The sequence below is a fragment of the Streptosporangium sp. NPDC023615 genome (assembly GCF_040640155.1).
In the GTDB taxonomy this organism is placed as follows: Bacteria; Actinomycetota; Actinomycetes; order Streptosporangiales; family Streptosporangiaceae; genus Streptosporangium.
Window position 1 is genome coordinate 57,672 of record NZ_JBFABE010000013.1, and the last position, 56,560, is coordinate 114,231.

Here is a 56,560-nt window from a genome sequence, read left to right on the forward strand (position 1 = left end):
TCGGTGCCGCTGATCGCGTCGCGCAGTTCCGCGACGAACCGGCCGCAGGTCTCGTAGCGCTGCTCGGGGGACTTGGCCAGCGCCCGCGTCATGACCCCGTCCACCTGCGGCGGCAGGTCCGAGCGGAGCGTGGTGAGCGGCGTGGGGATCTCGGCGAGATGGGCCCACAGCAGGGCGATCTCGTTGTCGCGCTGGAAGGGCAGCCGCCCGGACAGGGCCTCGTAGACCACGCAGGCCAGCCCGTACTGGTCGCACCGGCCGTCGATGTGCTCCTTGTTGATCTGTTCGGGCGACATGTAGCGGGGGGTGCCGATGAACTGGTTGGTCTGGGTCAGCCCGGAGATCGAGGTGCGGTGCTTGGTGATGCCGAAGTCGGTGAGGTAGGCGTGGTCGCCCTCGGTGTGCGCGGCGATCAGGATGTTGGCGGGCTTGACGTCCCGGTGCACCAGGTCGTGGGCGTGCGCGGTGTCGAGCGCGGCGGCCACCTGGGCGAAGATCCGGTTGACCTGGCCGACCGGCAGCGGGCCCCGGTCGTAGAAGAGCTTGCGCAGGTCGGGGCCGTCGACGTAGCGCATCGCGATGTAGAGGGTGCCGTCGTCGGCGCTGTCGGCCTCGTAGATCGGGATGATGTTGGGGTGGTCGATGCTGGCCACGGTGCGTGACTCCAGCACGAAGCGCTGGCGGAACCTCTCGTCCTCGCCCAGCAGCGGGTTGAGGACCTTCAGCGCCACCTTGCGGTTGAGCCGGGGGTCGACGGCGAGGTAGACCACGGCCATGCCGCCCTTGCCGATGATGTCCTCGATCTGGTAGCCGGCCATTTCCCGGCCGATCAGCGCCCTGTCGTTCACCGGCGTCACGTCTTGGTCGGCTGGCCGCAGTAGCCGCAGAAGCTGTGGGCGTGGCCCAGCCGCATTCCGCAGCCGGTGCAGTACTTCTGCACCGCGTCGGCCGGTCTGCCGTCCGGGGGGGCCGTGGCACCGGTGGCGCCGGGATCGCGCGCCACCAGCACCGGCCCCGGCACGGTCGAGGAGAGCTTGGGCAGCGCCGGGAAGGAGCGGCTGACCACCCTGGTGGAGTCGGCCTGCTCGTCGAGGACCGGCCGGGGCGGGACGGACGGCGGGTCGGGCATGGGGGGACGGGTGTCGGCGGCCGTGGTGGGCCCGGTCCCGGGTCCGGGCTCGGCGGGCCTGCGGCGCCAGAGCAGGAAGGCGGTGGTCAGCACGGCGAGCACCAGCAGGCCGCCGCCGGCGACGAACGGCCACAGGGGCGCGCCTCGGGGCGCGTCGGTGGAGGCGGCCGCCGTCCTGGTCGCCTCGTCCTCGGCGGTGCCGCGCTTGGCCTGGGCGGTCTTGAGGTGCGCGGCGGCCACGGTGTGGCCGGGGTAGAGCTCCAGCACGCGCTGGAAGGCCGGGACGGCGTCACCGTAGTAGTGGGTGTGGAAGCGGGTCAGCGCCTGCTCGAAGGCGGCGTCGATCGGCCCGCGCCCGGGGGCGACGTCCGCCTCGGCCAGGGCCTTGACGACCTCACGGACACCGATCATGCGGGCGTCGGCGCCGCCGCCGACCAGCAGGCCGACGACCTCGCCCTTCTTGTCCTCGATGACCGGGCCGCCGAGCAGCCCCTTGTCGACGAGGGCACCCAGCTTCCTCGGCTCGTCGACCTTGTTCTCCGGGTCCTTGAACTGCCGGCCGCCCTCGCCCGCGCCGCCCGCCCGCAGGTGGGCGATGTCGACGGTCTCCGGCAGGTTCGCGGCGGGCCGGCCGGTGAACCCGGCGACCGCCACGGGCGAGCCCTCCTTGGCGGGCACCGTGGTGGCGAGCGGGGCGGTGGGCAGGCCCGCGCCGCCGTCGGCGCGCCCGACGGGCGCCAGCACCGCGGGGCTGTCGGGCCTGTCGCCGACGCGCACGACCTCGGCCTTGAACCCCTCCTTGTCGGCGGGGGCGATGTTGGGGAAGGCCGTGATCTCGGTGGTGACGTCGATGATGCAGGTGGCGGTGGGCTTCTTGGGCGGGTAGCAGTCCTGCAGGTGGTGGTCGAGCCTGTCGTCCTTGAGCCTGTGCCGTTCGAAGTCCGCGGGGATCTTGACCTTGTGGTGCTCGGCGAAGACCTTGTTGGCGGCGAGGATCCGCACGTCACGGTCGGTCCTGACCACCCGGGTGAGGGTGACCATGCCGCCCTCGGGATTGATCACGGTGGCGGTGCCGCTGCCGATCGGCACCTTGTAGGAACGCTCCACGTGCCTCAGGTCGCCGATGTGGTCGAGCAGCGTTATGTCGACGTCCGCGACGGCCTCGACCCTGACCACCGCGGGGGTCACCAGGTCGGTGATCCCGCTGGGGTGCTCGTGGGCCAGCGCGGGGACCGTCCCGGCGATCGCCAGGCACAGACCCCCGATCATCGCCAGTGCCGAACCAGACCGCCGCATCGCCGCTCCCTACCGGGCATGAACCAAAGGTCGTACAACGGGGTGAACACGTGAACCGCCCGGAGAAGGGAGACCCGCCGCCGCTCCCCCTCCGGTCCGCCGGGAGTCACGGGCCGGGCATCCCTCTCCGGCCTTCACCATTCCGTTCACGGCCTTTCACCATGCCCACACCCCGTCGCGGGCAGTTACGCAAAGTCTAATCCTCCCCGGCCCTCCGGGAGACAACGGTCGGGTACCGGAATCGGCCCGCGGGCCCCGGCGCGCCCGCTTCCGGAAGCCCATCCAAGGACGGTTCTACGCATTTCCCCAATAAAGGAGAAAACAGAAAATAAGGTATATATAGCCCTTCGAGGGAGGAAGGGGAACGGGAGTCGGCGCCGGATCCGCCCGCCTTGCGTAGACAAGCGCTTGCTAGGGAAATAGCCTGCCCCTCGTGAGTCACTCGATCGGGGTCGACGTCGGAGGCACGTTCACGGACGTGGTGCTGCGGGGGCCGGACGGCGGGATCACCGTCGCCAAGTGCCTGAGCACCCACGACGACCCGGCCGACGGCATCGTCACCGGCGTCGCCGCCGTGCTGGGCCGTACCGACCCCTCCCGGGTGACCCGGGTGGTGCACGCGACCACGCTGGCCACCAACGCGGTGCTGGAGCGGCGGGGGGCCCGGGTCGCCTTCGTCACCACGCGCGGGTTCCGGTCGATGATCCCCCTGGGCCGCTACGCCAGGGTCGAGGAGGACCGCTACGACCTGCGCTTCGACCCTCCCGCGCCGCCGGTCGCCGCCGGTGACTGCTTCGAGGTGCCCGAGCGGGTGAGCGGTCGCGGCGAGGTGCTGGAGCCGCTCGACGAGGCGGCCGTGGCCCGGACCGGCGAGGAGATCGCGCGGCGGGGCGTCACCTCCGTCGCCGTCTGTCTGCTGCACGCGTACGCGAACCCCTCCCACGAGCGGCGGGTCGCCGAGATCCTGTGCCGCTCCGTCCCGGCCGTGGTGATCTCCTCCGACGTCTGGCCCGAGCTGCGCGAGTACGAGCGGGCCACGACCACGATCATGTCCGCGTACGTCGGGCCGGTCATGGCCGGGTACCTGCGGCGGCTGGCCGCGCGGCTGGCCGGCCTCGGGATCACCGCGCCGGTGCACGTGATGGATTCGAGCGGGGGCGTGATGCCCGCCGAACTGGCCGCCCGCCGGGCCGTGGCGACCATCGAGTCCGGGCCCGCCGCCGGCGTGCTGGCGGCGGCCGCGTCCGGACATCCGGACGTGGTCTCCTTCGACATGGGCGGCACCACCGCCAAGACCTGCGTGATCAGGAACGGCGAGCCGGAGATCACCCACGAGTTCCACGTGGGCGGCAAGGGCAGCTTCGGCGGGCGCAGGGCCGGGACCGGGGTGCCGATCAAGACCCCGGCCGTCGACCTGGCCGAGGTCGGGGCCGGCGGGGGCAGCATCGCCTGGGTGGACGCCGCGGGCACCCTGCGGGCCGGGCCGCGCTCGGCGGGCTCCTCCCCCGGCCCGGCCTGCTACGGCCTGGGCGGCGACGAGCCGACCGTGACCGACGCCGACCTGGTGCTCGGCTACCTGGACGCCGTCTCGTTCGCCGGGGGGACCATGCCGCTCTTCCCCGACCTCGCGGCCGAGGCCGTGGACCGCCGCCTGGCCGGGCCGCTCGGGGTCTCCCGGGCCGAGGCCGCGCACGCGGTCCACGAGATCGCCAACGCCTCGATGGGGTCGGCCGTCCACGTGGTGACCGTGCAGCGCGGCATCGACCCCCGGGGGTTCGTCATGGTCGCCTTCGGCGGCGCGGGCCCGATGCACGCGGCCCGCGTCGCCTCCCGTTTCGGCATCTCCACCGTGGTCGTCCCGGCGCGCTGCGGCGTCGCCTCGGCGGCCGGGCTGCTGGCCGGTGATCTGTCCGCCGAGCGTGTCCTGTCCGCCCTGGACGCCGATCCGGCGCGGGTCCTCACCGCGCTGGCCGAGGCCGCGGCCGCCGACCTGAACGTCACCCTCGGCTCCCCCGGCGTGTCGGTCGCCCGCTCGGCCGACGTCCGCCTCGCCGGGCAGGCCCACGACCTGACCGTCCCGTGGAGCGACTCCCCCGGCGAGCTGGCCGGCCGGTTCCACGCGCGCTACCGGCAGGTGTACGGCATCGAGCAGCGCGGCCCCGTCGAGGTCCTGGGCTACCGCGCCCGCGTCACCCTGAGCCGTGCCCCCGCCTCCGCGGGCCCGGCCGGCACGGGTCCGGTCCGCACGGGCTCCGGCGGCGAAGCCGACGACAGGGCCGGCGACAGGACCGGCGACAGGGCGGGCGAGGCGTTCGTCCCTCCCCGGGAGCCCGGCGCCCCCGGGGGTCCCCGGACGAGGCGGGAGGCGTACTTCCCCGAGACGGGCGGGTACACGCCGGTGCCGGTGTACACCAGGGCGGACCTGCGCGAGACGGCGGGACCGGCGATCGTCGAGGACGCCGAGGCGACGATCGTGGTGCCGCCGGGGTGGACGGCCCGGCTCACCGGCGACCTGTCCGTGGTCCTCACCGCGGACGGGTCGCCCCGGCCGGAGGGACGGACCGGATGACGGCGGACCACCCGACGCCCCCCGCGGCCGGCCACGGACCCGGCGGGAACGGGGCGGGCCGGAACGGACAGAGCGGGAACGGACCCGGCGGGAACGGGGCGGATGGGAACGGACCGGCGAGGACGGGTCAGGCGGGAACGGAGACGCTGACCGCGGAGGTTCTGCGGAACGCGCTGGTGGTGGCGGCCGAGGAGGCCGGCATCGTGGTGGTGCGCTCGGCGTACTCGACGTTCATCGTCGAGGGGTCGGACGCCTCGGCGGCGATCCTCGACGCGGGCGGGCGCCTGATCGCCCAGTCGACGGCGACCACACTGATGAACAGCATGGCGCTGAAGGTCGCCCTGCCCGAGCTGCTGAAGGACGTCCCCGCCGCCGGCATGCGGCCCGGCGACGTGTTCGCGCTGAACGACGCCTACCGGGGCGGCGTGCACACCAACGACCTGCTCGTCTACCGGCCGGTCTTCGTCTCCGGCGAGCCCGCGTACTTCACCGCGACGATGATCCACGTCTCCGACCTCGGCGGGCTGTCGGCGGGCGGCATGGCGCCGCTGGCCACCGACGTCTTCCTCGAAGGACTCCAGCTCCCGCCGATCCTGCTGGCCACCGCGCGGGGCGTGGAACCGGCGATCGAGGCGATCCTGCGGGCCAACAGCCGCACCCCGGACAAGGTCATGGGCGACGTGCGCGCGCTCGTCGCGGGAACCGCGGTCGCCGCCGCCAGGATGGAGGCGCTGATCGCCGAGTACGGCCCGGACGGGCTCGCCCGGGGCGTCGACGACTACCTCGACCACACCGAGGCCATGACCCGCGCGGCCCTGGCGACCCTGCCGGCCGGACGCTACGAGGCGTCGTACCCGATCGACGACGACGGCATCGACGTCACGGTCCCGCACACCGTCAGGGTCGCGGTCACCCTCGCCCCGGGCCGGGCGGCCGTGCTGGACTTCGAGGGCACCGGCCCCCAGGTCCCCGCGGCGATCAACGCCTCACTCTCGCAGTCGCTGGCCGCGGCGGTGTTCGCCACCCGCTGCTTCCTGGACCCGTCCATCGCGATGAACGACGGCTGCCTGCGGGCGATCGAGGTGCGGCTGCCGCCCGGCTCGCTGCTGAACGCCCGCTCACCCCACCCGTGCGGCGGCCGGTTCGTCCCGATCTACGCGGCGATGGAGGCAGTCTTCCAGGCGCTCTCGGACGCGATGCCCGAGCGTGCCATCGCCGCCAGCGGCATCCTGCAGCCGTTCTCCATCGCGGCCGTCGAGGCGCCGTACTGGATCCACCTCTCGTACGACTTCGGCGGGGTCGGCGCGCGGCACGGCAAGGACGGGCCGGACGCGACGGGCGTGCACTTCGGCATCGGCCGCAACTCGGTCCCGCAGGCCGAGCCGGTGGAGACCCGCTGCCCGCTGCTGGTGGAGTCGGTGGAGACGATCCCCGACTCCGGTGGCCCCGGCCGCCACCGGGGCGGGCTGGGCTCCCGCACGGTGATCCGCTTCCTGGCCGACGCCCACGTCACCACGCGCGGCGACCGGTTGCGCAACGCTCCGCCCGGCCGTGCGGGCGGCCTGCCGGGACGGCTGGGCGGTTTCTTCCTGCGGCGGGCGGACGGGACGCTGGAACGCCTCCCCTCCAAGGCGAACAACGTCCGTTTCGCGGCGGGCGAGGCGTTCGTGGTCGAGACGACCGGGGGCGGCGGCATCGGCCCGCCGCACGAGCGGCCCGTCGAGGAGGTCCTGGCCGATCTCGGCGCCGGGCGCGTCACCCGGCGCGGCGCCCTCACCGACTACGGCGTCACCGTCTCCGGCGACGGCACGGCTCAGGTCCCGAGGCCAACCAGCACGGCCGGGTCGAAGGACACCTCGAACGGGGCGGACAGCTTCGCGACCTCTCCCGCGTCGTGCCTCTCGGCGGGCTTGTACTCGTCACCGGCGAGCTCGTGAACATGGACGGACGGCGTGTCGGACAGCTCGATCCGCCAGTAGAGGGGAATACCCGCCGCGGCGTAGGCGGCCCTCTTGAGGTGGCGGTCCCGCGCCTGAGTGCTCGGGCTGACGATCTCGACGGCCAGCAGGACGTCGCGTGGAGCGAACATCAGCTCCGTTTCCCTGATCGTCTGCATCGGCACCACGATGAGGTCGGGGATGAAGAAGTCACGGTCGCTCACCCGGAGGTTGACCTCCTGTATCGGATGCAGCCCCGGTGGCGCGGCCTCTTTGAGAATCCACGCGAGACACAGAATCGCGTACTGATGCAGGGGGACAGGGGAAGGGCTCACCAGCAGGCTCCCGTTGAAGAGCTCGTAGCGGTTCCCGTCGTCGGGGAACCTGAGCAGGTCATCGACAGTGAACGGCGGCTCTCCGTGAAGAACCGTCCGCCTGGTCGTCGGCTCCGTCGTCGCCATCGTCGTCACCCGCCCAGTATCGGGAGTCTCACCTTCGTCCACATGCTACTTCCCGCATTTCCTCAACGTTGCGTAGTCGCCGCGTCACGATTCGACCAAAGATGGGCGCCTTCACGAACCGCGGCGTGGACGGCGCGGGCGATGCGGGCGCCCCACGTGGAACGGGGCCCTCCGAACGGCTCCTGGGGACCATGCCCGGGACGGCGCTCGGGGACGGCGACGCAGACCGCGTCGGAGGCGGTGCCGGTGCAGGGGAAGCCGGCCTCCAGCAGCGCCTGGGTCTTGGCCTCGGTCACCGTCATGACCGCGTTGACCAGGGCCGCGTCGCTCATCGCGACCGGCACGGCCACGATGATGTTGACCGTTCCCGGCGGGCGCGCCGGGGCCGGCGCGGGAGCGGGCAGGCGTGTCCGGGCCGGCTCCGGGCCGGGCAGGAGCATCGGGGCCAGTTCGGGGTCGGGCACGCCCTCGGGGGCGGCGGCCCAGGTGGGGACGCGCAGGCCGACGGTCGCCACGGCCTCCACTTCCCCGTCGGCGGCCCGGGTGAAGCGGTCGACCGACGCCGCGGTGAGCATGCCCACCCCCGGCCCCGGCGGGGCCAGCTCCAGCAGGTGCTCCACCGGGTCCATCCGCGCGTACCCGGCGACGACCTGCGCGTTGAGCGCCCAGGCGGCCGGGCCGATGCCGCCGCCGAGCACGGCCGAGGAGATCGCCCGCCACCCGGGGCCGAACTCCCACAGCAGGCAGGCCAGCCGGGCGCCGTCCTCGTGGCGGTGGCCCAGGATCGGCTCCGCCGTCACGGCCGCTCCAGGTGGCCCGGGGCCTGTGCCGCCGCCGGCCGCTCCCGGTGATCCGGGATCGGCTCCGCCGCCGGTCGCTCCAGGTGGACCTCGGGCCTGCCCGAGGAACCGGTGCCGACGCGGACGCGGGCCTCGAAGTGCTCGGCGATCAGCTCCTCGGTGAGGACCTCGGCCGGGGTCCCGGAGGCGGCCACCCGGCCGGCCGAGAGCAGCGTCATCGCGTCAGCGTACTGACCGGCCAGGCTCAGGTCGTGCAGGGTCGTGACGACGGTCAGCCCGTCGGCCAGCCGCAGGCGGTCCACCAGCTCCAGCACCTGCTGCTGGTGTCCCAGGTCCAGGGCCGTGGTGGGTTCGTCCAGCAGCAGCACCGGGGCCTGCTGGGACAGCGCCCTGGCGAGCACGACGCGCTGGCGTTCGCCGCCGGACAGCCTGCCGAGCGGGCGGGCGGCCAGCGGCGACAGGTCCAGCCGCTCCAGCACCGACGCGGTCACCTCCCGGTCGCGCCGCCCCTCGCGCCCCAGGTAGGGGATGTACGGGGTCCGGCCGAGCAGGGCGTAGTCGAACACGGTCATGTCGACCGGCAGCGCCGGGGCCTGCGGGGCGTAGGCCAGCAGGCGGGCACGGTCCCTGTGCCGTATCCGCCGGACGGGGGCGTCGTCGACGAGCACCTCGCCGTCGTAGGGCAGCACCCCGGCCAGGGCGCGCAGCAGCGTGGACTTGCCCGCGCCGTTGGCTCCGATGACGGCCAGCCAGCCGCCGTCGCGGACGTCGAGGCCGACCTCGGAGAGCACGGGCCGCCGGTCCAGCACGACCGACAGGTCCCGCACCGTCAGGCGGGTCACGGGGTCCCCTCCCGTCGCGGGACCCGGTGAGGTGCCCGGAACGGGACCCGGTGAGCCGCCCGGCACGGCACCGGGCGGGGCGCGGGCGGGGTCACGTCTCCATCCTCCGGGTCATCCGCAGCACCGCCACGAAGAACGGGGCTCCGATGAAGGCGGTCACCACCCCGATGGGCAGCTCGGCGGGGGCGAGCACGGTCCTGGCGAGCAGGTCGGCCAGGACCAGGAAGGCGGCCCCGCCGATCAGCGAGATCGGCAGCACGATCCGGTACGACGTCCCCGTCAGGCGGCGGACCGCGTGCGGCACCACGATGCCGACGAAGCCGATCAGCCCGCTGACCGCGACGGCGGCGGCGGTGGCCAGGGAGGCCGCCAGCAGCACGACGAGCCGGACGCGGGTGGCGTTCAGGCCCAGGGTGACGGCCTCGTCGTCGCCGACCGAGAGCACGTCGAGCAGCCTGCCGTGCAGCAGCATGATCGCCACCGAGATCGCCGCGTACGGGGCGATCAGCGTGATCTGTTCCCAGCCGCCGCCGAGGTCGCCGAGGATCCAGGCGTAGATGCGCTGGAGCTCCTCGACCCGGAGCTGCTGCAGGAACGTCTGGACGGCGGTGAGGAAGGAGGTCACCGCCACCCCCGCGAGGACCAGGGTCGCGGTGCCGCCGCCCCGGCCCGCCACGCTGCCCAGCCCGTAGGCGAGGAGCACGCCGCCGACGGCTCCGGCGAAGGCGGCGATGGGGACGCCGACGGCCATGTCGTCGCCCCGGCTGAAGATGATCGCCGCGGTGGTCGTCAGCCCGGCGCCCGCGGCGGCTCCGAGCAGGTAGGGGTCGGCCAGCGGGTTGCGGAAGACGCCCTGGTAGCCGGCCCCGGCGATGGCCAGCAGACCGCCGACGAGCGCGGCGAGCACGACGCGGGGCAGCCGGATCTCCGAAAGCAGGCCCAGCTCGACCGGGGCGAGCCCGGAGTCGGCCGTGACCAGCGGGAGCCAGTCGAGAAGCTGGAGCATCACGCTGCGCGGCGCGATGTCGGCCGCGCCGGCCAGCAGACCGGCGAGCATGCTCGCCAGGAGCAGGCCGACGGCGGCGGAGGCGACGGCCGGGCTCAGCCGGGTCGCCTGCCATGCCCGCGACCCGGCCCGCCGGTCCGCGCCGGCGTCGACGCCGGTGCCGACGCCGGCGCCCGTACCGGTGCCGACGCGGACGTCGGCACCGGTCCCGGTGCCGGTGCCGGTTTCGGTGCCGGGATCGATGCCGAAACCGGTGTCGGTTCCGGTGCCGGTACGGGTGCCCCGGGTTCCGGGGAGGCGGCGGGAGGGGTCGGCCACTTAGAGGGTCACCCGCCGGTCGCGGCCTTCTGGACGGCGTCGCCGACCTCCCTGGCCAGGTCCACGACGCGCGGCCCCCAGCGGGAGGCGATGTCGTCGTCGAGCGGGACGACCCGGTCGTTCTCGATCGCCGACAGCTTGGACCAGCCCGGGCGCTTGGCGAGCGTGTCCTTGGACTGGCCGCAGCACTTGGTGTCACCCAGGAAGATCAGGTCGGGGTCGGCCTGGGCCACGAACTCGGCCGAGAGCTTGGGGTAGCCTCCGGCCGCGTCGGGGGCCTTGTCGGCGATGTTGGTCAGGCCGAACAGCCCGTAGACCTGGCCGATGAACGTGGTGGAGGTGGCCGCGTAGGGGGTGACGTCCAGTTCGTGGTAGTAGGTGAGCTTCGCGTCCTTGGGCGCGGCGGCGGCGATCTCGTCGAGCTGCCCGCGCATCCCGGCGACGAGCTCGGCGGCCCGGTCCACGTTGCCGGTGGCGGCGCCGAGGTCGGTGATCTGGTCGTAGGCCTCGTCCAGCTTGGTGGCGGCGGGCTCCAGCAGTACGGGGACGCCGACCTTGCCCAGCGAGGCCACGAGGCTCTCGGTGTCGTTGGCGATCACCACCAGGTCGGGCTTCTTGGCGACGATGGCCTCCACGTTCGGCTTGAAGCCGGACAGCTCGCTCTTGGGGGCGTCGGCGGGATGGTTGGACTGGTCGTCCACGGCGACCACCTGCGGACCGGCGCCGATGGCGAACAGGCTCTCGGTGGCGGTCGGCGAGAGCGAGACGATCCGCTCCGGCCTGCGCGCCACGGCGACGGAGCCGTTGCCCGCCTCGACGGTGACGGGGAAACCGGCCGCCGACGGGGTGGAGACCGTGCCGGCCGAGGGAGTGGCGGCGGTGGTCGCGGCCGGGGAGGCGGCGGGGGAGCTCTGGCCGCACCCGGCCAGGGAGAGCGCGGCGAGCAGGGCACCGGCGAGGGCGCTGCGTACGGGCCTCACACGAGGTCCTTTCAGTTGCCGGAACCGAGAGACCCGGTAAGGACGGATCACCCTTTTCCACGAGGGTCGACGACGTCGACGCGGCGGAGGCGACCTGGCTCGACCCTCTGGGGGCCATGACAGTTGCGGGACAGCGCCGGGCTCACACCGGACTTCGCTCAGCTACGCGTCGAACGAACGGTATCAATTCCCCCGGTCGTCCCTGCGTCACGGTCCCCCGGTGGCCCCGGTCGTCCCGGTCGTCCCGCCGTAACGGCTCCCCGGGCTCCCGGCCGTCCCGCCCCGCCCGCCTCTGCGCGTGCTCAGCCGAGCTGCTCCTCCGCGGCGGCGATGATCTCCTGCAGGCGCAGGCCGTGCGCGGCGTCCAGGGGGTGCCCGCCGCGCCGCACGGTCAGCGCGAACTCCGCGAGCATCAGGGAGAAGACGTCGGAGCCGAGCCGGGTGTCGTCGAGGGACTCGCGGCCGAGCCGGCCGTAGATCTCCACCTGGGAGGGCGGGACCTCGCCCGGCACGCTCATGCACAGCGAGGCCTCGCTGACCGCGCCGGTCTCGTGTTCCAGCAGCAGCCCGACCCAGCCCAGCGGGTTGCCGTGCGCGCGGACCCCGACGACCTTGCCGAGCGCCGCGTCCAGCATGTCGATCATGTGCGGGCCCACGTCGAGGATCGCGCCGCGCTCCAGCCTCCAGGAGGTGGCGAAGTCCCCGCCGAGCATCGCGCCGGAGACGTTGGCCGCCCGGCCGCCGAACGGTTCGAGGGCCGAGACCCTCGCCAGGAAGGCGCGGGTGGCGGGCGAGTAGCGCCAGGTGAGGACCATCTGCGAGGGCACGCCCGCCTCGGCGACCGCCTCGGCCAGCCGGCGGGCCCCGGCCAGGTCGGCGGCGAGCGGTTTCTCCAGCAGCAGCGCCTTGCCGGCCTTGGCCGCGAGCACGCCCAGCTCGGCCTGGACCGCGGGCGGGACGGAGAAGGCCACGGCCTCGCAGTTGTCGAAGAGTTCCTCGATGCGTTCGAAGACCGGGGCCCCGAACCTGGCCGCGGCCTCGGGACGGCGTGCCCACACACCTGCCAGGCGCGTGTTCGGGCCGGCCGCGAGCATCGGCGCGTGCACCATCTCGGCCCATGGTCCGGCGCCCACCAGACCCACAGATAACGTCACCGATCCAGTTTCGCACGCTCCCATGCCCTGATCGCGTGCTCGGGCCTGTGCGCCGTGGTCCCGCTGTCGAGCACGATCGTCTGGCCGGTCACGCACCGTGCCTCGTCCGAGACGAGGAAGGCGGCCAGCGCGGCCACGTCGTCCGGTTCGGCCGGCCACGGCAGGAGGCGTTCGGCGGCCTTCTCGGCCAGCCGCTCCGGCGGCATCGCCTCGCGTGCCGCGTCGGTCATCACCAGCCCGGGGGCGATCGCGTTGCAGCGGATGCCGCGCGAGCCGTACATGGTCGCGACGTAGCGGACCAGGCCGGTCAGGGCCGACTTGGAGGTTCCGTAGGCCGCGTGGTCGGTCGCGCCGACCAGCCCGGAGACCGAGGAGGTCAGCACGATCGCGCCGCCGTCGCGCATCGCCGGGACGGTGTGCTTGACCATGAGCATCGCCCCGCGCACGTTGACGGCCATGGTGCGGTCCCAGACCTCGACGGCGAGGTCGAGCAGGTCCCGGTCGCGGCCGTAGACGTCCCGGTCCAGGCAGGCGGCGTTGGAGTGCAGCACGTCCAGCGGCCCGAACGAGGCGGTCAGCTCGGACACGGTGGCCTTCACCTCCGCCTCCTGGGACACGTCGCACCGGAGCGCGCACGCGGTGCCGCCGGCGGACCTGATCCGCTCGGCGACCCGGCGCGCCCCGGCGGCCCACAGGTCGGCGACCCCGACGAGGGCCCCCTCGGCGGCCAGCCGCCGCGCGGTCGCCGCGCCGATCCCGGAGGCCGCCCCGGTGACCAGCGCCACCCGGCCGGCCAGCCTGCCGCCCGGTCTCCCCGCCGGTCTCCTCACCGGTCCCCACGCCGACCCGCAGACCGGTCCGTCCGGCGGTCCGTCCGGCGGTCCGTCCGGCGGTCCGTCCGGCGATCCGTCCGGCGGTCCTTCGTCGGGGCGCGTCACCATTCGACCTCCAGCGCGGTCAGGCCACGGCCGACGATCGACGTACGGTAGGCGACGGGCGGCGCGCCCGGTGCCAGGCGCAGGCGCGGCAGGCGCTCGCCGAGCACCTCCAGCGCGGTGCGCAACTGCAGGCGGGCCAGCGCGGCCCCCACACAGAAGTGGATGCCGTACCCCAGCGTCATGTGCGCGTCGGCGTTGTGGCGGGCGGGGCGGAACTCCTCCGGCGCGTCGAAGACGTCCTCGTCGTGGGCGGCGGAGTCGGTGGACAGCATGCAGAGCGCGCCCGCGGGGATCGTCACCCCGTGCATCTCCACGTCGGCGGTGACGTACCGGAACGAGCCGAGGCTGGCGCCGTCGATGCGCATGCACTCCTCGACCGCGGTGCGCAGCAGTTCGGGCGGGACCGGCCAGACTCCCTCGCGCAGCAGCCGCAGGACGCTGTTGCCGAGCTGGTTGGGCACGGTGTCGTTGCCGCCGAGCAGGATCGTGGAGATCAGCTCGACGACCTCGCGGTGCGAGAGCTCGGTGCCGATCAGCGAGGTCATCAGCGAGACGAAGTCGTCGCGGGGTCCGGCGGCGCGGGCGGCGACCAGCCGGTCGACGTAGTCGAGGTAGGCCAGGAAGCTCTCGGCCAGCACGAGCTGACGCTCGGGCGGCTGCGGCGACAGGAAGAGCTGGAACCAGTCCCTGACGTGTTCCCTGACGAAGTCCTCGTCGCGCTCGGGCACGCCGATGAAGCGGGCGGTGAGTCTCGCCGAGGGCACGTGCGCGATCTCCGCGACCAGGTCCGCCCCGCCGTGCGGGGCCACCCGGTCGAGCACCTCCTCGTTCAGGTCGCGGAGGCGCCGCTCCATGGCGGCGACGGCACGCGGGGTGAAGGCGCGCGAGACCGAGCGGCGCAGCCGGGTGTGGGCCGGCGGGTCCACGTTGGCGACGAAGCTCGACAGGAACGAGCCGTGCTCGCCCAGCACCCGCCTGGTCTCTTCGGCGAGGCTGCGCGAGATGGTCAGCGAACCCTCCGACGAGAAGCGCCGGGGATCGCCGTAGGCGGCGCGCACGTCCTCGTACCGGGTCAGGACGTAGGCGTCCAGGTGCTCGCTGCGGAACACCGGGCGCTCGTGGCGGAGCCTGCGCAGGAAGTCGTAGGGGGCGGCGACGTGCCAGGCCGCGCCGACGTCGAAGTCCTCAGCGGTGATCATGACGTGCCTCCGGGTACGGCCCCGCGCGCCTCGCGCCGGGTGAGGATCGCGCGGGGGTTGGCGACGAGCATCTGGTCGATCTGCCCGGGGGTGACGCCCCGCCTGCGGAGCTCGGGCAGCACGTCCCTGGAGATGTGGAGCAGGTGGTAGTTCGGGTGGCGGTGCCGCACGACGTCGGCGTCGAAGCGGTCGTTGAAGCAGTAGGAGTCGTGGGAGAGCACCATCCGGTCGGCGTGGCCGCGCGCGGCGAGCTCGGCGACGACCCGCACCCGGTCCTCGAACGGGCTGATCGTCTCGATGCCGAACCGGTCCATGCCGAGGTAGGAGCCGTTGGCGATGAGCTCCTCCAGGTAGGCGAGGTCGGTGGAGTCACCGGCGTGCCCGATGACGACCCTGGACAGGTCCACCCCGAGCCCCGCCAGCAGCCGCTGCTGCTCCAGGCCGCCGCCTGAGGCGCTGTGGGAGTGGGTGGAGATCGGCACCCCGGTCTCCAGGTGCGCCTCGGCGACCGCGCGGAACACCCGCTCGCAGCCCTTCGTCATGCCGAGGTGGTCGCTGGCGCACTTCAGCACCCCGGCCCTCACCCCGGTACGGCCGATCCCCTCGACGATGTCCCGGACGAAGAACTCGGCCAGCCGGTCGGGACCGCCGAAGAGCGAGCCGGGCCCGCGGTTGCCGAAGTAGGGCGGGAGGGCGTCGTAGGTGTACAGGCCGGTGGCGGCCACGATGTTGACCTCGGTCAGCTCGGCCACCCGCTGCACGGCGGGCACGTAACGGCCCAGCCCGACCACGGTCAGGTCGACGATCGTGTCGATGCCGTGCCGTTTGAGGTCCTCCAGCCGGGCCGCGGCCTCCCGGGCGCGGTGCTCGACGTCCCATCCCTCGGGGATGTCCGGCCAGTTCCACAGGATCTCGGGGCTGAGGCCGAAGACGTGCTCGTGCATGAGCGTCGCCCCCACGTCCCCGATCGGACCGGTGACCGTCTCCACCCCCGTCCGCTCACGCATGGGCGACGACGGGGAACCTCGGGTGCTCGAACGGGCGGTTGACCGCCAGCCCCAGGCCGTCGGTCTGCCCGTACGGCGTGCCGGTGTAGAGGGCGTCCGCGTCGAAGTAGGTCACCGTGAACGAGAGCCGGGCGCTGTCCCTGCGGTTGGCGGGGGCGCCGTGGACGGTCAGCGCGTGGTGCACGGTCGCGTCCCCGGCGGCCAGGTCCAGCGGCGGGGAGGTCTCCAGCTCCTTGAGCCAGGGATGCTGGGCGAACTGGTCGTCGCCGTCCCGGGTGAAGGAGCGGCCGAGCAGCCCGTGGCGGTGGGAGCCGGACAGGAACCGCAGGGAGCCCATGTCGGCGGGCACGTCCACCAGGGCCAGCCAGACCGTGAGCATGGCCGAGCGGTCCATCGGCATCCACGGGAAGTCCTGGTGGAACGCGGTGGCGCCGTGCCCGCCGCCCGGCTCCTTGACCAGCAGGTTGGTCACCTGGACGCGCACCCCGCCCACCCCGCGCAGCAGCCGGGTGGCGCCGCGCCCGAGGGCGGGCGCCGAGGCGAGGTCGCGGAAGTACGCGTCGGTCTCGGCGACGTCCCTGGACTGGCCGAACGCCCGGTCGACCATCGAGGTCACCGCGCGCGAGCGTTCGGCGAGACGCTCCAGGGCCCGGTCGCGGAGCAGGGCCACGTGCCCGGGATCGACCAGGCGCGGCAGCCGCGCCCAGCCGTTCTCGGTGAAGAAGGCGACCTCGTCGTCGGTCACGTCGCGGACCGGGGTGTCGTCAGCCATGGCCCCAGTGTCGAACCTCCCCGACGTGTAAAGCAAGCGCTTGGTAAAGATGTCGGCCCCGGACCGGATCACGCGACGGGCTTCCCGGTCCGGGGCGCCACATCTATGCTTATCAAGCGCTTGGTCAAGACAAGGGGGCATCCGATGGACCGCCCGTTCCGGTTCGCCGCCGTGATCCGCGAGGCCCGCTCGGCCGGGGAGTGGGCCGAGAAGGCACGCCGCCTGGAGGACTCGGGCTTCGACGTCCTGCTCGTCCCCGACCACCTGGTCGGCCCCCGTCTCGCGCCGGTCGCGGCGATGACCGCGGCCGCCTGCGCCACCAGGCGCCTGCGGGTCGGCACCCTGGTCCTCGCCAACGACTTCCGTCACCCCGCGGTGCTCGCCAAGGAGGCCGCCACCGTCGACCTGCTCTCGGAGGGGCGGCTGGAGCTCGGCCTCGGCACCGGCTGGATGGCCGCCGACTACGCCTCCACCGGGCTGGCGTTCGAGCCGCCCCGGGTCAGGGTGGACCGGCTGACCGAGGCGATCACCGTGCTCAAGGGCCTGTGGGCGGGCGGGCCCTTCACCTTCCACGGCGAGCACTACCGGATCACCGAGCTGGACCAGAGTCCCAGGCCGTGGAGCCGCCCCCACCCGCGGCTGCTGCTCGGCGGCGGCGGCCCGCGCCTGCTCGGGCTCGCCGCCCGCGAGGCCGACGTGATCAACCTGGGCATGCGGGTACGCGCCGACGGCACCGGCCCCGACGGCACGGACGGCGGGCGGGCCGCCTTCCTGGCCAAGATCGACGTGGTGCGCCGGGCGGCCGGTGACCGCTACGACCGGATCGAGCTGGGCACCAGCGTCCAGCAGGTCGGCGTCCGCAGGCCCGGCGAGCCGTGGAGCGCCGCGGACCCCTCCCGCCAGGACGACACCCCCAGGTGCTCCTCGGCACCCGCCACGACATCGCCGACAAGCTCCGCCACTGGCGCGACACCCACGACCTGTCCTACTTCGTGCTTCACCACGAGCGTGACCTGGACGCCTTCACACCGGTCGTGCGGGAACTCGCCGGCCGCTGACCCCGCCCCGCCGCCCCGCCCCGCCGCCCCGCCCCGGCGATCCCCCGCCGCCCTCCCGGCCCCGTCCGGCGCCATGATGGGCGTCATGAAACAGATGACGCTGCTGCGGCACGGCGAGACCGAGTGGAGCCGGGACGGCCGGCACACCGGGCGCACCGACCTGCCGCTCACCGCCAAGGGCGAGGAGCAGGCGCGCGGGCTGGCCCCGCTGGTGGTGGGCCGGACGTTCGACCTCGCCCTGGTCAGCCCGGCCCTGCGTGCCAGGGACACCGCCCGCCTGGCCGGCCTGGACGCCTGCGAGACCGAACCCGACCTGTGGGAGTGGGACTACGGCGGCTACGAGGGCATCACCACCGCCACGATCCGCGAGAGCCGCGCGGGCTGGTACCTGTGGCGTGACGGCGTCGTCCCCGGCGACGCGGAGCACCCCGGCGAGAGCGCGGCGCAGGTCGGCGCGCGGGCGGACCGGGTGATCGCCCGCGCCATGGCCGCCGAGGGCGATGTGGTGCTGGTCGCGCACGGGCACTACCTGCGGGTGCTGTGCGCCCGCTGGCTCGGCCTGCCCCCCGAGGACGGCCGCCTGTTCCGCCTGGACACCGGCACCTACTCCCGGCTCGGCTTCGAGCACGACGAGCCGGTCGTCCTGGCGTGGAACGCGCCCCTCGAAACGGCGCCCGTCGGCAGGGCGCCCGTCTGAGAGGTCGCTCCCCGGCCGGTCAGGCCGGTCAGGCCGGGGGCGGCGGGGCGGCCGGGGAGAGACGGGAGCCGGGGAAGGGGGCCAGCAGGGTCTCCCGCCACGGCCCGGCGAGGAACTCCCTGGCCCGCCTCCCCCAGTCGAGCAGCCGCCCGTCCGCCTCCACCTCGTCGTCCAGGCCGAGCGCGGCGTCCCTGGAGCGCTGCAACGCCAGGTGGTCGTCCAGCGTCATGCCCCAGACGGTGACGACCTCGGTGTCGCAGAAGAGCACCTCGTACAGGCCGACCGGACGGTGGCCGTGGTCGGCGAGGACGGGCGCGCGCTCGGTGCGTACGGCGTCGAGGTAGTCCAGCGCGGCTCCGGGCCGCACCTGGGCGCTCTCGAACAGGTAGAACGGCGCCGCGTAGCCCTCGGCGACCAGGTCGGCGAGGGCCGGGCCGCCGTGGACGGCGCCCAGTGGCCGGGAGAAGGCGGAGAAGCGCAGGTCGTCGATGTCGGAGAGGAACAGCCTGGCGTCGACGCCGTCGTAGATGTTCATCATCTGCCGCCAGCCGCCGTCCCAGCCGCCGTGGCAGTCCCAGAGCGTGACGGCCCTGAACTGGGGATGGCCGGTGATGCCGACGGCGTAGAAGGCGCCCACCAGGTCGATGTCGCGGGACCTGATCGACAGGCCCTCGGTCAGCTCGGGGGCGTCGCGCTCCTCGTCCTGGCGCTTGTAGCCGGTGAGCCAGGTCAGGTACTCCAGCGGCCTGCGGGAGTTCATGGGCCGGAAGTCGACCTCCTCGACCAGGTAGATGCCTCGCCGCACGGTGAACGCCTCCCCATCCCAAGCGAATGCTTGGTTGGCACACTAGCCGAGGGGGATCATGCCGTACAGGGTGAGGTGCGGTTCAGGCCGCGGCGGCGGCCGGCTGGGGGCCGCGGCCGGTCAGCCATTCGAGGACCTTGCGGTGGCCGTGGCAGGCGTCCTCGAAATGACCCCAGCGCCAGTACCTCGGCTGGTCGCGCACTCCGGTGACCCATGTGCGGTAGGACACCGGAGTGGGCGCACCCTCCCCCGTGGCGGCCGAGGCGACGCCGTAGGTACGGATCACGACGCGCCCGCCTGGCGCGATCAGCACGTCGTCGGCCACCGGGTACAAGGTCATCTGGTCCAGCACGTCTGAGCCCCCAATCACTGTGAGCTCGAACTCTTCCGCGCCGGCCCACTTCCCCGGTTACACCATCGGCGCGTCACGGTTAACCGGACCGTCCCGATGTAAAAACGGCGTTACGCCATCAGAGGCGTCACACCGTCAGACCGTCGAACTCCCCGTCCTTCACCCCGAGCACCAGGGCGCGGATCTCGTCCCGGGTGTAGATCAGGGCCGGCCCCTCGGGGAAGCGCGAGTTGCGGACCGCGATGCTGCCGTCCGACAGTTCGGCCAGTTCGACGCAGTTACCCGTCGAGTTGCTGTAGCGGCTCTTGCGCCAGCTGGCCCCGGCAAGGTCAGTGGCGGGCATACCGTTGTAGGTCTGCTTCATTTACATCTCTCTGAGAAGGTCGCCGAGGATCTCGGCGGTGCCCCCGGGCGTGGTGCTTTCCACGCACAACTGCTCCATGGCCGTGAGGTATGGATCGACATCCTCACGCTTGTCCAGGTAGAGGGCACCCCAGAGCTGCTCGACATAGACGACGTCCGACAGGTCGGACTCGGGAAACCGCAAGATGCTGAACGCACCACCCTCAGCCGCGTGCATTCCGAACCGGAAGGGCATCACCTGAAGGGTGATGTTGGGGAGCGTGGCCACCTCCAGCAAATGCTGGAGCTGTTCACGCATGATCTCCTTGCCTCCGATGGGACGCCTCAGGGCCGCCTCGTCGATGACCGCCCACAACCGGGGGCCGTCCTTCTTCGTCAGGCGATCCTGCCGCTGCATGCGCATATGCACACGACGCTCGATCTCCGCCTCCGGCACGTCCGGGTAGCCCAGCCGGATCACGGTGCGCGCGTAGGCGGACGTCTGCAGCAGGCCGGGAACGAACTGCACCTCGTAGGTGCGGATCATGTTCGTGGCCTCCTCCAGCCCCACGTAGGTGGTGAACCAGTGCGGCAACAGGTCGCCGTACTTGTGCCACCAGCCGGGGGTGTTCGCCTCGCGGACCATCTCCAGCAGGCCGCGCCGTTCGGCGTCGTCGAGAACGCCGTACAGGGTGAGCAGGTCTTCCACGTCACGTGTCTTGAAACCGACACGGCCGAGTTCCATGCGGCTGATCTTGGACTCCGAGGCGCGGATGTGAAATCCGGCCGCCTCGCGGGCGAGCCCCTTCTCCTCACGCAACCGGCGCAGGCTCGCACCGAGCATGATGCGCCGGACAGTGGAACCGGTACCGGGCGGATCCATGGACACGTAGTGCTCCTCGCTCGCTTTCCTGATCGACAGTCTGTCACTTCGCGACCCAAGAATCCCTGGCCGCGGACAAGATCCCCTTTCGCGTTATTTGCGCCCAATCATGGGTAACGGTAGCGGTTGCACAGCCCTTATGCACGTGCATTCGCTCTTGCACCTGCACGGGAGTGTGCACCATGATGACGGCTGTGCAGTCCGCCCAAACCGCGCCCCCCCGAGCCTCCACGTCCTGGACGACCCTGGACTGGTGGCCCCCCGCCGGATGGTGGCCCGACTCCGCCCGCGATCTGCTTCCCGGATCTCCCGCGGTCATGGCCAGCGCCACCTTCGTGCTCCCCCCGCACGCCGAGTCCGTCCAGTCCGCCCGCAACTTCGCCACCGGTACCCTCACCGGCTGGAGCCTCGGCGAGCTGAGCGAGAACATGGAGCTGGTCGTCTCCGAACTCGCCACCAACGCCTTCAGGCACGGCCTGCGGCTGGCCGGGTCCCGCGCCAGGGAGCCGATCCGGCTCTCCCTGCTCCGCCGGGGCACGACGGTCGCCTGCACGCTCAACGACCCCGGAGCCGGCTTCCCCTCGCTCCGCGCCCACTCCGCCCTCGACATCGGCGGCCTCGGACTGCACATCGTCGAGTCCCTGAGCCTGCGCTGGGGCTGGGCGCCGCTGGCCCCCTACGGAAAGATCGTCTGGGCCGTTCTGCGGACCGGCCGCCACGACGGGCCCGACCGGCACTGACACCGACCGCGGCGGGGGACGCGTCCCTCCCCCGCCGCGACCCGCCCCTCTCCCACCGAACCCCTCCGGACGGCGCCGGCCCTTCCCCTGTGGCGCCGGCCGTTCCCGGGACCGCCATCCCTCCCGCCCGGCGGTCCCGGGAACGGCCAGAACCGGACGGGGACTGTGATAACGCGGCGCATTCTGCGCGGTAGACACCGTCAGAGATGCCCTCTGCATTACCGTGGATGTTTATGGCTCACGGAGAGTCCCCGCGCGAGATTCCTGAAAGAGCTGCGAGATGGACGATCACCTGCTCGGCTGGTTGAAAACCCTCGACGAAGAACGGCTCGCACGAGTTCTGGCCAACCGGCTGGACGCCATCGCCCCACCGTGGCCGCGCCGCCTGGACACCCTGGCGCAGCGGCTGGGCAACGGTTTCGCGGTGATGGAGGTCATGCGCGGCCTGCCGCTGCCCTCGCTGGAGGTGGCGCAGGCGTCACTGGCCCTCGGTGAGCAGGCCGACCCGGCCGCGGTGGCCCGGTTCCTGGGCGCGCCCGAGCCGGAGGTGACGCCCTGGCTCGACCTGCTGTTCGACCACGCGCTGGCGTGGCCGGACGGCGAGGGGCGCATCCGGGTGGCCGAGGGGGTCGCCCGGTGGTGGGCGGCGCCCTGCGGGCTCGGCGAGCCCCTCCCCCACTACCTGAACTCCTGGACGGTCAGCGCCGACGCGTTGCGCGGCCTGGCCAGGTCCCTCGGCCTGCCGAACGGCCCCAAGCGCCTCGTGATCGGCAGGGTCGCCGAGATCCTCTCCGACCCCGCGCGGGTGGCCGGGCTGCTGGAGAGGGCGCCGGAGGGCACCGCGCGGCTGCTCGACGCGTTCGCCTGGGACGGCCCGGTCCGCGACGTGGAGGGCGGCAGGTTCGTGGTGCCCGGAGCCCCCGAGAAGTGGGCCGCCGACCACGGGCTGCTCTTCCGCCCGAGCTGGAACGTGGCCGAGATGCCCCGCGAGGTGGCGCTCGCGCTGCGCGGGCCCGACTACCACCCGCCGTTCACGCCCGTCCCGCCCGAGCCGGCCACCATGCCGGTGGATCCCGAGGCGGTGGACCACCTGATGACGCTGGCCGCCCCGCACGTGGTGGAGCGGTGCGCCGCCATGCTGGAGAACACCGCGAAGTTCCCGCTGCCGCTGCTCAAGGCGGGCGGCGTCGGGGTGCGCGAGGTCCGCCGGGTGGCCAGGGACACCGGCTGCGACGAGGACGAGACCCGGCTGCTGCTGGAGGTCTGCGCGGTGGCGCGGCTGCTGGCCTGGGACGAGCCGGCCGGCGGGCTGGTGCCCACCGAGAAGTTCGACCGCTGGCGGCTGGACGACGCCGCGGCCAGGCTGCGGGTGCTGCTGTCGGCGTGGTGGCGGATGGAGCGCTCGTCGCTGCGGAAGGTCGCCGGCAAGTACGGAACGGTGCTCGGCGACGACCCGGCCGGGGCCATGGTGGCCCGCGCCAGGCGGGCGGTGCTCGGCGTCCTGGCCCGGCTGCCCGCCAGCACCGCGTGCACCGACCGTGCCGGGCTGGTCAGGTCGGCGCACTGGCACGCCCCGCTGCTGGACCGGTCGCTGCTGGCCGAGTGCGTCCCCGCCGTACTGGAGGAGGCCCGGATGCTCGGGCTGGTCGCCCTCGACACGATCACCGACCTCGGCCGCGCCCTGGCCGGCCTGGACGCCTTCCCCGGCGACGAGATCGACGACTGCACCCCGCTGGTGGAGAACGACCCGATCCTGGTCGAGTGCTCGGTCAGGGCGCTGGCCAGCGTGCGGCGCAGCGCGCTCTTCGGCGCCGACCTCACCGCCGTCGTGACCGGCCCGCCGGCCGGTGAGCTGGCCGAGCTGCTCGACCGGACCGCCGAGCGCGAGTCGCGCGGCGCCGCCTCGGTGTGGCGGTTCACCCCGGCCAGCGTGCGCCGGGCCATGGACGCCGGCTACACCGCCGAGGGCCTGCTGGCCGACCTCGCCGCGGTCGGCTCCGTCCCGCAGCCGCTGGAGTACCTGGTGCACGACGTGGCCAGGCGGCACGGCGAGGTGACGGTGACCACGGTCGCCTGCATCGTGCAGGCGTCCGACCCCGCGCTGCTCGCCGAGATCGCCGGGCACCGGAGGCTGGGCAGGCTGGGCCTGAGACTGCTCGCCCCGACCGTGCTGGCCAGCGCGGTGCCGGCCGACAGGACCCTGGCCGCGCTGCGGGAGAACGGCTACGCGCCGGTGCCCATCTCCGACACCGGGGAGATCACCATCCGCCGCGCCCGGGTGGAGGAGCCGCAGAACGGGCGGCTGATCCTGCTGCCCGGGGGGCGGGTGGCGGAGTTCGAGCAGCCCGCGTACCCGCTGGTCGAGCCGCCGCCCGACCCGCGCGAGCACGCCCGGCGCCTGCTCGGCGCCGAGGGCGAGGCCACCGGGCCGGGCGGCAGGACGTGGGCGGTCATCGGGCGCATGGCCTCCCGGCTGCCGACCGCGCAGCAGTCGCTGCTCGGGTTCGTCGTCGACCGCGGGGTCCGGGCGGCCATCACCCTGGCCGACGGCCTGACCGCCACCATCAGCCACGGCGAGCTGCGCAGCGGCGTGCTCGACGCGTGGTGCGAGGAGGCGGGCGACTACCTGGAGTTCCCGCTGGCCGACATCGTCGAGGTGCGCGGCACCTACGCCTGACCCGGCCGCGGGCCCTCTCAGAGCTTCTTGGCCGTGGCCAGGTCGGCGCCGAGCTTCTGCAGCAGGTCGGCGAAGCCCTTGTAGCTGAAACGCTCCTCGGAGTTCCAGCCGTAGACCTGGTTCGCCTTGACCGCGGGCAGCTTGGCGAAGGTCGGCTTCTTCTTCATCTCGTCGATCTTCATGGACTGGGTGCGGTTGTCCACCAGGATCACGTCAGCCGTGTACTTGTCGGCGTTCTCCCAGCTCAGGGACTCCCAGAAGCCGCCGTCGTCCACCTTGTCCGGCACCACGACGTCCAGGCCGAGCTCCCGCAGGTAACGCACGCCCGCGTGGTCGTCGGGGTTGACCACCCACATGGTCTCCGGGCCGCCGGCGATGGCCATGACCTTGAGCTTCTTGGTCTCGGCCGTGGGGAGCGCCGCGGCCGCGGCGTCGAACGCGGACTTGGCCGCGGTCACCTCGGGGGCGTCGAGGTCGGCGCCCAGGGCCGCGGCGACCTCGCCGTACTTCTGGATGATCTCCGGGGCCGACCTGCCGTTCAGCCGGACGCCGAGCGTGGGCGCGACCTGCTCGATCGTGGCGGCCGACTTCTCCGGCACGTACCAGAGGGCCTTGTCGTACATGCCGCTGACCAGCAGTTCCGGCTGGAGCGAGATGTACTTCTCGACGTTGAACTCGTCCCACACGTTGCCGATGGACTCGACCTTGGTGATGTCGACGTCACCGACCTGGGGGTCCTTGGAACCGTCGGTCAGCCGGTGCGGCCCGAAGACCGCGATCGGGCGTACGCCGAAGTCCCAGAGCGCCGCCGCCGCGCCGACCTGGGCCACCACCCGAGCCGGGCGCCTGGGCGCGTCGATCCTCTTGCCCCGGTCGTCGGTGAAGGTCCACGGGCCCTCCTGCGCGCCGGGGGCGGCCGCGGAGCCCGTGGCGGCCGGGGAGCCGCCCGCCGCGGGAGAGGCCGTGTCGGCTCCGCTTCCGCACGCTGCCAGGGCGAACATCAGCCCGAGACCGACGGCCATGAACCCCCGTCGCGGCATGACAGATAGCGACATTCGTGACTCCAAAGGATAGGCTTACCTAAATGACTTTTTCATTAGATTAGCCTTGCCTTACCAGTACCGAACGAGAGGGGTGGCCCGATGAGACTGGCCGGCGCGGCCACACCCGCGATGCCGGCGACCGGCTCCCCCGTCCGTGACCTCGAGGAATCCGGCGTGCTCCGCGGCGGACGCGAAGGTGGGAACGCCGACGGTGGGGACGGCGACGGACGTGACGGCGGACGCGGTGACGGGCTCGGTGACGGGCTCGGTGACGGACGCGGTGACGGACGTGACGGCGGGCACGAGGACGGGCACGAGGACGGGCACGGCGACGGGCGCGGGGGCAGGTCGCGCCCCACGCGGCCGGGCCGGCGCTCGGCGCTGCTGGCCGCCGGGCTGCTGGCCGGGCTGGCGGCGCTGGTACTGACGGCCATGGTCAGCGTCGCGGTGGGGTCGCGTTCGGTTCCCCTCTCCACGGTTCTGGACGCGCTGCTCGCGCCCGACGGGTCCACCGACCACACGGTCGTCAGGAGCCTGCGGGTCCCGCGGACGCTGATCGGTCTCGGCGTGGGCGCCGCGCTCGGACTGGCCGGCGCGCTGATGCAGAGCCTCACCCGCAACCCGCTCGCCGATCCCGGGCTGCTCGGCGTCAGCCAGGGCGCGATGTTCGGCGTGACGGCCGCCATCGGGTTGCTGGGCCTGACCAGTCCCACCGTCTACGTCTGGTTCGCGTTCGCCGGGTCCGCCGTCGCCGCGACGCTGGTCTACGCGCTGGGGTTCTCCGGGCGTTCCGGTGGCGGGCCGATCCGCCTCACCCTGGCCGGTGTCGCCCTGGGCATGGTGTTCCATGCCGCCTCCTCGGCCGTGCTGCGGATGGACAACGCCACGTTCGACCGGATGCGGTTCTGGCTCACCGGCTCGCTCGCCGGGATCACCGGTGACCAGGCGATACGGTTCGCCCCGTTCCTCGCGGCCGGGCTGGTGCTCGGGCTGACGCTGGCCAGGCCGCTCAACGCGCTGGCGCTCGGCGACGACGCCGGACGCGCGCTCGGCGCGAGCGTGGCCCGCACCCGGGGACTGACCGCGGTCGCCATCACCCTGCTGTGCGGGGCCGCCACCGCCGCGGCCGGGCCGATGTGGTTCGTGGGGCTGGCCGTACCGCACGCGGTACGCGCCTTCACCGGTCCCGACCAGCGGTGGGTGCTGCCCTACACCGTCGTGCTCGCCCCCCTGGTGCTGCTCGCCTCCGACGTCCTCGGCCGGGTGATCGCCGCCCCCGGCGAGGTGCAGGTGGGCATCATGTGCGCCGTCGTCGGCGCCCCGGTCTTCATCCTGCTCGCCCGCCGCCGGAGGCTCGCCGCCCTATGAACGCCTCACCCCCGGCCCTGGCCTCCGTCCCCGACCCCGGTGGGCCGCCGGCGGACGCCCGTACGGTCGCCGCCCCGAGGCCGGTCCTACGGCTGCGCTCCTGGTCGCTGCGGCTCTCCCCGCGCGGTCTGGCCGCCGGGGCCGCGATCACCCTCGCGGGCCTGGCCGTCAGCCTGTTCGCCCTGTCCACCGGCGAGTTCACCGTCCCGGTCCCCGACATCGTGGCCGCCCTGTTCGGCGAGGGGCCGCCGGTCGCCGAGCTCATCGTGGACCGGCTGCGGGCCCCGCGGGTCCTGACCGGGTTGCTGGTCGGCGCCGCGTTCGGGGTGAGCGGGGCCATCTTCCAGAGCATCACCCGCAACCCGCTCGGCAGCCCCGACTTCATCGGCTTCACCGCCGGCGCCGCCACCGGGGGCATCGCCGCCGTCATCCTGGGCGGCAGCGCCTGGCAGATCGCCGGCGCCTCGCTCGCCGGATGCGTCGTCTGCGCGATCGTCGTCTACGCCCTGGCCTTCCGGCGAGGCGTGCAGGGTCACCGGCTGGTCCTGGTCGGCATCGGGGTCGGCGCGCTGCTGGTCTCGGCCGACTGGTACATGCTCACCCGCGCCGACATCAACGACGCCGCCACCGCCGGCGCCTGGATCACCGGCAGCCTCGGCGGGCGCGGGTGGGAACACGCGATCCCGGTCGCGTACGCGCTGGCCGCGCTGCTGCCCGTCTGCGCCTGGCTGTCGCGCCCGTTGCGGATGATGGAGCTCGGCGACGACGCGGCCAGGGCCGTGGGCATCCGGGTCGAACCGGTGCGCGCGGTGGCCGTCGTCGCCGGGGTGCTGCTCTGCGGGGTCGCCACCGCCGCCGCCGGGCCGGTGGCCTTCGTGGCGCTGGCCGCCCCGCAGCTGGCCCGCCGCGTCTCCCGCTCTCCCGGCGTGACCCTGCCGCTCTCGGCGCTGACCGGCGCCGTGCTGCTGATCGGGGCCGACCTGGCCGCGCAGCGCCTCTTCGCGCCGGTCCAGCTGCCGGTGGGAATCATGACCGCCGCCATCGGCGGCATCTACCTGGTGTTTCTCCTCAGGAGGGAACGACGTTGAGACTGTACGGCACCGGGCTGACGCTCTCGTACGACAAGCGCGTGGTCGCCACCGACCTGGACGTCACGATCCCCGACGGGTCGTTCACGGTGATCATCGGCCCCAACGCGTGCGGCAAGTCCACGATGCTGCGCGCCCTGGCCCGCATGCTCAAGCCGCGCGCCGGGGCGGTCCACCTGGACGGGAGCGTGATCACCTCGCTGCCCTCCAAGGAGGTGGCGCGCAGGCTGGGCCTGCTTCCGCAGAGCTCCATCGTGCCCGACGGCATCACGGTCGCCGACCTGGTGGGCCGGGGCCGCTACCCGCACCAGCGGATGATGCGCCAGTGGTCACGCGAGGACGAGGTCGCGGTGGCCGCGGCCATGAGGTCGACCGACGTGACCGAGCTGGCCGACCGCTGCGTCGACGAGCTCTCCGGCGGCCAGCGCCAGCGCGTCTGGCTGGCCATGGCACTGGCCCAGGAGACCCCGATCCTGCTGCTGGACGAGCCGACCACGTTCCTGGACATCGCCCACCAGATCGAGGTGCTCGACCTCTGCGCCGACCTGCACGAGCAGGGCAGGACCATGGTGGCCGTGCTGCACGACCTGAACCAGGCCTGCCGCTACGCCACCCACCTGATCGTGATGCGCGACGGCCGGATCGTCGCGGAGGGCGACCCGGCCTCCGTCGTCACGGCCGACCTGGTGCGGGAGGTCTTCGAGCTGCGCTGCGAGATCATCGAGGACCCGCAGAGCGGCACCCCGTTGATCGTCCCCGAGGCCCGGCGCCGTCCCGTCGCGGTCGCCGGGGCCGGCGCGGTCGCCGGGACCGCCGGGGTGCCGGTCAGCGGGTGACGCCGGCCGGGCCCTCCATGGCGACCCGGCGGGCCAGGCCCAGCGGGAGGCCGCCGGAACCGGCCAGCGTGTCGTGGAAGGCGCGCAGGTCGCCGCGGCCGGCCGCCAGGTAGTCGTCGCGGATGCGGTCGATCTCCAGGGCGCCGGTCAGGTAGGAGGGCGCCTGGGTGGGCCACGCGCAGTAGCGGTTCACCTCGCCCACGGCGATGCCGTGGGGCAGCGAGGAGCGCGTGGTCATGAACTCCTCGGCCTGCTCCACCGTCATGTCGCCGCAGTGCAGCGAGGTGTCGACGATGATGCGGGCCGCCCGGAACAGCCGGAAGTCCAGGTGGGCGAGCTCCTGGGCGGGGGTGGTGAAGTATCCCTGCTCGGCCATGAGCTTCTCGACGTACAGCCCCCAGCCCTCGGTGAGGTACGGGGTGCGCAGCAGCTTGCGCGCCCGGCGTGGGGTGTCCGCCACCCACGACAGGTGCCAGTGGTGGCCGGGGTAGGTCTCGTGGACGGCGATGGAGGGCATCTGCGCCCTGGCGTTGCCGCGCAGGCGGTGGCGGACCTGCTCCTCGGTGAACGACGACGGGGTGAACGGCACGAAGAAGTGCCCGACCCGCGAGGTGGACAGCGGCGGGGGCGGCATGTAGGAGGCGACGGCGATGACGGGCCGCTGGAACTCCGGCGACGGCACGACCCGGCACTCCTCGCCGGCGGCGAAGGTCACCAGGCCGCGTTCCCGGACGAACCTCCTGGCCCGTTCCGTCTCGGCCTCGTACTCGGCGCGCATGTCCTCCAGCGTCGGCGCGTGGTCGTCCTGCAGCGCGGTGACGGCCGCGTGCCAGTCGCCGGAGCCGCCGTCCAGCCGGGCGGCGACCTCGCGCATGCGCGCGTCCAGCTCGTCGTAGGCGGCCCGCCCCCGCTCCAGCAGCTCGCCCGCGCCGTAGCCGAGCATCTCCCGCTCGCGCAGCAGGACGGAGTACAGCTCCTCCCCCATCCGCCAGGTGCCCTCCGCCCGGAAGCCCTCGAGGAACCCCACCAGCTCGTCGAAGGCCGCCGCCGCGGGCTCGGCCGCCTCGGCCAGCCGGGCGCGCAGGGCCTCGTCGCCGACCTGGCCGGGAACCGTCCCGGTGAGGAAGCCCCGGGCCGTCCGCGCCTGTCCCAGGCCCCGCTCGACGAGCAGGGGGGCGGCCAGCGCCGGATCGAGGTTGGCCCGGCAGGCGGCCAGGACGTCCGGCACCTCGGCCAGCCGTGCGACGGCCGCGTCCACCAGCTCGGCCTCGCCCGTGAGCCGCTGCAGGAACGGGCCGAACATGGACGAGAAGACGGGTCCCACGTAGGCGGCCGGGTCCCGCCTCCAGGCGGGCCACGCCTGGTGGGCGATCTCACCGCGCAACGTGGACACGACGAGCTCCCTGTCGATCTCGTCGTCGAAGTCCCCGAAGTCCCCGAAGTCCCCGAAGTCGCCGGGGGCGCCGGGGGCCGCCGTTCCCCCGCCGCCACCCGCGGGCGGCGCCTGGAGTCTCTCCAGCCAGTGGCGCGCCTCCCGTTCCCTGGCGAGGATGCCCGCCTCGGTGAAGTCCCCCAGGGTCCTGTCGTACCCCTGAGCCCCCGAAAGGGAGGCGTAAACGGGATTCGCGGTCAGATACCAGTCGAGAAAGCCGTTCACCAGCTCGGGAGACGTCATGACGCCGGATCCTACTGGGCGGGCCCTTCCTGTGCGGACGAGCCGGTACGAGTCCGGCGTTCCCATAAACTGCATCCGTGGGCGACCCCAAGTTCGAGATCCAGATGCTCCACGACCGCGTGATGGTCAAGGTCGAGCAGGAGTCCGAGGAACGGCGCAGCACGGCGGGCATCGTCATCCCGGCGACGGTGAAGATGGCCAACCGCCTCGTCTGGGGGGAGGTCTGCGGCGCGGGCCAGAACGTCCGCGCGGTCAAGGTCGGCGACAAGGTGCTGTTCAACCCCGAGGACCAGTACGAGGTCGAGGTGCACGGCCAGATCTACCTGGTCATGCGCGAGCGCGACCTGCACGCCATCGCCACCCCCCAGACCGACAACGGTACGGGCCTGTACCTGTGAGGACCGCCCGGCCCCGGGCGTCCCGGCGGTGCCGGGGGAGCGGGCGGGGCGGCCCGGTCAGCGGCGGGTGTAGCCGAGGTAGAGCCGGGCGTCCCAGTCGCCGGCGGCGAAGGCGGCCAGCACGCGGACGGTCCTGCCCTTGAGCGTGGACAGCACCACCTGGTAGTGACCCCCGGAGGGGATGACGGCGATGAAGTGCTTCTCGTCCCACCACCCCCACAGGGCCTTCGGCCGGATGCCGGGCACCTTGGCCGCGAGCCTGCCGGAGGTGCGGTCCCAGACGCAGACGTGCTCGGTGTGGGTGGACGGGCACCAGGTCATCAGGCCCCGGCCCGAGGGGGTGAAGGCGTCCTCTCCCCCGGCGGGCCTGCCGGTCTTGACCAGGGTGCGCCGGACCGCGCCGTCCTGGCCGTAGAAGCGGGTGCCGCCCTTGTACTCGGCCACCACGTCGGAGCCGTCGGAGCTCCAGCGGAACCGCGCGGACCCGTCGACCTTGGCCACGATCGCCTGTCTGGCGGTCCTCGCCGAGACGTCGACGATCACGAACCCCGATGTCACCCACGACGTGCCGCTCTTGCGCTGGACGGTCAGCACCGCCTTGCGGCCGTCGCGGCTCCAGTGGGCGGAGTGCGCGACGAGCGGTTTGCGCACCGTGCGGATCACGGTGCCCTTGGAGGTCGCCAGGTCCAGCAGGACGACCGAGTCGTAACCGCTCCTGTAGGAGGTGGGCACCGCGAGGGCCCTGCCCCCCTTGGGGGCGACCGTGATCTCCTGGTAGGCGGTCTGCCGGGTGAACCCCGCCCCCCTGCGCAGGTAGGTCGTCTTGCCCACGGAGTACGAGGTGACCTTGAGCGCGTCGGCGGCCTGCTCCCTGAGGGTCACCCGCGTCCCGGGCAGCACGATGTCGGCCGCGGTCGCGTGCGCTCCGGAAGAGGCCGCGGGGGAATGCGAGGAAGGGGCCACGGCGGACGTGACGCCGGCCTCGGGCGCCGTCCCACCGGCCGTCCGGGCGGCGTGCGCGGCCGCCGGGAGCGGCATGACCGGCACGATCGGCAGGGCCAGGGCGACGAGACAGCCGAGCAGTCGGCGGGTACCAGGAGTCACGGACACGGCGGCATCCTAAGTCGGAAATCGTTCATGATCGCGATCTAGAACGAAAGGGTTAGAAGAGGTGTGGAGGCGGCCTTCCGGGGCGATGAATACCGGAAGGCCGCCTCCGCCGCGCCGCTCCTCAGTCGCCGAGCCTGCGGAACGTACGGGCCGACAACGGCAGGAAGACGGCGATCAGCAGCAGCGGCCAGAGCACCGCCATCGTCGCCGCGTGCTGCGCGACCCAGGACTCCCCCACCCGGCCCGGGTCGCCGAAGAACCCCCTGACGGCGGTCGCGGTCGCCGAGAGCGGGTTCCACTCGGCGACCGCGCCGAGCCAGGAGGGCATCGTCGCCGGGTCGACGAACACGCCGGACAGGAAGCCGGCCGGCCAGACGAGGATCTGCACGGACGTCACCGCCTCCGGCCCGCCCGCGACCAGGCCGATGAAGATCCCCACCCAGAGCAGGGCGAAGCGGAGCAGCAGGAGCAGGCCCACCGCCGCCAGCGTGCCGGCCGGACCGCCCTCGGCGCGCCAGCCGAGCAGCAGCCCGGCCGCGAACAGGACGGCCAGCCCGACGGCCGAGTCGAGCATGTCGGCGATCCCGCGGCCCATGACGACCACGGAGGAGTTCATCGGCATCGAGCGGAACCGGTCGGTCACCCCCCTGGAGGCGTCGGTGGTGACCGCCGTCATCGTGGACTCCAGGCCGAACAGCATGGCCATGGCGAACATGCCCGGGACGAGGAAGTCGATGTAGTCCCCCGTGCCGGAGCCGCCGGAGGAACCGCCGGGGCCGCCGATGGCGCCGCCGAACAGGCCGCCGAACATCAGCACCGTCAGGACCGGGAAGAACCAGCCGACGACGACCGGTCCGGGCCTGCGGACCCAGTGCCTCAGGTCCCGCAGGGCGATCGTCCAGGAGTCGGCGGCCACCCAGGCGGCGCGGGTCGCCCGGGTGACCCGCGCCGGCGAGGATCCTCCCGAGGGGGCCGGGGCGGGCGGGACCGGGGCGGGGGTCGTGACGCTCATACGGATGCCCTCCTGTCAGGGGCGGCGGGAGCGGCGGGGGCGATCGCGCCCCTGTCGTCGCCCGCAGGCCCGGTTCCGTCGCCCGTGGACCGTGGGTCGTCGCCCGCCCGGTTGCCGTCGTCGCCCGTCAGGTGCAGGAACACCTCGTCCAGCGTGGGGCGGCGCAGCGTGACGTCCACCGGTTCGATCCCGGCGTCGCCGAGTGCGGTGACCAGCGCGACGAGCGCCCGGGTGCGTTCGGAGACCGGGACGCCGATCCGGCGGCTCCCGGCGTCCACCCGGACCTCCCCTGACGCGACCCGCGCCGCCAGGACCCGCGCGGTCTCCACGTCGCCGGCGTCGGCCAGGACGACGTCGATCCGGTCGCCGCCGAGGGCGGACTTCAGCTCCTCCGGGGTGCCCTCGGCGACGACCCTGCCCGCCGTGAGCATCACGATCCGGTCGGCCAGCCGGTCCGCCTCCTCCAGGTACTGCGTGGTGAGCAGCACGGTCGTGCCGGAGTCGACCAGGTCGCGCACGGCCGCCCACACCTGGCGGCGTCCGGCCGGGTCCAGGCCGGTGGTCGGCTCGTCCACGAACAGCACCGGCGGTGCCACGACGAGGCTCGCCGCCAGGTCGAGCCTCCTGCGCATGCCGCCGGAGTAGCCGCCGACCGGCCGGGAGCCGGCGTCGGTCAGCGAGAAGCGTTCCAGCAGCTCGTCGGCCCGCCTCCGCGCGTGCGCGGCGGGCAGGTGGTTGAGCCTGCCGAACATCACCAGGTTCTGCCGCCCGCTGAGGATCTCGTCGACCGCGGCGTACTGGCCGACCAGCCCGATGCGCTCGCGGACCCGGCCGGCCTCGGCCCGCACGTCGAACCCGGCCACGCTCGCCCGGCCCGCGTCGGGGCGCAGCAGCGTGGACAGGATCCTGACGGCCGTCGTCTTGCCCGCCCCGTTGGGGCCGAGCAGGCCGCAGACCGTGCCGGTCGCGACCTCCAGGTCGAAGCCGTTGAGCCCCGCGCCCGGCGGAGCGCCCGCGTACCCCTTGCGCAGGCCGTCCGCGACGATCGCGGACCCGGCCCTCGCGTCCTGTCCCATCCGTGCTCACCCGCCTTCTCGTGCCACCCCGGACGGAGGATCCGCCCGGCTTGGCACGCCACTTACCGTATAGCGTACGGTACATCGTACGGTCACGCTACGGTGGGCCTGACGCCGAGAATCTGGAGACCGATCCCGTGAGCGCGAAGAGAGCTTCCGACGCCGACCCGGCACGCAGCCTTGCCCTCCTGTGGGGCTCGCACGGCAAACCGGGCCGTTCCGGGCTGACGGTGCGCTCGATCGTCCTGGCCGCCATCGAGCTGGCCAACGCCGAGGGGCTCGACGCGGTCTCCATGCGCCAGGTCGCCGAACGGCTGGGGGTCGGGACCATGTCCCTCTACACCCACGTGCCGGGCAAGGGCGAGCTGCTCGACCTCATGATCGACACCGCGTACGGGGAGCTGTACGCCGACGTGGACACGCCGTCCCGGCAGCCCGGCGGGTGGCGGGGCGCGCTGGAGTTCGTCGCCGCCCGCAACTGGGACCTGCACCGGCGCAACCCCTGGATGCTCCAGGCCCGCGATCCGCGCTCCACGCTCGGGCCGAACGCCACGCTCAAGTACGAGGCCGAACTGCGCCCGCTGGAGGGCGTGGGGTTGTCGGACGTCGAGATGGACTCCGTCCTCACCCTGGTCCTCTCCCACGTCGAGAGCACCGCCAGGACCGGGGCCGACCAGTTGCGCGTCCAGCGGGAGAGCGGGATGACCGACGCCGAGTGGTGGCTCACCAACTCCCCGCTGCTCGAACGCCTCGTGGACGCCACCCGCTTCCCGGTCGCCTCCCGCGTCGGGCAGGCGGCCGGCGAGGCCTACCAGGCGATCACCGACCCCGCCCACGCCCTCACCTTCGGCCTGGAACGCATCCTGGACGGTGTCGCAGCCCTGATCGCGAGCCGCGAGAACGCCTGACCGAACGCGATGGCGGGCCGGACGCCGGCCCCCGGCTCCCCGCCCGTCCCCGGCGTCCGGCGCGCCTCCGGGAGAAGGGCCTACCGCTCCCCGCCCGCGGCGGTCCGCGCGTCGCGCCGGGTCAGCCCTTCACCGCCGGGCGCTTCGCCGCGACGAGACCGGCGGCGCGGGCGCGCAGGACCACCTCCAGCTCGAAGCGGTCCCCGGGGGTGCCGAGCTGGTCGGCGAAGAGCTCGGTGGCCTGGCGCAGGCGGTAGCGGACGGTCTGCGGGTGGACGTGCAGCCGGGCCGCCACCTCGGTGGCGTTGCCGCTCTGCAGCCAGGCCAGCAGCGTCTCGGCCAGCCGGTCGCGCTGGGCCGGGCGCAGGGCGAGCAGGGGCACGAGCCTGGACCGCCCCATGATCTGGATCAGCGCCTCGTCCTGGAAGATCATCAGTGTCGCGAGGTGCTCGGCCACCCTGATGACGCCGCGGCCGTCCAGCACGCCGCGCCCGGCCAGCACCAGGGCGTCGCGGGCGAGCCTGAGCGAGATCCCGGCCTCGCCGACGGCGACCGCGGGACCGATGGCCACCGTCCAGTCGGCCGCCATGGCGTTCAGCAGGCCGCTCCTGCCGGGACCTCCGGGGTCGGGCAGCACCAGGCAGGGATCGGAGCGGTCGAGGTCGACGAGCACGTCGGGCGGCAGTCCCGGCCTGGGCGGCTCCCCCTGGACGCGGGGGGCCAGGGCGACGCAGGCCAGGGTGCGCGGCATGGTCCAGCGCACCGACCGGGCCAGGTCGGCCACGGCGCGGGAGTCGGCGGGCGGGTCGGCCACGAGCAGGTCCAGCAGCCTGCGGCGCCTGAGCTCCAGTTCGCCCGCCACCCGGGCCTGGGCCTCGGAGTAGCCGTCGGCCGCGGCCGCGGCGATCTCGTCGAGGTAGACCAGGATCGCCTCCCCGATGTCGCACATGCGCCGCCGGGACAGGTCGAGCCGTTCGGACTCCTCGGCCAGCCGCCGCCAGGCCACCCGGGCGCAGATCCGCAGCGCCGACTGGAGCGAGTCCAGGGGGCGCCCCTCGGCCGCCTCGCCGCCCCCGACGGCGCGGAAGACCTCCAGCAGCCGGGACCGGCCGGCCCCGCGGTTGACGAACCCGGCGAGCGCCTCCTCGACGGAGTGCCTGACGATGCGGGCGTAGGCGTCGCTCTGCCGGGAGTACTCCGGCACACTGGCCCGGATCTCGTCGATCATCTCCTCGGCCAGGACGTCCAGGTAGGGACGGAGGGCGTCGGCGAACTCACGGGGGACGTCCGCCTGCGGCTGTTCGACGGCACGGGCTGGGCTCACGTGGACTCCTCCTGACTTCGGACGTTACCCCGATGTCAGGAATCCTTCTTCTGGCGCGGGCGCACAGTTTCCCCCGCCGCCCCCCTCACGCGCGTGACAATTTCATGGCGACGCTGACGCGTCGCTGTGAGGCCGCTCTGATCCGGCTCCTTCCCTCGTCGGGCGGAATCGTTCGTTCCTCACGATTCCGCCCTCCTCAGTCCAGTCGCCGGCTCGGCCTCACAGCGCCACGAGGCAGCACCTGTTAGAAGTAGCCGGTGCCCGTGATGGCGGCCGGGGTGTTGCCCATGTTCTTCACGCGGTAGCGGATGCACTGCGCGGGCGGGGTGGTGCTGGCGGCGACGTACGCGGCGTGGTCGTTGGCGGCGATCGGCAGCGTGCCGATGTACCTGCCGCGGCAGTTACCGATCTTGATCTTGACGGGGACGCTGTTGTTGTCGAGCTTGACCAGGACGTTCCCGTTGTACTGGGCCGCGGGGACCAGCTCGGGCGTGAGGAAGACCTCCTCGCCGGGCTGGACCCTCGCGGCCAGGTTGACGTCGTCGGCGTGGGCGGGGGTGCCGGTCAGGATGGCGGCTCCGGCGGCCGCGAGGACCAGCATCGAGGACAGGGCGCGCATGGAACGTCACTCTCCTTATTCGTCTCTGCCGATCCGTCCTTGCGGATCGGACGTGGAGACACTACGAAGAGTCACATCCGAGGAAGATAACGAGACGGGTGGCACCCGGTAAAACTCGCCGGGGCGCGAGGATCGTTTCCCGTCAACGGTGTCATCACCGGTCAGACGGCCTCGTTGCCGTCACCGTGCGTGATGTTCGCCGATCGGACGCGGGCCCGTCTAGCGGATGAGGAGTTTCTGCGCCTCGACGACCAGGTCGAGCCCGAAGCTGAGCTTGAGGCCGAAGTAGACGATGGCGGTGGCGGTGGCGGCGGCGACCAGGACGACCAGGATCTTGACGGTCCAGCCCCGGCGGCCGAGCCAGGCCGTCCAGGCCGACAGGGTCCGCTTGCCGAACTCCAGCACCCGGTGGGCCCAGTGGAACTCGGTGGCCAGCACGGCCAGCCCGGCGAAGACGACCAGCCAGCCGGGCCCGGGGAAGGGCACCATGATCAGGCCGCCGATGACCAGCACGGCGCCGACGACACCGATGACGATCTTCAGGGTGAGGTGGCCGGTGCGGGTGGACCTGATGCCGTCGAGCCTGCCCTGCAGGCCGGATCGCCGGGCCTTCACCTCCGGGGGCTCACCGGGCTCACCGGGCCCGCCGACGCCACCGGGGCCGCCCGGAGAGGAACCTCCCGGAACGGGGCCCCCGGTCTCGCCGATGCCGCCGGGGACACCGGCCCCGGCGGCATCGCCCCGACGCGGAGCGCCGGTGTGATCGTCTTTCGTCGGGTTCCCGGCCGCGTCCCGAGGGCCGCGCACCCCGTCTGAGATCGTCATGCTCTCCCCCGGACTGTCGGTTTCTTCCACAATAGGGTCTGTCGGATGGTCCGGCCTCAGCGGACGTCGTATCTCATCCTGAAGACGGAGTCCCCTACCCCCTTGAGGGGGACTCCCGCCGGCGCACCGGGGCCGAACGGCCATTGACACGCCAGGAACGCTTCCGGCCTCGCCCGAGACGCTCCCGGCGTCGCCCCGAACGCTTCCGCCCGGAACCGGGACGGCCCCGGCCGGGCCCGTTCGGGGCGCGGCCGGGGCCGTACGGGCTCCCGGCCCCGCGTGGTTCTCACGAAGGACCGGGAGGCCGGTGAAGGGCCGCCAGGACCCCCCGGCCTCGGCGGCCGGACGCACCGGCGGGTCTCTCCCGGGCCGCCCCGGGCCGCTCCCGGGAGGTCACCCCGCCGGGGTGGTCTCGCGGGAGCGGCGGTCGGAGCGGGAGCGGTCGTCGGGAGCGGGGACGACCGTCAGGAGACGGCGCAGGTGACGGTGGACGGGACGCCGTTGGTGCCGGTCCAGCTCGCGCCGAAGCCGAACACGGTGGACGCCCCGGCGCCCAGGGCGCCGTTCCAGTTCGTGTTCCTCACCGTGACGGCGGCACCGGTCTGGGTGTGCACGCCGCTCCAGAGCTGGCTGATCGTCTGGCCGTTCGGGAACGACCACGTGACGGTCCAGCCGGTGGTCGCCGAGGTGCCGGTGTTCTTCACCGTCACCTCGCCCTGGAATCCGCCCGGCCAGGAGTTGGCGACCTTGTAGGTCGCGGTGCAGCCGCCGCCCTGTCCGGCGGTGGTCGTGAAGGTGACCGGCGCCGAGGCGGTGGAGCTGTTGCCGGCCGCGTCACGGGCGATGACGTAGAACGTGTACGAGGTGTCCGCGCTCAATCCGCTCAGCGCGTACGACGCCGACGAGGCCGTCGCCACCTTCACGTCCGTCGCGCCCGCCTCACGGTAGACGTCGTACCCCGTCACACCCACCGCGTCGGTCGAGGCCGTCCACGTCAGCGTCGCCCCCGAGGAGGTGATCGCCGACGCCACCGGGGTACCCGGCCTGGTCGGCGCGATGGTGTCCCCCTGTCCGGCGGTGGTCGTGAAGGTGACCGGCGCCGAGGCGGTGGAGCTGTTGCCGGCCGCGTCACGGGCGATGACGTAGAACGTGTACGAGGTGTCCGCGCTCAATCCGCTCAGCGCGTACGACGCCGACGAGGCCGTCGCCACCTTCACGTCCGTCGCGCCCGCCTCACGGTAGACGTCGTACCCCGTCACACCCACCGCGTCGGTCGAGGCCGTCCACGTCAGCGTCGCCCCCGAGGAGGTGATCGCCGACGCCGCCGGGGTACCCGGCCTGGTCGGCGCGATGGTGTCGTCGGGCGGGACGGTCCCGTCGCCGTCGGCGTACAGGATGCCGCGGCCGTTGGTGCCGAGGTAGACGCGGCCGTAGACGCGCGGGTCGCCGGTGAGGGCCTCGCCCGCGTTGCCGTACTGGTGCTGGTCGTCGTTGATCCTGACCCAGGTCGCGCCGGTGTCGTCGGAGCGGAACACGCCGGTGACGCCGCCGACGGTGGCGAGCGTGTAGAGCGCCTGGTAGCTCTTTCCGGGCGCGGCCTTGCCGAAGCCGATGTTGACCGCGTTCGCGACGCCGGACAGCTTGGTGAACGACGCGCCGCCGTCGGTGGAGTGCCAGATGCCCGCGGCGGCGCCGGTGTCGTTGGCGGGCCCGGCCAGCCAGATGTCGCCCTCGCGGCCGGGGACGGCCTTGAACTTGACGTTGCCCTCGGCGGGCAGCCCGGTCGCGGCGGTGGCCGTGAACGTGGCGCCGCCGTTGACGCTGACGTAGAACTTCCCGGCGCTGTAGCCGTAGAACTTACTGGGGTTCACCCGGTCGGACTCGACCACGGCGCCGGTCGGCAGCCCGGTGGAGGCGGTCCAGGAGTTGCCGTAGCCGACCGTGTAGTGCACGCCCACGCCCTTGGGCGCCCAGACGAACCGGGAGCCGTCGGCCGCGGCGGCGATCGTGCCGCCCTCGTTGATCCCGGCCGGCTCGCTGCCCTGGAACCAGTTGGCGCCGCCGTCGGTGGAGAACGCGGCGTGGCTGTCGTTGGGCCGGTCGGCGTCGGTGAAGTTGCCCGCGCGGACCATGACGGCCGGTTTGGTCTCGGCGTAGTCGAGGCTGGTGGTGGAGGTGAAGATCGGGGAGGTGAACATCATCGCCGGGACGGCGTCGAGGTCGGTGTGCCGGAAGCCGCCGATGTCACCCAGCGCGCTGACGAGCGGGGCCCCGGACGGCGGGCTGATCAGGTCGAGGACGGCGGTCTCCTCAAGCCCCTTGACCATGGGCTTGATGGTGAGCTGGCCGCCGGTGTCCCACTTCTTGAGGTCCTCGGTGCCGTACAGCGTGGCGCCGGTGCCGTACATCATCCGGTTGCCGTCGAAGGGGTCGATCTCCAGCGACTCGGTCATCCAGCCGAGCTTGGGCGTCACCTCGGGCGGCTGCGGGTTGGTCCCGAAGGTCAGCCACGGCGAGGAGGAGACGTCCATGGTGTAGCGGAAGCTGCGGTTGGGGTAGGACGTGAAGTCCCAGATGCGGGTCCAGGTCGCGCCGGAGTCGGTGGACCTGAAGAAGATCACGTCCGGCCACCAGGAGATCTGGGTGGCGACCATGATCGTGCCGGGGTTCTGCCGGTCGATCGTGAGGCCGCTGTAGCCGTAGTACGCGTCGGACGAGCTGGAGGGGACCGGGCTGATCTGGGTCCACGCGCCGGTGGTCGTGTTCAGCTTCCACACGTCGCCCTTGGCGCCGTCGTAGGGGCCCGAGGTGTCGCTGGTCGCGATGTAGAGGGTGTGGTTGACGTGGTCGAGCACGCCCTTGTGCGCGATGTAGCCGGTGGGCTGCCCGGCCACCCGGCTCCAGGTGGTCCCGCCGTCGGCGGAGCTGTAGACGGTGTTCTGCTTGTCGGCGACGCCGACGTAGATCCTCTGCGTGGTGTTGCCCGCGGTCGCCGAGCTCGGGTCGAAGGTCACCCAGACCACGCCCGGACGGTGGCTGGTGTAGCCGTTGGGGTCGGAGGGGTTGTCGGCGTGGTTCCCCGCGTTGGGGAAGCTCGCCACCTTGGCCCAGGTCACGCCCTTGTCGGTGCTGCGCCACAGGCCGTTGCCCTCGGGCGCGCCGAAGTAGAGGACGCTGTTCCTGTTGGGGTCGACGGCCAGCCGCTCGCCCATGCCGCGGCCGGGCATGTTGCCGCCGAGCTTGAACGGCAGCGGCGTGGCCTGCCAGGTGGCGCCCTTGTCGGCGGAGCGCAGGATGGCCCCGTTGTTGGGGTCCCAGCTGTTGGTGTACATGCCGGCGGCGACGTAGACGCGGTTCGTCTCGACCGGGTCGGTGGCGAGGCTGACCACGCCGTTGTAGCCCCACTTGTCCCAGCCCACCCAGTCGAGCAGCGGGGTCCAGCTCTTGCTCGCCTGCTCCCAGCGGTACGCGCCGCCGATGTCGGTGCGGGCGTAGATGAGGTTCTTCTCCTTCTGGTTGAACACGATCCCCGGCACGAACCCGCCGCCGTCGATCCTGACGTTCTTCCAGTCGTAGGACTCGGCGGCCACGGTGCGGGCCGCGGAGCCGGCCGGGGCGCCGCCCACGGAGCCGGGCGCGGACGCCGAGGCGCTCGCACTCCCGCCCGCGGCGACCAGACCGGCCGAGGCGCACGCCACCGCGACGGCGGCGAGCGCGCTGAACAGCCTTCTTCGCATGTACGGCTTCCCTTCGCAATGCAACGGACAAACCGCCATGCACGATCAAGGTGGCGGGACCCTGACCGTCGACCGCCCGTGATGCGCGTGCATGAACGCCCAGAGGGTCACACGCCGGACCCCGGGCCGTCAATAGTTTGGATGGACAACTAAAAAACCCGCTCCGGTGCCACCGCCCCGGAACGGGGCGCCCCGGCCGGGACGGCGGTCCGTACGTCCGCCGGAAGGGGTCAGTCCACGACGCAGGCGGGCTCGCACGCCTCGCGGGCGCCGAGCATCAGCCGCGAGCCCGGCCCGCGCGCGGCGGCCACGTCGTCGGGGTTGGCCAGCGCGCAGCGGTCCAGCGACAGGCAGCCGCAGGCGATGCAGTCGGTCAGCCCGTGCCGGAGCCGTTCGAGCTGCCTGATGCGGCCGTCCAGCTCGCCCTGCCACATCGTGGAGAGCCTCTCCCAGTCCTCCCGGGTGGGGGTACGGCCGTCGGGCAGGGCGGCGAGCGCCTCCTGGATCGTCCTGAGCGGGATCCCCACCCGCTGGGAGACCCGGATGAAGGCGATCCTGCGCAACGTGTCGCGGGAGAAACGGCGCTGGTTGCCGGTGGTGCGGCGGCTGCGGATGAGCCCCTTGGACTCGTAGAAGTGCAGGGCGGAGACGGCCACCCCGCTGCGCGCGGAGAGCTGGCCGACGGTCATCTCCGGAGTGTTGGGCATGCGGCAGTCTAACTTGACCTCAATCAACATTGAGGTTACAGAGTAAGATCATGATTTTCACCGAGGCGGAACTCGCCTTCCTCAAGAGCCAGCACCTGGGCCGGTTGGCCACGACCGACTCCGCCGGGGGCCTGCAGAACAGCCCGACCGGTTTCCACGTCGACCCCGAGACCGGCGCCGTCGACATCTACGGCCGCGCGATGGGGACCACCAGGAAGTTCCGCAACGTCCGGACGAACCCGCGGGTGGCCTTCGTGGTGGACGAGCTCGCCTCCACCGATCCCTGGCGGGTGCGGGGGGTGGAGATCCGCGGCGAGGCCGAGGCCATCGAGGACCACGATCCCCCCTTCCCCCACCTCAGCCGCGAGGTCATCCGCATCCATCCCCGCAGGGTCGTCTCCTGGGGCGTCGACCCCGAACACGAGGGCATGCGGGGCCGCGACGTCTGACCCTGCGCATCGAGAGCCCACCGGGAGCCCACCGGGAGCGCGCCGGGCCGCGCGCCGGGCCGCGCGGCCCGTCACCCCGGGGCGGCCGTCCGGCCGCGCGCCGGTCAGCGCCCCAGCGTGCTCTCCCTGACCACGAGCCGGTAGCCCGCGCCGACCTCCTTCGGGGGGTGGTCGGCGGGGCCCTCGATGCGCTGCTTGAGCAGGTCGACCGCGATCCTGGCCAGCTCGGCCTTGTCGGGGGCGACCGTGGTCAGGGTGGGGGTGCTGAAACGGCCGTCCTCGATGTCGTCGAGCCCGGCCAGGGCGACGTCCTCGGGCACCCGCAGCCCGGACGACAGCAGGGTCCGCATGGCGCCCAGCGCCAGCAGGTCGTTGAAGCAGAACACCGCGTCGGGCGGTTCGGCGCGCCCCAGCAGCGCGGCCATCGCCGCCGCCCCCTGGTCCCTGCGGTAGCGCTCGACCGTGGCGACCGTCTCGGGAAGCCCGTGGGCGGCCATGGCCTCGCGGTACCCGGCCAGGCGGAGCGGGGCGGTGCCGCTGGCGGCGTTGTCCTCGGCGCCCAGCGCGGCGACGCGGGTGCGGCCCAGCCCGATCAGGTGCTCGGTGACGTCGCGCGCCGCCCGTACGTTGTCGATGGCCACGTGGTCGGCGGGGCCGTCGTGGATGCGCTCGCCGAGCAGCACGAGCGCGGTCGCGTCGGTGCGCGCGGCGAGCTCGTCGGCGCCGATCGCGATGGGGCTGAGGATGACCCCGTCCACCCGGTGGTCGCGGACCCCGTCGAGGATGCGCCGCTCCCGCTCCAGGCGGCCGTCGGTCTGCTCGATGACCACCAGCCACCTCAGCTCGGCCGCGGCGTCGATGACGAACCTGGACAGCTCGGCGAAGTAGGGGGCGTCGAGCTCGGGCAGCGCCAGGGCGATCACGCCGGTGCGTCCCTGGCGCAGGTTCCTCGCCGACAGGTTGGGCCGGTAGTCCAGCCGGGAGAGCGCCTCCTCCACCTTGGCCCGGGTCGCGGGCGAGACGTGGGCGTACCCGTTGACGACGTTGGAGACGGTCTTCACCGACACCCCCGCCAGGCGCGCGATGTCGCGCAGGCTCGCTCCCACTCGCTCCCCCTCCCGCCGGGGTGCCCGCCGCCCGGCCGGTACTCCGCGGGCCGTACGGGATCCGGTCCCGACGATCGTAACGCCCCGGTATCGACTCCTGGAGCCCCTGTTTACAACGTTGAAACAACGTTGTAGAAACCACCTACCACGAAATGTCGCGTTAACAGAGAGGTCGTGCCGTGGCGACCACCGCCCGTCTCACCCTGGACCCCGCCTTCCGCATCGCCCCGGTCGAGCCCCGGCTCTTCGGCTCGTTCGTGGAGCACATGGGCCGCTGCGTCTACACCGGCGTCTTCGAGCCCGGCCACCCGCTGGCCGACGCCGACGGCCTGCGCACCGACGTGCTGGAGCTGACCCGCGAGCTCGGGGTCACGGTGGTCCGCTACCCCGGGGGCAACTTCGTCTCCAACTACCGCTGGGAGGACGGCGTCGGCCCGGTCGAGGAGCGGCCGGCGCGGCTGGACATGGCCTGGCGCAGCCTGGAGGGCAACGCCTTCGGGCTCAACGAGTTCATGGCCTGGGCCGCCAAGGCCGGGGTCGAGCCGATGATGGCGCTCAACCTCGGCACCCGGGGGGTCGCCGAGGCGCTGGAGCTGGTCGAGTACGCCAACTACCCCGGCGGCACGCGCCTGTCGGAGCTGCGCCGCTCGCACGGCGTCGACAAACCGCACGACGTGCGGCTGTGGTGCCTGGGCAACGAGCTGGACGGCCCCTGGCAGATGGGCCACAAGACCGCCGCCGAGTACGGCCGGCTGGCCGCCGAGACCGCGCGGGCCCTGCTGCGCTTCGACGGCGGCCTGTCGCTGGTGGCCTGCGGCAGCTCCAACAGCGGCATGCCGACGTTCGGCTCCTGGGAGGCCGAGGTGCTGGAGGCGACGTACGAGATGGTCGACTACATCTCGCTGCACGCCTACTACGACCCCTCCGACGGCGACGTCGACTCCTTCCTCGCCAGCGGCGCCGACATGGAGCACATGATCCGCTCGATCGCGGCCACCGCCGACCACGTGGGCGCGAAACTGCGCAGCACCAAGCGGATCCGGCTCTCCTTCGACGAGTGGAACGTCTGGTACCAGAGCCGCTTCGGGGGCGAGTCGTCGCTGGAGTGGCGGGAGCGCCCGCGGCTGATCGAGGACACCTACGACGTGACCGACGCGGTGGTGGTCGGCAGCCTGCTCATCACGCTGCTGCGCAACGCCGACCGGGTCGGCGTCGCCTGCCAGGCGCAGCTCGCCAACGTGATCGCCCCGATCAGGACCGAGCCGGGCGGCCCGGCGTGGCGGCAGAGCATCTTCCACCCGTTCGCGCTGACCGCCCGGCACGCCCGCGGCCAGGTGCTGCGCGTGGAGCCCGAGTGCGGGACGATCCCGACCGCCAGGTACGGCGAGGCGCCCGCGCTCTGGGCGACCGCCACGCACGACGAGGCGACCGGCGAGCTGACGCTGTTCGTGGTCAACCGCGACCGGAACGCCCCGTGCGCGCTGGAGCTCACGCTGCCCGAGGGGATGCGGCCCGTCGAGCACCTGGAGCTCACCGACGACGACCTGTCGGCGGTCAACACCGCCGACGCTCCCGACCGCGTCGTCCCCCGGCCCGGCGCGGGCGCGCGCCAGGAGGGCCGCCGCTCCGTCCTGAACCTCTCACCCGTCTCGTGGAACGTCGTCCGCTTCGCTCCCTCGTCCCCCCAGGAGTAAGACCATGACCAGTCCCCTGTCCCGCCGCTCGTTCATGGGCCTGACCGGCGCCGCCGGCCTGACCGCCGCGCTGGCCGCCTGCGGAGGCGGCACCAAGATCGGCTCCGGCGCCTCCTCGCCGGCCTCGGCCGCGCCGACCTTCGCCGGCGGGGAGTACTCCGGCCCCAAGGTGACGCTGGACTACTGGAACGGCTTCACCGGCGGCGACGGCCCGCACATGCGGACCATGCTGGAGGCGTTCAACAAGGAGTACGCCGGCCGCATCGAGGTCCGCAACGTCACCCGGCGCTGGGAGGACCTCTACCCGGCCATGCCGACGGCCATCACCGCGGGCAAGGGCCCGGACGTGGCGGTCATCCACAACGACTGGATCGGTACCTTCGCCACCCGGCAGACGCTGATCCCGCTGGACGACGTGGTCGGCGCGCTGAAGCTCAGCGAGGCCGACTTCATCCCCGCGGTGTGGAACGCCGGCATCTACGAGGGCAAGCGCTACAGCGTCCCGCTGGACGTGCACAGCCTGGCCGACTACTGGAACACCTCCCACCTGGAGAAGATCGACCTCGACGACGCCCCCGCCGACAAGGCCTCCTACGAGGACGCCCTGGGAAGGCTCAAGCAGGCCGGGATCGAGAACCCGTTCTGGATGCCCAGCAAGTGGCCGGCGCACCTGATGTTCATGACCCTGCTGTGGCAGTTCGGCGGCGAGCTCTACAGCGAGGACGGCGCGAACGCGCTCTGGGGCTCCGAGGCGGGCGCCAAGGCCCTGGGCTGGATGGTCGAGCAGATCGACAAGGGCCTCAGCCCGGCCAAGGTCGCCCAGGACAGCCAGTACGCCGCCTTCAAGAACGACAAGGTCAGCTTCACCTGGGACGGCATCTGGCAGATCAACGACCTGAAGACCAACGCCAAGTCGCTGAAGTGGGGCATGTCCCCGATCCCCAACATCGGCGGCACGGCCGCGGCGTGGGCCTCCTCGCACAACTTCGTGATGACCTCCCAGGCGGGCAAGGACCCCAACAAGGTCCAGGCGGCCAAGTTCTTCATCGACCACATCAGCCGCCAGTCGACCGAGTGGGCCAAGGCCGGGATGATCCCGGCGCGCAACTCCGCCCGCCAGGACCCGGCGATCGCCGACCTGCCGCAGATCAAGATGGCCGCCGACGTGAACATCTTCCGCTTCCTGCCGCCGCTGCCCGGCGTCGGTGACGTGCAGTCCAAGGCGCTGGAGCTCGCCATCGCCAAGGCCGTGCTGAAGCAGTCCTCCCCGGCCGACGCGCTGAAGGAGGGCGTGGCGTCGGCCGACAAGCTGCTCGCCGCCAACAAGCGGAAGTACGAGAAGTGAGCCTGCTCACCGAGGAGATGGGCCGGCCCGGCACCGCCGGGCCGGACCGGCCCGGCGGTGCCGGGAAGACGCCCAGGATGCGGCCGTGGACGCCGTACGCCTTCCTCGCCCCCTATCTCGCGCTGTTCGCGGTCTTCATGCTGCTGCCGATCGGCTTCGGGTTCTGGACGAGCCTGCACGAGTGGGACATCAACCTCCCCGCCAAGCCGTTCGTGGGGCTGGAGAACTACCTGGAGCTGTTCGACCCCTCCAGTGTGGACGGCTCGCGGTTCTGGACGGCCATGCGGGCCACCGGCATCTTCACGGTCGCGTCGGTGCCGCTGCTCATCGTGCTGCCGCTGCTCACCGCGCTGCTGATGAACGGGCGCTTCGCCGGGCGCAACGTCTACCGCGCCGTCTACTTCGCGCCGTACGTGCTGGGCGTGGCGGTCGTCGGCTTCGTCTGGCAGTTCCTGCTGGACGGCAACATCGGCCTGGTCAACCACTACCTCGGCCTGGACGTGCAGTGGACCAACGACGTGGCGCCCGCCTGGGTGGCGCTGGTGGGCGTGACGGTCTGGTGGACGCTGGGCCTGAACTCGGTCATCTTCCTGGCCGGGCTCCAGGACATCCCGCGTGAGCTGCACGAGGCCGCGATGGTCGACGGCGCCTCCGCCTGGCAGCGGTTCCGCTCGGTGACGCTGCCGGGGCTGCGGCCCGTCACGGTGTTCGTGGTCAACGCCACGATCCTGGCCTCGGCCAACATGTTCGGCCAGTCCTACCTGATCACCCGGGGGGCGCCCGCCGACCAGACGAAGACGGCGATCTACCTCATCGCCGAGACCGGCCTGCGCCAGTTCGACATGGGCACCGCCTCCGCGATGAGCTTCATCCTGGCGGCGTTCCTCATGGTGGCCAGCGGCCTGGTGTTCGGCGCCTTCAGGGACAGGAGCGCGCGGCGATGACCCACGACACCCGGCGGCTGCGGCGCGCCCTGCTGCACCTGGTCCTGGCGGTGATCGCGGCGCTGTACCTGAGCCCGCTGGTCTACATGTTCGTCACCTCGTTCAAGACCCGCGAGGCGGCCGGGTCCACCGAGCCGCAGTGGATCCCGGACCCGGTGTCGCTGGACGCCTACCGGGAGCTGCTCGGCAGCGCCGACAGCCCGATCATGACGTGGTTCCTCAACAGCCTCGCCGCCGCCACCGGGCACGCCGCCCTGGTGCTGGTGACCGCCGCGCCGGCCGCGTACGCGCTGGCCAGGCTCCGCTTCCGCGGCCGGAGGACGATCTTCGCGACGGTGGTGGCGACGCTGTTCGTGCCGCCGGTGGTGCTGCTGATCCCCAACTTCCTGATCGTCAACGAGCTCGCCTGGGTGGACAGCCTGCCCGCGGTGATCGTCCCGGCGGCCGCCGGGGCGTTCGGCGTGTTCTTCCTGCGGCAGTTCTTCATCACCCTGCCCGGCGAGCTGGAGGAGGCCGCCGAGCTGGACGGCTGCAACCGGTGGCAGATCTTCACCGTCATCGCGCTCCCGCTGGCCCGCCCGGCGCTGGCCACGCTGTTCCTGCTGTCGTTCCTCACCAACTGGAACGACTTCCTGTGGCCGATCTTCGTCCTGCTCAGCCCCGAGTCCCTGACGCTCCCGGCGGGCCTGGGCAACTTCCAGAGCGCCAACAGCATCCGCTACGACCTGCTGATGGCCGGGGCGGTGATCGCCAGCCTGCCGGTGATCGGGATCTACCTCGTGGCGCAGCGGTGGATCATCGAGGGCATCTCCCGTTCCGGCCTGAAGGGATGAACCGGTAAGAATAGGACGCATGACGAGAGCACTGGTGCTGGGTGGCGGGGGTGTGGCGGGCATCGCCTGGGAGGCGGGGGTCGTCACGGGCCTGCGCCGGGCGGGCGTGGACCTGGGAGAGGCAGACCTGGTGATCGGCACCTCGGCCGGGTCGGTCGTGGGGACCCTGGTGGCCACCGGGGCCGACCTGGAGGCCTCGGTCGGCGGGCGGGCGCGGTCGGAGACGGCGACCGCGTCCTCGGTGGACATGGAGGCGGTCATGGCCGCCTTCAGCCTCCTGTACGACCCGTCCCTGGAGCCGCGGGAGGCCCGGCGCCGGGTGGGCGAGCTGGCGCTGGCCGTGCCGGACACCGGCGCCAGGATCGAGACGATCGGCGAGCGGCTGCCCGTCAAGGAGTGGCCGTCGCGCCGCCTGCTGATCACCGCGGTCGACGCCGGGACCGGCGAGTTCGTGGTCTGGGACCGCGACTCCGGGGCGCCGCTGGTCTCGGCCGTCGCCTCCAGCTGCGCGGTCCCGTGCGTGTTCCCGCCGGTGGAGATCAACGGGCGCCGCTACATGGACGGCGGGGTGCGCTCGGCGAGCAACATCGACCTGGCCGCGGGCAGCTCCGCCGTCGTCGTCCTGGAGCCGCTGGCGCACGCCTCGCCCAGGAGCCGATTCGAGGCCGAGGTCGCCGCGCTGGGGGACGCCCGCGTCGCGCACGTCGGCCCGGACGAGGCGGCGATCGCGGTGTTCGGCGCCGACGTCCTCGACCCGGCCCTGTGGCGCCCGGCGTTCGAGGCCGGGCTCGCCCAGGCGCCCGCGGTCGCCGGGAGCGTGGCCGAGGTCTGGAAGGACTGAGGGCGGCGTGGGCGGGGAACGGCCTCCCGGCGGACCCGGCGACGCGGGTGGTGCCCCCGGCGCGTCCCGGGGCGGTCCGGGCGCGCCGGGGCCGGCGGTGCTGTGGGTGGTGAGCGGCCCGCCGGGGGCCGGCAAGTCGACCGTGGCGGCGGCGCTGCCGGCGCTGCTGGATCCGGTGCCCGCCCTGCTCGACAAGGACACCGTCTACGGCGGCTTCGTGGCGGCCACCCTGCGCGCGCACGGCCGCGACGAGGGCGAGCGCGAGGGTCCCTGGTACGACGAGCACGTCAAGCGGCACGAGTACGAGGGCCTGACCGAGGTCGCCCGGCAGATCCGCTCACACGGCTGCCCGGTGCTGCTGGAAGGCCCCTTCACCACCCAGGTCCACGACGCGGCCGTCTGGGAACGCTGGGTCGGGCGGCTGGGCGGGCCGCCAGTGCGCCTGCTCTGGGTCCGCTCGGACGGCCCGTCCCTCCGCGCCAGACTGGAGGCCAGGGGCCTGGCCAGGGACGCGGGCAAGCTCGGCCGCTTCGAGGAGTACCTGCGGGCCATCCGGGTGGACGAGCCGCCCGTCGTCCCGCACGACGAGATCGACAACCGTCCCGGCGCGCCCTCGCTCGCCTCGCAACTGCACCGGCTCGTCACCCCCAGGCGGGACCGGCCCCCTCACGGCGGCCACTCCCCCCCGGGCCGTTAGCGCCCATCCGTCCTCTCCGGGGCGTCGGCGCCGTCCGTCCTCCCGGGAACGTCGGCGCGTCCTCCCCTCCGAGCCGTCGCCGCCACCCGCCGTCGCCGCGCCCGCCGGCGGGTGGCCGTCATGTCCAGGGAAGGGCGCGTGCGCCCACCAGCCTCCCGCCCTTCCAGGTCCACACCGTGTTCGCCCGCGCCGACCGGTCCTCGTACACCACCCACACCTCTCCCACGCCCGCCTTGCGCGACTCCGCCGCCGCCCACTGGCTCACCTGCGGCCAGTTCACCTCCCACTCCTGGTAGTCGCCGCCCGTCTCCCCGGGCGCGGTCACCCCGACGTAGTACGAGCGCACCGGCCACGGCAACCCCGTTCCCGCCCGGACGTCGTGCGCCGCGACCGGCACCTCCCTCCGCGTGGGGGCCTGCTCGTCCTCGTCCCTCCGCCTCCGCGGGCCCCAGGCCCGGAGCCTGGTCCGGGGCCTCCACAGCATCCCTCCGATCACCACCGTCAACGCCCCCAGAAGGATCAGAAACACCTCGATTCCCATCCGCCCACCCGTCCCAATCCCTCGCGCCGACGTCCACGCCGATGCCGATGTCCATGCCGATGTCCATGCCGATGTCCATGCCGATCTTCGCTTCGATGCCCGCCCTCCGCCACCGTCCCCCGGCGGCCCGCCCCGCGCTCCCGGACGTCCTCCCCCGGGGAGGAGAAGGGATGATCGGACGAACCGCACGGGAGAGGCACCCTGATCCCGCATGCTGAGATATCACCGGTCGGCCTGACCGAAACAGAGATGTATCCCACGTCCCGTGCTCGAGTGGTAAGCGACGTCGAATCCCCCACCCCCACCTGGGACGGAATGGGTGTTTTACGACACAGCAGACAAAAACGGCTAGCCGGAAGTAATCTGTTTTCCCCTCCGCAACACCCTTTGGAACGATCCGACAAAATTGAGTCATATTTCATGACAACTTTGCATTGCGGCCATAACGTTGCGGCCTTACGTTCCCGGTATGGATCTCGAGCTCCGACACCTCAAGATCGTGCGCGCGGTGGCCCAGGCAGGTAGCGTCACCAAGGCCGCCACGCACCTCGGACTGGCACAACCCGCGCTGACCGCGCAACTCAAACGGATAGAGCGGGTACTCGGGGGAGCTCTCTTCGAACGCGACCACAACGGCGCACGGCCCACACCCCTGGGGGAGCTGGTGCTGTCAAGGGCGATGGTGCTGCTGCCCGCGGCCCGTGAACTCCAGGAGGAGGCCCTCAGGTTCGCCAATGCCAACTCCGACGTCCCCAGCTACCGGCTGGGCGCCACCAACGGGCCGATCCTCGGCGGCCTGATGGACCGCCTCGCCACCGCCTGGCCCAACACGCCCGTCAGCACCCACACCTCCTGGTCCGCCAAGGAGCTCACCACCATGGTGATGCTCGGCCGGATCGACTTCGCGTTCATCGGGGCGTGCGGGGAGAGCCCGCCTCCGGTGGAGGGGCCGGTGGTGTGGTCGACGGTGGGCACCGACCCGGTCTTCGTCCTGCTCAACGAGGACCATCCCCTGGTGGACAGGAAGGAGGTGGAGCTGGCCGAGCTGGCCGACGAGCAGTGGACGGTCACCCCCGGCGACAGCTGCTTCGGCGACTGCTTCGCCACGGCCTGCGCCCGCGCGGGCTTCACCCCCCGGACCATCTACGAGACCGACGTGGCCACCTGCATGCACCTCGCCAAGGTGGGCCGTGCCGCCGCCCTCTGCCAGGCCACCTTCCAGCCCGCCGAGGGGCTGAGGCTGGTCCCGATCGCCGGCGCCCCGCTGCGCTGGCGGCAGCTGTTCGGCTGGCATCCGGAGTCGTCCAGCGCCGCGGTCGCGGCGTCGATCCTCGAGCACGCCAAGGCCTCGCACGCCGACGCGGTCGGGCGGAGCAGAAGGTACGCCGAGTGGCTGACCGGAAACCCTGGTCTAGGAACCACTCCATAACGTGACGATAGGGGACATTTGGTAGAGCCATAACGTGCGGGGGGGCCGTTACCTTGACGTCACCCCCCACACGAGGAGAGAACCAATGCTCCGCAGAAGTGCCATGACGGCGGGCTTCGCGCTCGCTCTCACCATGGTGGCCGCCCCCGCCATGGCTCAGGGTCCCGGCGAGGCCCCCGCCGCGCCCTACACCCTCGCCGAGGCCCGCGCCCAGGTGGCGGCGACCGCCGCCAAGCCGTCCCCGGGGCTGATCGACGCCATCCGGCGCGACCTCGGCGGCACCGGCGCGCAGGCCGCCGCGCGTCTCGTCAACGAGGCCGCCGCCGCCAAGATCGAGCCCGCCCTGCGGGGACAGCTCGGCGCCGCCTACGCCGGAGCGTGGGTGAACGGCCCCACCTCGGAGATGGTCGTCGCCACCAGCGACTCCACCAAGGTCGCCTCCCTGGCCAGGTCCGGCGCGGAGGTCAAGCTCTTCAAGAACTCCCTGGCCACGCTGGAGGCGGCCAAGGCCACGCTCGACGGGCTCGTGAGCAGCGCGCCGAAGTCGGTCCCCTCCTGGTACGTCGACGTGCGCACCAACAGCGTCGTCGTGCTGGCGCGCGACACCGCCGAGGCCCAGGCGTTCGTGAACGGCAGCGGCGTCGACACCTCGCTGGTCCGCGTCGAGGCCTCGCAGGAGAACCCCACCCCGCTGTACGACGTGCGCGGCGGTGACGCCTTCTACATGGGCGGCCGGTGCTCGGTCGGCTTCTCGGTCACCCGCGGCAGCCAGGGCGGCTTCGCCACCGCCGGCCACTGCGGCGACGTCGGCACCGCCACCCAGGGCTTCAACCGGGTCGCCCAGGGCACCTTCCAGGGTTCCTCCTTCCCGGGCAACGACTACGCCTGGGTCGCGGTCAACGCCAACTGGACGCCCACCGGCGTGGTGAACGGCTACAGTGCGGGCATCCTGCCGGTCAACGGCTCCACCCAGCAGGTCGTGGGCAGCTCCATCTGCCGCTCGGGCTCCACCACCCAGTACCGCTGCGGCACCATCAGCCAGCACAACACCAGCGTCACCTACCCCGAGGGCACCATCACGGGCCTGACCCGCACCACGGTCTGCGCCGAGCCCGGCGACTCCGGCGGCTCCTACATCTCCGGCACCCAGGCCCAGGGCGTCACCTCCGGCGGCTCGGGCAACTGCACCTCCGGCGGCACCACCTACCACCAGCCGATCAACGAGATCCTCTCGGTGTACGGGCTCACCCTGGTGACCAGCGGGACCAACCCGCCGCCCACCGGCTGCACCGGCTACACCAACACCTACACCGGCTCGCTGACCTCCAACGCCAACGCCTACCAGCCCGGCACCGCCGGCTACAGCGCCGCCGCGGGCGTCCACCGCGTCTGCCTGGACGGCCCCAACGGCACCGACTACGACGTCTACCTGCAGAAGCTGAGCGGCTCCACCTGGACCACCGTGGCCAGCGGGACCACCCCCAGCGCCGACGAGGCCTTCACCTACAACGGCACCGCGGGCACCTACCGGGTCCGGGTCCACGCCTACAGCGGCTCGGGCTCCTACACCCTCGGCCTGACCAGGCCGTAGCACGCCGGCCCCGGCCGGGGCCGTGACGGAACCGGCCACCGCGCACCCCGCCGGGACGGCCCCGGGCCCGAGAACCACCTCCGGGCCGGTCCCGGCGGTCCCACGGCCCCGGCCGCACCCCCCAGCCGCCCTCCCCCCTCCCGGACCGCACGGGCTCCGAAAGGGGGGAGGGCGGCGCCGCCGTGCCGGGGCGTCGAGAACAATGAGGGAATGAGCGAGCTTCTGACGCTGAGCGAGGGCGCGGTGCTGACGCACCTCGCCACCCGGGCCGAGCTGTCGAGCGGGGTGCTGCCGGCCTCCGACGACCTGAGGCTGTGGGCACGGCTGGCCGACGGCGACGGGGTCCCCCTGGCCGGCGGCGGCCGGGTCCGTACCTCGATGGACACCGGCGAACCCGTGCTGACCGGGCCCGACGGCTGGCTGGCCGGGGTGGAGCCCGGCCAGGTGGTCGCGCTGCGCCTGCGCGGGGGCGCCCTGGAGGTGTCGGTGGCGGAGCTGGAGGACGTTCCCGCCGAACGGGCGATGCGGGTCGTCCAGGAGTTCGGGGAGCAGGCGCTCGACGCGCTGCGCGCCTTCGCCGAGGGCCTGGAGCCCAGCCCGGGCGTGCCGGTCGACGTCGTGGTCCTGGAGCTGCTGATGAAGGCGCCCGAGACCTTCGCCGACCCGCTGCCGCCGCTGGCCCCGCTGCTGCGCAACGCCTCCCTGGAGCTGCGCGACGGCCGGGTGGGCATCGTCGGCGCGCCGTGGGACGTGGCGTCGGTGGCCGACCTCGCGCCGCTGGACATCATCAGGCTGGCCCTGGTGCGCAGCGCGCTCCGCGCCCACGGCGAGGGCGCCGACCTGTCCAAGGCCGTCTCCTACCTCTCCCGTTCGGAGACGGTGCTCGCCAGGGTCGCCGACGAGGTGGAGCGCGAGCCGCTCGCCCCGGCCGTGGCCGAGGCGCTGCCCCGCGACGAACCCGCCGCGCTGCTGCTCCTCGCACGGTCGGCCGAGGGCGAGGGCCGCTCGTTCGAGGCGGCCGGGCTGATCTCCGAGGTGCTCTCCCTCTCCCCCGGCCTGGCACCTGCCGAGCGCGACGCGGCCGATTACGCCGCCTGCCGCACCGACCCCGGCGCCCCGCTGCCCGGACGGGCCGCGCACCTGTTCCGCCAGTTGCTCGTGTACGCCTACCGTCCGGCCCGCAGGAGGCTGATCGAGGACCTGATCGGGCTGAGCGTCCGGGTGGCCGAGCCCGCCCTGGCGGACCTGGCGTTGTTCGAGAACGACGTCGTCGGCGAGTTCCTGGCCACGCGGGGCGACTGGCTGCGCGAGGACGAGGTGGAGCTGCTGGAGTCCTGGCGGCGGACGCCGCTGCGGCTGTGGGAGGTCCTGGACGTGTCCGGGGACGAGATCACCGTGGCCGCCGCCGTCTCCGGGGGCGCCGCCGACGGGAGCACCGCCTCCGAGGGCGGCGTCTCCGGGGGCGCCCCCGGCGGCGGGGAGCGGGTGACGCTGACCGACGAGCTGCTCGCCGGGCAGGCGCTGCCCGGCGACCTGATGCTGACCAGGGTGCTGAGCGACGGCGCGGGCCCGCACGTGTTCGGCCACCCCTTCAAGGTCGATCGGGAACGGCGGCGGGAGATGCTCGCCCTGCTCACCGACCCCGTCGACCCCTACGCGGTGGCCGCGTTCTTCCGCCGTCCCCGGCGGGCACCGGGCCTCCCGGACGGAAGCGGGGCGCCCTGAAGCCTGCGGCCCGCAAGTCCGGGCGGCCCGAAGGCTCGGGAGCGCCCGGACGACTCACACGTCACACATCACACGTCTTACGTCGGCGGTCGTCAAAAGTACCTCTCCGCTGGGCATAATGGAGCCGTTGACGGACGTAAGTCCTTCAACGGTGAGACGAGGAGTGCTGACTGTGCGCATGAGCAACGAGGCGAACGGCTCGATCGCAGGAGCCGGGGCGCTTCTGAGCATCCTGCGCGACGGCCGGGCCCGGACCAGGGCCGAGCTGGTCCAGCTGACCGGGCTGGCCAGGTCCACCCTCGCCCAGCGCCTCGACGCGCTGGTGAGCCTGCAGTGGATCGTGCCGACCGAGGAGGCCATCTCCTCCGGGGGCCGCCCCGCCATCGCCTTCACGTTCAACCGCACCGCCCGCGTCGTCCTGGCCGCCGACCTGGGCGCCACCCACGCCCGGGTCGCGATCACCGATCTCGGCACCGCGGTCCTGACCGAGCGCGCGATCGAGATGCCCATCGACCTCGGCCCGGAGGAGACCCTCGGCTCGCTGCGGCGCACCTTCGAGGACATGCTCGCCGAGACCGGCCACCGCCTCGACCAGGTCTGCGGCGTCGGCGTCGGTCTTCCCGGCCCGGTCGAGTACGGCTCGGGACGCCCGGTCAACCCGCCGATAATGCCGGGCTGGGACGGCTTCCCCGTCCCCGAGTGGCTCGGCTCGCGCCTCGGCGTCCCCGTCCTCGTCGACAACGACGTGAACATCATGGCGCTCGGCGAGCACTGGGCGGCCCGCCCCGAGGCCGACCACCTCATCTTCATAAAGATCGGCACCGGTATCGGCTGCGGCATCATCAGCGACCGCCGCCTGCACCGGGGCGCCCAGGGCGCGGCCGGCGACATCGGCCACATCCGGGTGGCCTCCGGGCTCGACACCGTCTGCCGCTGCGGCAACCGCGGCTGCCTGGAGGCCGTCGCCGGCGGCGCCGCCATGGCCACCCGGCTCCGGGCGAACGGGGTGGAGGCCGAGGACAGCCGCGACGTGGTCCGCCTGGTGCGGGCCGGCAACACGCAGGCGGTCCAGCTCATCAGGCAGGCGGGCCGCGAGGTCGGCGACGTGCTCGCCTCGATCGTCAACTTCTTCAACCCCGCGGTGATCGTGGTCGGCGGCGACATCTCCGAGGCCGGGGAGCAGGTCCTCGCGGGCCTGCGAGAGGTCATCTACAGCCGGTCGCTGCCCCTGGCGACCCAGCACCTGACGATCACCGCCAGCGAGCTGGGCGACCGGGCGGGCATGATCGGCGCCGCGGTCATGGTCATCGAGCACGTCCTGGCACCGGGAATCGTCGACCGCTCCATCACCGCCGTCTGACCGGGGCGCGGCGGCGCTCGTGGGACACTCGTCCGACCATGGACGCCGAACCGATGAGGACCGCCCGGCTCACGCTGGAGCCCCTGGCGGTACGCCACGCGGCCGAGATGGCCGAGGTGCTCGGCAACCCCGCCCTGCACATCTTCACCGGTGGCTCGCCGGACACCCCCGAGCGGCTCCGTGACCGCTACGCCCGCCTGGTCGCCGGTCCCCCGGCCGGCCACGCGGAGTCGTGGCTCAACTGGGTGATCCGCCTCGACGGTCCGGACCGGCTGGTCGGCTACGTCCAGGCGACCGTCACCGGCGACCGCGCGTCC

49 protein-coding genes and 2 pseudogenes (2 of these 51 only partly in view) are annotated in these 56,560 nt (G+C 72.9%); 23 read left to right on the forward strand and 28 right to left on the reverse strand.

The window, feature by feature from the left end; translation table 11 throughout:
* Nucleotides 1–848, reverse strand: partial view of a serine/threonine-protein kinase gene (locus AB0G16_RS13050; RefSeq protein WP_362803317.1) — the 5' portion only. The gene continues 688 nt to the left of window position 1, outside the view; 848 of the gene's 1,536 nt are visible here — the first part of the coding sequence; the start codon lies at nt 846–848; the stop codon falls past the left edge of the window.
* A gap of 5 nt (nt 849–853) precedes the next feature.
* Nucleotides 854–2,425 (reverse strand): hypothetical protein, encoded by a 1,572-nt coding sequence (locus AB0G16_RS13055; protein ID WP_362803320.1) that lies wholly within the window; start codon nt 2,423–2,425, stop codon nt 854–856.
* A gap of 433 nt (nt 2,426–2,858) precedes the next feature.
* Here AB0G16_RS13055 and AB0G16_RS13060 point away from each other — a divergent pair, with 433 nt between their 5' ends.
* Nucleotides 2,859–4,994, forward strand: coding sequence for a hydantoinase/oxoprolinase family protein (locus tag AB0G16_RS13060; protein WP_362803323.1), 2,136 nt, complete (start codon nt 2,859–2,861; stop codon nt 4,992–4,994).
* On the forward strand, nt 4,991–6,931 hold the full coding sequence (locus AB0G16_RS13065; RefSeq protein ID WP_362803326.1) for a hydantoinase B/oxoprolinase family protein: 1,941 nt from the start codon (nt 4,991–4,993) through the stop codon (nt 6,929–6,931). The genes AB0G16_RS13060 and AB0G16_RS13065 overlap by 4 nt, the downstream gene beginning before the upstream one ends.
* Here the strand turns inward: AB0G16_RS13065 and AB0G16_RS13070 are convergent.
* The 10 genes and pseudogenes from AB0G16_RS13070 to AB0G16_RS13115 form a co-directional block, all read right to left on the reverse strand.
* Nucleotides 6,910–7,392: pseudogene (locus AB0G16_RS13070) on the reverse strand (Uma2 family endonuclease); the annotation flags it as partial. The gene AB0G16_RS13065 and the pseudogene AB0G16_RS13070 overlap by 22 nt on opposite strands.
* A 62-nt stretch (nt 7,393–7,454) precedes the next feature.
* Nucleotides 7,455–8,192: an adenosylcobinamide amidohydrolase gene (locus AB0G16_RS13075; RefSeq protein WP_362803329.1), complete on the reverse strand. Its 738-nt coding sequence runs from the start codon at nt 8,190–8,192 to the stop codon at nt 7,455–7,457.
* Complete coding sequence (locus AB0G16_RS13080) at nt 8,189–9,034, reverse strand: ABC transporter ATP-binding protein (protein WP_362803332.1); 846 nt, start codon at nt 9,032–9,034, stop codon at nt 8,189–8,191. The genes AB0G16_RS13075 and AB0G16_RS13080 overlap by 4 nt, the downstream gene beginning before the upstream one ends.
* A gap of 91 nt (nt 9,035–9,125) precedes the next feature.
* Nucleotides 9,126–10,139, reverse strand: coding sequence for an iron ABC transporter permease (locus tag AB0G16_RS13085; RefSeq protein WP_362803539.1), 1,014 nt, complete (start codon nt 10,137–10,139; stop codon nt 9,126–9,128).
* 227 nt (nt 10,140–10,366) lie between these two features.
* Entirely contained in the window at nt 10,367–11,338 is a 972-nt protein-coding gene (locus AB0G16_RS13090) for an ABC transporter substrate-binding protein (protein ID WP_362803335.1), read from the reverse strand.
* A 302-nt stretch (nt 11,339–11,640) separates the two neighbouring features.
* A complete protein-coding gene (locus AB0G16_RS13095; protein WP_362803338.1) occupies nt 11,641–12,492 on the reverse strand; it encodes a Gfo/Idh/MocA family oxidoreductase in 852 nt (283 codons plus the stop codon).
* Nucleotides 12,489–13,322 carry an SDR family oxidoreductase gene (locus tag AB0G16_RS13100; RefSeq protein ID WP_362803341.1) on the reverse strand — a complete coding sequence of 278 codons (834 nt, stop codon included), beginning with the start codon at nt 13,320–13,322 and terminating at the stop codon, nt 12,489–12,491. The genes AB0G16_RS13095 and AB0G16_RS13100 overlap by 4 nt, the downstream gene beginning before the upstream one ends.
* Nucleotides 13,323–13,426: 104 nt before the next feature.
* A complete protein-coding gene (locus AB0G16_RS13105) occupies nt 13,427–14,629 on the reverse strand; it encodes a cytochrome P450 (RefSeq protein ID WP_362803344.1) in 1,203 nt (400 codons plus the stop codon).
* Nucleotides 14,626–15,636, reverse strand: coding sequence for a phosphotriesterase-related protein (locus tag AB0G16_RS13110; RefSeq protein WP_362803347.1), 1,011 nt, complete (start codon nt 15,634–15,636; stop codon nt 14,626–14,628). Before AB0G16_RS13110 ends, AB0G16_RS13105 begins: the two co-directional genes overlap by 4 nt.
* Nucleotides 15,629–16,408 carry a phytanoyl-CoA dioxygenase family protein gene (locus AB0G16_RS13115; RefSeq protein WP_362803350.1) on the reverse strand — a complete coding sequence of 260 codons (780 nt, stop codon included), beginning with the start codon at nt 16,406–16,408 and terminating at the stop codon, nt 15,629–15,631. The genes AB0G16_RS13110 and AB0G16_RS13115 overlap by 8 nt, the downstream gene beginning before the upstream one ends.
* Nucleotides 16,409–16,552: 144 nt before the next feature.
* Here AB0G16_RS13115 and AB0G16_RS13120 point away from each other — a divergent pair.
* Both AB0G16_RS13120 and AB0G16_RS13125 read left to right on the forward strand, forming a co-directional pair.
* Nucleotides 16,553–17,209: pseudogene (locus AB0G16_RS13120) on the forward strand (TIGR03621 family F420-dependent LLM class oxidoreductase); the annotation flags it as partial.
* A gap of 342 nt (nt 17,210–17,551) precedes the next feature.
* A complete protein-coding gene (locus AB0G16_RS13125) occupies nt 17,552–18,163 on the forward strand; it encodes a histidine phosphatase family protein (RefSeq protein ID WP_362803542.1) in 612 nt (203 codons plus the stop codon).
* Between the two features lie 28 nt (nt 18,164–18,191).
* Here the strand turns inward: AB0G16_RS13125 and AB0G16_RS13130 are convergent, their stop codons facing one another.
* From AB0G16_RS13130 to AB0G16_RS13145, 4 genes are all read right to left on the reverse strand, one after another.
* Entirely contained in the window at nt 18,192–18,968 is a 777-nt protein-coding gene (locus AB0G16_RS13130; protein WP_362803353.1) for a hypothetical protein, read from the reverse strand.
* Between the two features lie 82 nt (nt 18,969–19,050).
* A complete protein-coding gene (locus tag AB0G16_RS13135; protein WP_362803356.1) occupies nt 19,051–19,308 on the reverse strand; it encodes a hypothetical protein in 258 nt (85 codons plus the stop codon).
* 139 nt (nt 19,309–19,447) lie between these two features.
* A complete protein-coding gene (locus AB0G16_RS13140; protein WP_344749145.1) occupies nt 19,448–19,684 on the reverse strand; it encodes a DUF397 domain-containing protein in 237 nt (78 codons plus the stop codon).
* The gene (locus AB0G16_RS13145; protein WP_344904607.1) at nt 19,685–20,506 is read right to left on the reverse strand and encodes a helix-turn-helix transcriptional regulator; all 822 of its coding nucleotides are present in this window, start codon (nt 20,504–20,506) and stop codon (nt 19,685–19,687) included.
* Between the two features lie 224 nt (nt 20,507–20,730).
* Between AB0G16_RS13145 and AB0G16_RS13150 the strand changes: the two genes are divergently transcribed.
* Complete coding sequence (locus AB0G16_RS13150; protein ID WP_362803545.1) at nt 20,731–21,285, forward strand: ATP-binding protein; 555 nt, start codon at nt 20,731–20,733, stop codon at nt 21,283–21,285.
* A 280-nt stretch (nt 21,286–21,565) separates the two neighbouring features.
* Nucleotides 21,566–23,962, forward strand: coding sequence for a helicase-associated domain-containing protein (locus AB0G16_RS13155; protein WP_362803358.1), 2,397 nt, complete (start codon nt 21,566–21,568; stop codon nt 23,960–23,962).
* 17 nt (nt 23,963–23,979) lie between these two features.
* On the opposite strand, the gene AB0G16_RS13160 is transcribed toward AB0G16_RS13155, so the two are convergent.
* Nucleotides 23,980–25,017, reverse strand: a complete 1,038-nt coding sequence (locus AB0G16_RS13160; RefSeq protein ID WP_362803361.1) for an ABC transporter substrate-binding protein — start codon at nt 25,015–25,017, stop codon at nt 23,980–23,982.
* 87 nt (nt 25,018–25,104) lie between these two features.
* Between AB0G16_RS13160 and AB0G16_RS13165 the strand changes: the two genes are divergently transcribed.
* The 3 genes from AB0G16_RS13165 to AB0G16_RS13175 are packed head-to-tail and all read left to right on the forward strand — an operon-like array spanning nt 25,105 to nt 28,297.
* Complete coding sequence (locus AB0G16_RS13165) at nt 25,105–26,373, forward strand: iron chelate uptake ABC transporter family permease subunit (RefSeq protein WP_362803364.1); 1,269 nt, start codon at nt 25,105–25,107, stop codon at nt 26,371–26,373.
* Nucleotides 26,370–27,461 carry an iron chelate uptake ABC transporter family permease subunit gene (locus AB0G16_RS13170; RefSeq protein WP_362803368.1) on the forward strand — a complete coding sequence of 364 codons (1,092 nt, stop codon included), beginning with the start codon at nt 26,370–26,372 and terminating at the stop codon, nt 27,459–27,461. The genes AB0G16_RS13165 and AB0G16_RS13170 overlap by 4 nt, the downstream gene beginning before the upstream one ends.
* Complete coding sequence (locus tag AB0G16_RS13175; protein WP_362803371.1) at nt 27,458–28,297, forward strand: ABC transporter ATP-binding protein; 840 nt, start codon at nt 27,458–27,460, stop codon at nt 28,295–28,297. The genes AB0G16_RS13170 and AB0G16_RS13175 overlap by 4 nt, the downstream gene beginning before the upstream one ends.
* Here the strand turns inward: AB0G16_RS13175 and AB0G16_RS13180 are convergent.
* The gene (locus AB0G16_RS13180) at nt 28,287–29,972 is read right to left on the reverse strand and encodes a DUF885 domain-containing protein (RefSeq protein ID WP_362803374.1); all 1,686 of its coding nucleotides are present in this window, start codon (nt 29,970–29,972) and stop codon (nt 28,287–28,289) included. The two genes, AB0G16_RS13175 and AB0G16_RS13180, sit on opposite strands and share 11 nt — an antisense overlap.
* Before the next feature lie 77 nt (nt 29,973–30,049).
* On the opposite strand from AB0G16_RS13180, the gene AB0G16_RS13185 reads away from it, so the two are divergent.
* Nucleotides 30,050–30,370, forward strand: a complete 321-nt coding sequence (locus AB0G16_RS13185; protein WP_343964067.1) for a co-chaperone GroES — start codon at nt 30,050–30,052, stop codon at nt 30,368–30,370.
* Nucleotides 30,371–30,427: 57 nt separating this feature from the next.
* Here AB0G16_RS13185 and AB0G16_RS13190 read toward each other — a convergent pair whose 3' ends face one another.
* The 3 genes from AB0G16_RS13190 to AB0G16_RS13200 all read right to left on the reverse strand — a co-directional run bounded on the left by AB0G16_RS13190 (nt 30,428) and on the right by AB0G16_RS13200 (nt 33,568).
* Entirely contained in the window at nt 30,428–31,480 is a 1,053-nt protein-coding gene (locus AB0G16_RS13190; RefSeq protein ID WP_362803378.1) for a hypothetical protein, read from the reverse strand.
* 121 nt (nt 31,481–31,601) lie between these two features.
* Entirely contained in the window at nt 31,602–32,492 is an 891-nt protein-coding gene (locus AB0G16_RS13195; protein WP_362803381.1) for an ABC transporter permease, read from the reverse strand.
* Nucleotides 32,489–33,568 (reverse strand): ATP-binding cassette domain-containing protein, encoded by a 1,080-nt coding sequence (locus AB0G16_RS13200; protein WP_362803384.1) that lies wholly within the window; start codon nt 33,566–33,568, stop codon nt 32,489–32,491. Before AB0G16_RS13200 ends, AB0G16_RS13195 begins: the two co-directional genes overlap by 4 nt.
* Nucleotides 33,569–33,705: 137 nt before the next feature.
* On the opposite strand from AB0G16_RS13200, the gene AB0G16_RS13205 reads away from it, so the two are divergent.
* Nucleotides 33,706–34,476, forward strand: coding sequence for a TetR/AcrR family transcriptional regulator (locus AB0G16_RS13205; protein ID WP_362803387.1), 771 nt, complete (start codon nt 33,706–33,708; stop codon nt 34,474–34,476).
* A 121-nt stretch (nt 34,477–34,597) separates the two neighbouring features.
* On the opposite strand, the gene AB0G16_RS13210 is transcribed toward AB0G16_RS13205, so the two are convergent.
* From AB0G16_RS13210 to soxR, 5 genes are all read right to left on the reverse strand, one after another.
* The gene (locus tag AB0G16_RS13210) at nt 34,598–35,800 is read right to left on the reverse strand and encodes a helix-turn-helix domain-containing protein (protein ID WP_362803390.1); all 1,203 of its coding nucleotides are present in this window, start codon (nt 35,798–35,800) and stop codon (nt 34,598–34,600) included.
* 244 nt (nt 35,801–36,044) lie between these two features.
* Nucleotides 36,045–36,419: a hypothetical protein gene (locus AB0G16_RS13215; protein ID WP_362803394.1), complete on the reverse strand. Its 375-nt coding sequence runs from the start codon at nt 36,417–36,419 to the stop codon at nt 36,045–36,047.
* Nucleotides 36,420–36,638: 219 nt separating this feature from the next.
* A complete protein-coding gene (locus tag AB0G16_RS13220) occupies nt 36,639–37,034 on the reverse strand; it encodes a TIGR02611 family protein (RefSeq protein ID WP_362803397.1) in 396 nt (131 codons plus the stop codon).
* 674 nt (nt 37,035–37,708) lie between these two features.
* Nucleotides 37,709–40,981 carry a cellulose binding domain-containing protein gene (locus AB0G16_RS13225; protein WP_362803399.1) on the reverse strand — a complete coding sequence of 1,091 codons (3,273 nt, stop codon included), beginning with the start codon at nt 40,979–40,981 and terminating at the stop codon, nt 37,709–37,711.
* Nucleotides 40,982–41,211: 230 nt separating this feature from the next.
* The gene (gene soxR, locus AB0G16_RS13230; protein WP_362803402.1) at nt 41,212–41,688 is read right to left on the reverse strand and encodes a redox-sensitive transcriptional activator SoxR; all 477 of its coding nucleotides are present in this window, start codon (nt 41,686–41,688) and stop codon (nt 41,212–41,214) included.
* A 50-nt stretch (nt 41,689–41,738) separates the two neighbouring features.
* Between soxR and AB0G16_RS13235 the strand changes: the two genes are divergently transcribed.
* Nucleotides 41,739–42,137: a PPOX class F420-dependent oxidoreductase gene (locus AB0G16_RS13235; protein WP_362803405.1), complete on the forward strand. Its 399-nt coding sequence runs from the start codon at nt 41,739–41,741 to the stop codon at nt 42,135–42,137.
* A gap of 104 nt (nt 42,138–42,241) precedes the next feature.
* On the opposite strand, the gene AB0G16_RS13240 is transcribed toward AB0G16_RS13235, so the two are convergent.
* A complete protein-coding gene (locus tag AB0G16_RS13240) occupies nt 42,242–43,243 on the reverse strand; it encodes a LacI family DNA-binding transcriptional regulator (protein WP_362803408.1) in 1,002 nt (333 codons plus the stop codon).
* A gap of 179 nt (nt 43,244–43,422) precedes the next feature.
* Here AB0G16_RS13240 and AB0G16_RS13245 point away from each other — a divergent pair, with 179 nt between their 5' ends.
* The 6 genes from AB0G16_RS13245 to AB0G16_RS13270 all read left to right on the forward strand — a co-directional run bounded on the left by AB0G16_RS13245 (nt 43,423) and on the right by AB0G16_RS13270 (nt 49,597).
* Complete coding sequence (locus AB0G16_RS13245) at nt 43,423–44,937, forward strand: alpha-N-arabinofuranosidase (RefSeq protein WP_362803411.1); 1,515 nt, start codon at nt 43,423–43,425, stop codon at nt 44,935–44,937.
* Between the two features lie 4 nt (nt 44,938–44,941).
* Nucleotides 44,942–46,282, forward strand: coding sequence for an extracellular solute-binding protein (locus tag AB0G16_RS13250; RefSeq protein ID WP_362803414.1), 1,341 nt, complete (start codon nt 44,942–44,944; stop codon nt 46,280–46,282).
* Nucleotides 46,279–47,226 (forward strand): sugar ABC transporter permease, encoded by a 948-nt coding sequence (locus AB0G16_RS13255; protein ID WP_362803417.1) that lies wholly within the window; start codon nt 46,279–46,281, stop codon nt 47,224–47,226. The genes AB0G16_RS13250 and AB0G16_RS13255 overlap by 4 nt, the downstream gene beginning before the upstream one ends.
* Complete coding sequence (locus tag AB0G16_RS13260) at nt 47,223–48,059, forward strand: carbohydrate ABC transporter permease (RefSeq protein ID WP_362803420.1); 837 nt, start codon at nt 47,223–47,225, stop codon at nt 48,057–48,059. Before AB0G16_RS13255 ends, AB0G16_RS13260 begins: the two co-directional genes overlap by 4 nt.
* Nucleotides 48,060–48,078: 19 nt before the next feature.
* Entirely contained in the window at nt 48,079–48,900 is an 822-nt protein-coding gene (locus AB0G16_RS13265) for a patatin-like phospholipase family protein (protein WP_362803423.1), read from the forward strand.
* Between the two features lie 97 nt (nt 48,901–48,997).
* On the forward strand, nt 48,998–49,597 hold the full coding sequence (locus AB0G16_RS13270; protein ID WP_362803548.1) for an AAA family ATPase: 600 nt from the start codon (nt 48,998–49,000) through the stop codon (nt 49,595–49,597).
* A 118-nt stretch (nt 49,598–49,715) separates the two neighbouring features.
* Here AB0G16_RS13270 and AB0G16_RS13275 read toward each other — a convergent pair whose 3' ends face one another.
* Nucleotides 49,716–50,126, reverse strand: coding sequence for a hypothetical protein (locus AB0G16_RS13275; protein ID WP_362803426.1), 411 nt, complete (start codon nt 50,124–50,126; stop codon nt 49,716–49,718).
* A gap of 481 nt (nt 50,127–50,607) precedes the next feature.
* On the opposite strand from AB0G16_RS13275, the gene AB0G16_RS13280 reads away from it, so the two are divergent.
* The 5 genes from AB0G16_RS13280 to AB0G16_RS13300 all read left to right on the forward strand — a co-directional run.
* On the forward strand, nt 50,608–51,567 hold the full coding sequence (locus AB0G16_RS13280) for a LysR family transcriptional regulator (protein ID WP_362803428.1): 960 nt from the start codon (nt 50,608–50,610) through the stop codon (nt 51,565–51,567).
* Between the two features lie 85 nt (nt 51,568–51,652).
* On the forward strand, nt 51,653–53,158 hold the full coding sequence (locus tag AB0G16_RS13285) for a S1 family peptidase (RefSeq protein ID WP_362803431.1): 1,506 nt from the start codon (nt 51,653–51,655) through the stop codon (nt 53,156–53,158).
* Nucleotides 53,159–53,368: 210 nt separating this feature from the next.
* Nucleotides 53,369–54,883 carry a hypothetical protein gene (locus AB0G16_RS13290; protein WP_362803433.1) on the forward strand — a complete coding sequence of 505 codons (1,515 nt, stop codon included), beginning with the start codon at nt 53,369–53,371 and terminating at the stop codon, nt 54,881–54,883.
* Nucleotides 54,884–55,061: 178 nt separating this feature from the next.
* A complete protein-coding gene (locus tag AB0G16_RS13295) occupies nt 55,062–56,243 on the forward strand; it encodes an ROK family protein (protein ID WP_362803436.1) in 1,182 nt (393 codons plus the stop codon).
* Between the two features lie 38 nt (nt 56,244–56,281).
* Nucleotides 56,282–56,560, forward strand: partial view of a GNAT family N-acetyltransferase gene (locus AB0G16_RS13300; RefSeq protein ID WP_362803439.1) — the 5' portion only. 249 nt of this gene lie beyond the right edge of the window; 279 of the gene's 528 nt are visible here — the first part of the coding sequence; its start codon is at nt 56,282–56,284; its stop codon lies off the right edge, out of view.

What these genes read in the sequence shown, in the direction of transcription:
- AB0G16_RS13055 (WP_362803320.1), bottom strand. Translation starts at nt 2,425, where the DNA reads ATGCGGCGGTCTGGTTCGGCACTGGCGATGATCGGGGGTCTGTGCCTG.
- AB0G16_RS13065 (WP_362803326.1), top strand. Translation starts at nt 4,991, where the DNA reads ATGACGGCGGACCACCCGACGCCCCCCGCGGCCGGCCACGGACCCGGC.
- AB0G16_RS13105 (WP_362803344.1), bottom strand. Translation starts at nt 14,629, where the DNA reads ATGATCACCGCTGAGGACTTCGACGTCGGCGCGGCCTGGCACGTCGCC.
- AB0G16_RS13110 (WP_362803347.1), bottom strand. Translation starts at nt 15,636, where the DNA reads ATGCGTGAGCGGACGGGGGTGGAGACGGTCACCGGTCCGATCGGGGAC.
- AB0G16_RS13115 (WP_362803350.1), bottom strand. Translation starts at nt 16,408, where the DNA reads ATGGCTGACGACACCCCGGTCCGCGACGTGACCGACGACGAGGTCGCC.
- AB0G16_RS13125 (WP_362803542.1), top strand. Translation starts at nt 17,552, where the DNA reads ATGAAACAGATGACGCTGCTGCGGCACGGCGAGACCGAGTGGAGCCGG.
- AB0G16_RS13135 (WP_362803356.1), bottom strand. Translation starts at nt 19,308, where the DNA reads ATGACCTTGTACCCGGTGGCCGACGACGTGCTGATCGCGCCAGGCGGG.
- AB0G16_RS13140 (WP_344749145.1), bottom strand. Translation starts at nt 19,684, where the DNA reads ATGAAGCAGACCTACAACGGTATGCCCGCCACTGACCTTGCCGGGGCC.
- AB0G16_RS13145 (WP_344904607.1), bottom strand. Translation starts at nt 20,506, where the DNA reads ATGCTCGGTGCGAGCCTGCGCCGGTTGCGTGAGGAGAAGGGGCTCGCC.
- AB0G16_RS13150 (WP_362803545.1), top strand. Translation starts at nt 20,731, where the DNA reads ATGACGGCTGTGCAGTCCGCCCAAACCGCGCCCCCCCGAGCCTCCACG.
- AB0G16_RS13155 (WP_362803358.1), top strand. Translation starts at nt 21,566, where the DNA reads ATGGACGATCACCTGCTCGGCTGGTTGAAAACCCTCGACGAAGAACGG.
- AB0G16_RS13160 (WP_362803361.1), bottom strand. Translation starts at nt 25,017, where the DNA reads ATGTCGCTATCTGTCATGCCGCGACGGGGGTTCATGGCCGTCGGTCTC.
- AB0G16_RS13165 (WP_362803364.1), top strand. Translation starts at nt 25,105, where the DNA reads ATGAGACTGGCCGGCGCGGCCACACCCGCGATGCCGGCGACCGGCTCC.
- AB0G16_RS13170 (WP_362803368.1), top strand. Translation starts at nt 26,370, where the DNA reads ATGAACGCCTCACCCCCGGCCCTGGCCTCCGTCCCCGACCCCGGTGGG.
- AB0G16_RS13180 (WP_362803374.1), bottom strand. Translation starts at nt 29,972, where the DNA reads ATGACGTCTCCCGAGCTGGTGAACGGCTTTCTCGACTGGTATCTGACC.
- AB0G16_RS13195 (WP_362803381.1), bottom strand. Translation starts at nt 32,492, where the DNA reads ATGAGCGTCACGACCCCCGCCCCGGTCCCGCCCGCCCCGGCCCCCTCG.
- AB0G16_RS13200 (WP_362803384.1), bottom strand. Translation starts at nt 33,568, where the DNA reads ATGGGACAGGACGCGAGGGCCGGGTCCGCGATCGTCGCGGACGGCCTG.
- AB0G16_RS13215 (WP_362803394.1), bottom strand. Translation starts at nt 36,419, where the DNA reads ATGCGCGCCCTGTCCTCGATGCTGGTCCTCGCGGCCGCCGGAGCCGCC.
- AB0G16_RS13225 (WP_362803399.1), bottom strand. Translation starts at nt 40,981, where the DNA reads ATGCGAAGAAGGCTGTTCAGCGCGCTCGCCGCCGTCGCGGTGGCGTGC.
- soxR (WP_362803402.1), bottom strand. Translation starts at nt 41,688, where the DNA reads ATGCCCAACACTCCGGAGATGACCGTCGGCCAGCTCTCCGCGCGCAGC.
- AB0G16_RS13235 (WP_362803405.1), top strand. Translation starts at nt 41,739, where the DNA reads ATGATTTTCACCGAGGCGGAACTCGCCTTCCTCAAGAGCCAGCACCTG.
- AB0G16_RS13250 (WP_362803414.1), top strand. Translation starts at nt 44,942, where the DNA reads ATGACCAGTCCCCTGTCCCGCCGCTCGTTCATGGGCCTGACCGGCGCC.
- AB0G16_RS13260 (WP_362803420.1), top strand. Translation starts at nt 47,223, where the DNA reads ATGACCCACGACACCCGGCGGCTGCGGCGCGCCCTGCTGCACCTGGTC.
- AB0G16_RS13265 (WP_362803423.1), top strand. Translation starts at nt 48,079, where the DNA reads ATGACGAGAGCACTGGTGCTGGGTGGCGGGGGTGTGGCGGGCATCGCC.
- AB0G16_RS13280 (WP_362803428.1), top strand. Translation starts at nt 50,608, where the DNA reads ATGGATCTCGAGCTCCGACACCTCAAGATCGTGCGCGCGGTGGCCCAG.
- AB0G16_RS13285 (WP_362803431.1), top strand. Translation starts at nt 51,653, where the DNA reads ATGCTCCGCAGAAGTGCCATGACGGCGGGCTTCGCGCTCGCTCTCACC.
- AB0G16_RS13290 (WP_362803433.1), top strand. Translation starts at nt 53,369, where the DNA reads ATGAGCGAGCTTCTGACGCTGAGCGAGGGCGCGGTGCTGACGCACCTC.
- AB0G16_RS13295 (WP_362803436.1), top strand. Translation starts at nt 55,062, where the DNA reads ATGAGCAACGAGGCGAACGGCTCGATCGCAGGAGCCGGGGCGCTTCTG.